This is a genomic window from Cutibacterium avidum 44067 (assembly GCF_000367205.1).
GTDB classification, from domain to species: domain Bacteria; phylum Actinomycetota; class Actinomycetes; order Propionibacteriales; family Propionibacteriaceae; genus Cutibacterium; species Cutibacterium avidum.
The window spans coordinates 115,344-173,014 of sequence record NC_021064.1; the positions used below are offsets into that span (position 1 = coordinate 115,344).

49 protein-coding genes, 1 tRNA gene and 3 pseudogenes (2 of these 53 cut by a window edge) are annotated in these 57,671 nt (G+C 64.0%); 32 read left to right on the forward strand and 21 right to left on the reverse strand.

Annotated elements, in window-relative coordinates; genetic code table 11:
* From PALO_RS00540 to PALO_RS00550, 3 genes are all read right to left on the reverse strand, one after another.
* On the reverse strand, positions 1-28 hold the 5' portion of the coding sequence (locus PALO_RS00540; RefSeq protein WP_269199449.1) for a response regulator transcription factor. Its footprint begins 665 nt before the window's first position; only the first 28 of its 693 coding nucleotides appear in the window; its start codon is at positions 26-28; its stop codon lies beyond the left edge, outside the window.
* A gap of 2 nt (positions 29-30) precedes the next feature.
* Positions 31-1,107: a cyanophycinase gene (locus PALO_RS00545; RefSeq protein ID WP_015582018.1), complete on the reverse strand. Its 1,077-nt coding sequence runs from the start codon at positions 1,105-1,107 to the stop codon at positions 31-33.
* Between the two features lie 63 nt (positions 1,108-1,170).
* Positions 1,171-1,647: a low molecular weight protein-tyrosine-phosphatase gene (locus tag PALO_RS00550; RefSeq protein WP_004809451.1), complete on the reverse strand. Its 477-nt coding sequence runs from the start codon at positions 1,645-1,647 to the stop codon at positions 1,171-1,173.
* A gap of 13 nt (positions 1,648-1,660) precedes the next feature.
* Between PALO_RS00550 and PALO_RS11735 the strand changes: the two are divergent.
* Together PALO_RS11735 and PALO_RS00555 are read left to right on the forward strand one after the other, a co-directional pair.
* Positions 1,661-1,866: pseudogene (locus tag PALO_RS11735) on the forward strand (hypothetical protein).
* Between the two features lie 36 nt (positions 1,867-1,902).
* Positions 1,903-2,196 (forward strand): hypothetical protein, encoded by a 294-nt coding sequence (locus PALO_RS00555; protein ID WP_015582019.1) that lies wholly within the window; start codon positions 1,903-1,905, stop codon positions 2,194-2,196.
* Between the two features lie 155 nt (positions 2,197-2,351).
* Here PALO_RS00555 and PALO_RS00560 read toward each other — a convergent pair whose 3' ends face one another.
* Positions 2,352-3,167 carry a CAMP factor family pore-forming toxin gene (locus tag PALO_RS00560; RefSeq protein ID WP_015582020.1) on the reverse strand — a complete coding sequence of 272 codons (816 nt, stop codon included), beginning with the start codon at positions 3,165-3,167 and terminating at the stop codon, positions 2,352-2,354.
* A 287-nt stretch (positions 3,168-3,454) separates the two neighbouring features.
* On the opposite strand from PALO_RS00560, the pseudogene PALO_RS11740 reads away from it, so the two are divergent.
* Positions 3,455-3,879 (forward strand): annotated as a pseudogene (locus PALO_RS11740) (hypothetical protein); the annotation flags it as partial.
* Between the two features lie 364 nt (positions 3,880-4,243).
* Here the strand turns inward: PALO_RS11740 and PALO_RS00565 are convergent.
* Positions 4,244-5,746 (reverse strand): cellulase family glycosylhydrolase, encoded by a 1,503-nt coding sequence (locus tag PALO_RS00565; protein ID WP_015582022.1) that lies wholly within the window; start codon positions 5,744-5,746, stop codon positions 4,244-4,246.
* Positions 5,747-6,347: 601 nt separating this feature from the next.
* Between PALO_RS00565 and PALO_RS00570 the strand changes: the two genes are divergently transcribed.
* Positions 6,348-7,367: an esterase/lipase family protein gene (locus PALO_RS00570; RefSeq protein WP_004809439.1), complete on the forward strand. Its 1,020-nt coding sequence runs from the start codon at positions 6,348-6,350 to the stop codon at positions 7,365-7,367.
* A gap of 387 nt (positions 7,368-7,754) precedes the next feature.
* On the opposite strand, the gene PALO_RS13070 is transcribed toward PALO_RS00570, so the two are convergent.
* The 3 genes from PALO_RS13070 to hemG form a co-directional block, all read right to left on the reverse strand.
* On the reverse strand, positions 7,755-9,875 hold the full coding sequence (locus PALO_RS13070) for a bifunctional metallophosphatase/5'-nucleotidase (RefSeq protein ID WP_015582023.1): 2,121 nt from the start codon (positions 9,873-9,875) through the stop codon (positions 7,755-7,757).
* 278 nt (positions 9,876-10,153) lie between these two features.
* Positions 10,154-11,467, reverse strand: a complete 1,314-nt coding sequence (locus PALO_RS00585) for a TIGR04053 family radical SAM/SPASM domain-containing protein (RefSeq protein WP_004809434.1) — start codon at positions 11,465-11,467, stop codon at positions 10,154-10,156.
* A complete protein-coding gene (gene hemG / locus PALO_RS00590; RefSeq protein WP_036910119.1) occupies positions 11,464-12,816 on the reverse strand; it encodes a protoporphyrinogen oxidase in 1,353 nt (450 codons plus the stop codon). Before hemG ends, PALO_RS00585 begins: the two co-directional genes overlap by 4 nt.
* A gap of 297 nt (positions 12,817-13,113) precedes the next feature.
* Here hemG and PALO_RS00595 point away from each other — a divergent pair, with 297 nt between their 5' ends.
* The 8 genes from PALO_RS00595 to PALO_RS00625 all read left to right on the forward strand — a co-directional run bounded on the left by PALO_RS00595 (position 13,114) and on the right by PALO_RS00625 (position 21,387).
* Positions 13,114-14,169, forward strand: a complete 1,056-nt coding sequence (locus PALO_RS00595) for a thiamine pyrophosphate-dependent dehydrogenase E1 component subunit alpha (RefSeq protein WP_177166374.1) — start codon at positions 13,114-13,116, stop codon at positions 14,167-14,169.
* Complete coding sequence (locus PALO_RS00600) at positions 14,169-15,164, forward strand: alpha-ketoacid dehydrogenase subunit beta (protein WP_015582025.1); 996 nt, start codon at positions 14,169-14,171, stop codon at positions 15,162-15,164. Before PALO_RS00595 ends, PALO_RS00600 begins: the two co-directional genes overlap by 1 nt.
* Positions 15,165-15,215: 51 nt before the next feature.
* Positions 15,216-16,625, forward strand: a complete 1,410-nt coding sequence (locus PALO_RS00605) for a dihydrolipoamide acetyltransferase family protein (RefSeq protein ID WP_080634315.1) — start codon at positions 15,216-15,218, stop codon at positions 16,623-16,625.
* 233 nt (positions 16,626-16,858) lie between these two features.
* Positions 16,859-17,248 (forward strand): hypothetical protein, encoded by a 390-nt coding sequence (locus PALO_RS11755; RefSeq protein WP_080634282.1) that lies wholly within the window; start codon positions 16,859-16,861, stop codon positions 17,246-17,248.
* Positions 17,249-17,983 carry an ABC transporter ATP-binding protein gene (locus tag PALO_RS00610; protein ID WP_002514516.1) on the forward strand — a complete coding sequence of 245 codons (735 nt, stop codon included), beginning with the start codon at positions 17,249-17,251 and terminating at the stop codon, positions 17,981-17,983.
* Positions 17,983-19,335, forward strand: a complete 1,353-nt coding sequence (locus PALO_RS00615; RefSeq protein WP_023033199.1) for a hypothetical protein — start codon at positions 17,983-17,985, stop codon at positions 19,333-19,335. The genes PALO_RS00610 and PALO_RS00615 overlap by 1 nt, the downstream gene beginning before the upstream one ends.
* Positions 19,332-20,036 carry a hypothetical protein gene (locus tag PALO_RS00620; RefSeq protein ID WP_015582028.1) on the forward strand — a complete coding sequence of 235 codons (705 nt, stop codon included), beginning with the start codon at positions 19,332-19,334 and terminating at the stop codon, positions 20,034-20,036. Before PALO_RS00615 ends, PALO_RS00620 begins: the two co-directional genes overlap by 4 nt.
* Positions 20,037-20,115: 79 nt before the next feature.
* Positions 20,116-21,387, forward strand: a complete 1,272-nt coding sequence (locus PALO_RS00625) for a threonine/serine exporter family protein (RefSeq protein WP_036909933.1) — start codon at positions 20,116-20,118, stop codon at positions 21,385-21,387.
* 30 nt (positions 21,388-21,417) lie between these two features.
* Here PALO_RS00625 and PALO_RS00630 read toward each other — a convergent pair whose 3' ends face one another.
* Positions 21,418-22,101, reverse strand: a complete 684-nt coding sequence (locus PALO_RS00630; protein WP_015582030.1) for an EcsC family protein — start codon at positions 22,099-22,101, stop codon at positions 21,418-21,420.
* A gap of 311 nt (positions 22,102-22,412) precedes the next feature.
* On the opposite strand from PALO_RS00630, the pseudogene PALO_RS12715 reads away from it, so the two are divergent.
* The 6 genes and pseudogenes from PALO_RS12715 to PALO_RS00660 form a co-directional block, all read left to right on the forward strand.
* Positions 22,413-22,541: pseudogene (locus PALO_RS12715) on the forward strand (energy-coupling factor transporter transmembrane component T); the annotation flags it as partial.
* A 623-nt stretch (positions 22,542-23,164) separates the two neighbouring features.
* Positions 23,165-24,652, forward strand: a complete 1,488-nt coding sequence (locus PALO_RS00640; RefSeq protein ID WP_015582032.1) for an ABC transporter ATP-binding protein — start codon at positions 23,165-23,167, stop codon at positions 24,650-24,652.
* On the forward strand, positions 24,649-25,242 hold the full coding sequence (locus tag PALO_RS00645; protein ID WP_004809369.1) for an MptD family putative ECF transporter S component: 594 nt from the start codon (positions 24,649-24,651) through the stop codon (positions 25,240-25,242). Before PALO_RS00640 ends, PALO_RS00645 begins: the two co-directional genes overlap by 4 nt.
* Positions 25,239-27,059 (forward strand): ABC transporter ATP-binding protein, encoded by a 1,821-nt coding sequence (locus PALO_RS00650; RefSeq protein ID WP_004809368.1) that lies wholly within the window; start codon positions 25,239-25,241, stop codon positions 27,057-27,059. The genes PALO_RS00645 and PALO_RS00650 overlap by 4 nt, the downstream gene beginning before the upstream one ends.
* Positions 27,056-28,849, forward strand: a complete 1,794-nt coding sequence (locus PALO_RS00655) for an ABC transporter ATP-binding protein (RefSeq protein ID WP_015582033.1) — start codon at positions 27,056-27,058, stop codon at positions 28,847-28,849. The genes PALO_RS00650 and PALO_RS00655 overlap by 4 nt, the downstream gene beginning before the upstream one ends.
* Entirely contained in the window at positions 28,846-29,490 is a 645-nt protein-coding gene (locus tag PALO_RS00660) for a TetR/AcrR family transcriptional regulator (protein ID WP_002520710.1), read from the forward strand. The genes PALO_RS00655 and PALO_RS00660 overlap by 4 nt, the downstream gene beginning before the upstream one ends.
* 102 nt (positions 29,491-29,592) lie before the next feature.
* Here the strand turns inward: PALO_RS00660 and PALO_RS00665 are convergent, their stop codons facing one another.
* A complete protein-coding gene (locus PALO_RS00665; RefSeq protein ID WP_002514506.1) occupies positions 29,593-30,069 on the reverse strand; it encodes a cupin domain-containing protein in 477 nt (158 codons plus the stop codon).
* 234 nt (positions 30,070-30,303) lie between these two features.
* Here PALO_RS00665 and PALO_RS00670 point away from each other — a divergent pair, with 234 nt between their 5' ends.
* Positions 30,304-30,447 carry a hypothetical protein gene (locus tag PALO_RS00670; RefSeq protein WP_036910121.1) on the forward strand — a complete coding sequence of 48 codons (144 nt, stop codon included), beginning with the start codon at positions 30,304-30,306 and terminating at the stop codon, positions 30,445-30,447.
* Here the strand turns inward: PALO_RS00670 and PALO_RS00675 are convergent.
* Positions 30,444-30,893, reverse strand: a complete 450-nt coding sequence (locus PALO_RS00675) for a hypothetical protein (protein WP_021107954.1) — start codon at positions 30,891-30,893, stop codon at positions 30,444-30,446. The two genes, PALO_RS00670 and PALO_RS00675, sit on opposite strands and share 4 nt — an antisense overlap.
* 384 nt (positions 30,894-31,277) lie before the next feature.
* Between PALO_RS00675 and PALO_RS00680 the strand changes: the two genes are divergently transcribed.
* The 3 genes from PALO_RS00680 to PALO_RS00690 all read left to right on the forward strand — a co-directional run bounded on the left by PALO_RS00680 (position 31,278) and on the right by PALO_RS00690 (position 33,448).
* Positions 31,278-32,285, forward strand: a complete 1,008-nt coding sequence (locus PALO_RS00680; RefSeq protein ID WP_015582037.1) for a nucleoside hydrolase — start codon at positions 31,278-31,280, stop codon at positions 32,283-32,285.
* Positions 32,286-32,411: 126 nt separating this feature from the next.
* Entirely contained in the window at positions 32,412-32,759 is a 348-nt protein-coding gene (locus PALO_RS00685) for a PadR family transcriptional regulator (RefSeq protein WP_004809351.1), read from the forward strand.
* Positions 32,756-33,448 carry a DUF5808 domain-containing protein gene (locus PALO_RS00690; RefSeq protein ID WP_004809349.1) on the forward strand — a complete coding sequence of 231 codons (693 nt, stop codon included), beginning with the start codon at positions 32,756-32,758 and terminating at the stop codon, positions 33,446-33,448. The genes PALO_RS00685 and PALO_RS00690 overlap by 4 nt, the downstream gene beginning before the upstream one ends.
* Before the next feature lie 175 nt (positions 33,449-33,623).
* Here PALO_RS00690 and PALO_RS00695 read toward each other — a convergent pair.
* The 3 genes from PALO_RS00695 to PALO_RS00705 all read right to left on the reverse strand — a co-directional run bounded on the left by PALO_RS00695 (position 33,624) and on the right by PALO_RS00705 (position 35,018).
* Positions 33,624-33,694 (reverse strand) — tRNA-Gly (locus PALO_RS00695).
* A gap of 72 nt (positions 33,695-33,766) precedes the next feature.
* On the reverse strand, positions 33,767-34,390 hold the full coding sequence (locus PALO_RS00700; RefSeq protein WP_041709907.1) for a hypothetical protein: 624 nt from the start codon (positions 34,388-34,390) through the stop codon (positions 33,767-33,769).
* A gap of 55 nt (positions 34,391-34,445) precedes the next feature.
* Positions 34,446-35,018, reverse strand: coding sequence for a hypothetical protein (locus PALO_RS00705; protein WP_231097188.1), 573 nt, complete (start codon positions 35,016-35,018; stop codon positions 34,446-34,448).
* A gap of 236 nt (positions 35,019-35,254) precedes the next feature.
* Here PALO_RS00705 and PALO_RS00710 point away from each other — a divergent pair, with 236 nt between their 5' ends.
* On the forward strand, positions 35,255-37,651 hold the full coding sequence (locus PALO_RS00710) for an immunoglobulin-like domain-containing protein (protein WP_015582039.1): 2,397 nt from the start codon (positions 35,255-35,257) through the stop codon (positions 37,649-37,651).
* Between the two features lie 342 nt (positions 37,652-37,993).
* Here the strand turns inward: PALO_RS00710 and PALO_RS00715 are convergent, their stop codons facing one another.
* The 4 genes from PALO_RS00715 to PALO_RS00730 all read right to left on the reverse strand — a co-directional run bounded on the left by PALO_RS00715 (position 37,994) and on the right by PALO_RS00730 (position 42,518).
* Positions 37,994-39,508: a succinyl-CoA:acetate CoA-transferase ScpC gene (locus PALO_RS00715; RefSeq protein WP_015582040.1), complete on the reverse strand. Its 1,515-nt coding sequence runs from the start codon at positions 39,506-39,508 to the stop codon at positions 37,994-37,996.
* 275 nt (positions 39,509-39,783) lie between these two features.
* The gene (locus PALO_RS00720; RefSeq protein WP_004809337.1) at positions 39,784-40,578 is read right to left on the reverse strand and encodes an aldose epimerase family protein; all 795 of its coding nucleotides are present in this window, start codon (positions 40,576-40,578) and stop codon (positions 39,784-39,786) included.
* 16 nt (positions 40,579-40,594) lie between these two features.
* Positions 40,595-41,452 (reverse strand): phosphoserine phosphatase SerB, encoded by an 858-nt coding sequence (serB, locus tag PALO_RS00725; RefSeq protein WP_015582041.1) that lies wholly within the window; start codon positions 41,450-41,452, stop codon positions 40,595-40,597.
* A gap of 64 nt (positions 41,453-41,516) precedes the next feature.
* The gene (locus PALO_RS00730; protein ID WP_015582042.1) at positions 41,517-42,518 is read right to left on the reverse strand and encodes a class I SAM-dependent methyltransferase; all 1,002 of its coding nucleotides are present in this window, start codon (positions 42,516-42,518) and stop codon (positions 41,517-41,519) included.
* A gap of 213 nt (positions 42,519-42,731) precedes the next feature.
* Between PALO_RS00730 and PALO_RS00735 the strand changes: the two genes are divergently transcribed.
* From PALO_RS00735 to PALO_RS00755, 5 genes are all read left to right on the forward strand, one after another.
* The gene (locus tag PALO_RS00735; protein ID WP_015582043.1) at positions 42,732-43,616 is read left to right on the forward strand and encodes a pyruvate, water dikinase regulatory protein; all 885 of its coding nucleotides are present in this window, start codon (positions 42,732-42,734) and stop codon (positions 43,614-43,616) included.
* A gap of 456 nt (positions 43,617-44,072) precedes the next feature.
* Positions 44,073-46,724, forward strand: a complete 2,652-nt coding sequence (gene ppdK / locus PALO_RS00740) for a pyruvate, phosphate dikinase (protein ID WP_004809326.1) — start codon at positions 44,073-44,075, stop codon at positions 46,722-46,724.
* Positions 46,725-46,899: 175 nt separating this feature from the next.
* Positions 46,900-48,366 carry an FHA domain-containing protein gene (locus PALO_RS00745; RefSeq protein ID WP_015582044.1) on the forward strand — a complete coding sequence of 489 codons (1,467 nt, stop codon included), beginning with the start codon at positions 46,900-46,902 and terminating at the stop codon, positions 48,364-48,366.
* Positions 48,367-48,797: 431 nt separating this feature from the next.
* Positions 48,798-49,112, forward strand: a complete 315-nt coding sequence (locus tag PALO_RS00750; protein ID WP_235044051.1) for a phosphoglycerate dehydrogenase — start codon at positions 48,798-48,800, stop codon at positions 49,110-49,112.
* A gap of 78 nt (positions 49,113-49,190) precedes the next feature.
* Positions 49,191-49,913 carry a ThuA domain-containing protein gene (locus PALO_RS00755; RefSeq protein WP_004809320.1) on the forward strand — a complete coding sequence of 241 codons (723 nt, stop codon included), beginning with the start codon at positions 49,191-49,193 and terminating at the stop codon, positions 49,911-49,913.
* 223 nt (positions 49,914-50,136) lie between these two features.
* Here the strand turns inward: PALO_RS00755 and deoC are convergent, their stop codons facing one another.
* From deoC to PALO_RS00770, 3 genes are all read right to left on the reverse strand, one after another.
* Positions 50,137-50,811 (reverse strand): deoxyribose-phosphate aldolase, encoded by a 675-nt coding sequence (deoC, locus tag PALO_RS00760; RefSeq protein ID WP_004809318.1) that lies wholly within the window; start codon positions 50,809-50,811, stop codon positions 50,137-50,139.
* A 52-nt stretch (positions 50,812-50,863) separates the two neighbouring features.
* The gene (locus PALO_RS00765; RefSeq protein ID WP_015582046.1) at positions 50,864-52,276 is read right to left on the reverse strand and encodes a sensor histidine kinase; all 1,413 of its coding nucleotides are present in this window, start codon (positions 52,274-52,276) and stop codon (positions 50,864-50,866) included.
* A 115-nt stretch (positions 52,277-52,391) separates the two neighbouring features.
* The gene (locus PALO_RS00770; protein WP_015582047.1) at positions 52,392-53,123 is read right to left on the reverse strand and encodes a response regulator transcription factor; all 732 of its coding nucleotides are present in this window, start codon (positions 53,121-53,123) and stop codon (positions 52,392-52,394) included.
* A 420-nt stretch (positions 53,124-53,543) separates the two neighbouring features.
* On the opposite strand from PALO_RS00770, the gene PALO_RS00775 reads away from it, so the two are divergent.
* From PALO_RS00775 to grpE, 4 genes are all read left to right on the forward strand, one after another.
* A complete protein-coding gene (locus tag PALO_RS00775) occupies positions 53,544-54,689 on the forward strand; it encodes an inorganic phosphate transporter (protein ID WP_015582048.1) in 1,146 nt (381 codons plus the stop codon).
* Complete coding sequence (locus tag PALO_RS00780; RefSeq protein WP_004809312.1) at positions 54,686-54,919, forward strand: hypothetical protein; 234 nt, start codon at positions 54,686-54,688, stop codon at positions 54,917-54,919. The genes PALO_RS00775 and PALO_RS00780 overlap by 4 nt, the downstream gene beginning before the upstream one ends.
* Positions 54,920-55,226: 307 nt before the next feature.
* Positions 55,227-57,080, forward strand: coding sequence for a molecular chaperone DnaK (gene dnaK, locus PALO_RS00785; protein WP_004809310.1), 1,854 nt, complete (start codon positions 55,227-55,229; stop codon positions 57,078-57,080).
* Between the two features lie 92 nt (positions 57,081-57,172).
* Positions 57,173-57,671, forward strand: the 5' portion of a protein-coding gene (grpE, locus tag PALO_RS00790; protein ID WP_004809308.1) for a nucleotide exchange factor GrpE. 152 nt of this gene lie beyond the right edge of the window; 499 of the gene's 651 nt are visible here — the first part of the coding sequence; it begins with the start codon at positions 57,173-57,175; its stop codon lies beyond the right edge, outside the window.

Genomic DNA, 57,671 nt, shown 5'->3' on the forward strand with positions numbered 1-57,671 from the left:
GGTCGTCGTCAACGACGAGAATGTGCATGCTCATGGCTTGACGTCCTCCGTCGGGGGCTGTGCAGTGGGATCGGCATCCGAGCAGGGATCGGGTTCCGGGCCTGCCGTCGGGGTCGGGTCCGCGGCGGCCTGGGGGCCGGCTGCGGAGGCAGGTGCGTCCTCGGAGGACTTGGTCTCGGCATCAGCAGACTTAGACCCCCGCGCGCGACGTCTCTCCTCGGCACGCTCCCGGGCTGCCTTCTCGCGTTCCTCCTTGTCGTGGGCGGCACGGGTCGCCGCCGCCACCTTTGCCAGACCGTCGAAGCGGGGCTTGTGCGGGGCTGGAGCCGGTTCCGGGGTGACGGAGCGCTGGGAGCGGACGAGAACTCCGTTGACCTCGCGGGTGAACCAGCGAACCAGGCCACGTCCCATCACCTCGGTGTGGCCGGTCGAGGCGTCGATGCGCAGACAGGTGGCCTCGTCGACGGCAACGGCGCTGGAAAGCAGGCCGGACTCGACGGCCGAGATGATGAGGCCGTCGCCGGAAAGGGTGTCGTTGTGGGTGGAGATGGTTAGGCTGACCAGGCCAAGGCCTTCGACGAAGGTGACCTCGTCGAAGCCCTCAGCACCTGTCTGCTGGCCGACTTGGCGTCCCTGCAGCTTCCAGCCCCCTGCCAGAGCGGTGACGCACGGGGCCATCGCACCGGCCGAGAAGCCGAGCCACGGAGCACCGCCGCGCACCAGCATCGAGAGCTGCTCGGCGGCCGGTGCAAGACCGTTGATGTAACTGGGGACGGCACCGCCGCCGACGATGATGCCGGCAAGGGCGTCGAGATTGTCGGGGAGCTGGAAGGACTCGTCCTCTGCCCACAGCGGGGTGGCCGGGTCGCCCATCGTCGGAGCGGTACCCGGGCCGTCGAGGTGGATGGTGAGGATGTTCGCGTCAGCCCACCGGGAGGTGACGATGCGCGTCAGTTCGGCGGCGTGGTCGGCGGACTCGGAGGGCGGACCGGCCACGACCACCGCAATCGGAGCGTCAGCATTGTGATGGCGGGCCTGGGAGACGAACTCGTCATAGACCTCCACCAGTGAGTCGTCGTACCCTCCGCCGACCAAGAACAAACTCATGGGGACAGCCTATAGTGCCGCAACGATTGGTCTCGGGGGACCAGCGCCATGGCAGGGAACTGATCAGGCCAGGGAGCGCACCTCGTCAACGATTCCGGGCATTGCGGCCTCGATGGCGTCGAGGGTGTCCTCGAACCCGTCAGCCGGGCCATACCAGGGGTCCGGCAGGGAGGTGCCAGGGGTGCAGTTGGGGTCGTAGTCGCGGATGAGACGGAGGTTGTCGGCGTCGGGGGCCATCCGCTTCATCATCTGGATGTGGCGTGGCTCGGCAGCTATGACGAGGTCGGCGGACATGATCTCGGACCCGTCGATCTGGTGAGCGTTGTGGCCCGAGCAGGGGTATCCATGGGACTTCAGGATGGACCTGGCTCGCGAATCCATCGGGCCGCCGTGTTCCTCATCGCTGACACCGGCGCTGGTGATGCGAGCCTCCAGGCCTTCGTCGGCGAAGACCTTCCTGGCGACGAATTCAGCCATCGGGGAACGACAGATGTTTCCCCAGCACACGAAGATGACGGAGGATGTGTTCTGGTTGCTCACAGGGGTTCCTTCCATGGTCGGTGGGTCCAGTCTGCCTAGTGTGGGGAGGGTCTTTCCGGGGTTCATACTCGCGGCGAACTACACAGAGCTGCCAGGAAATGCCCCGATTCGGCGATGTGAACGTCAACAGCGAGATTTCTGGGCAGCTTTGGATGACGGAGACTTGAATCCCAGACCGAATACTCCCACCTGCAATATCCTCAAACCACGAGATCCTGAGTCACGACCGACCGCGAACGAGGGGCTCAGCTGGCCATGCCCGTTGGGGTCATTTCCCAGGACTGGGCCACGCAACTTGGCTTCGACGCTGCGGCACCCTGGCGCACCGGAGCACTCGACGTCACCCGCCAAGCCACTGCCAGTGGCCACTTCATCAACGCCCGCTGCTACACCTCGGAAACCGAACGACACAGCGTGCTGGACTCTGGCTCCATCGCTACAACCAATACCGCCCGAACCCTTCTGGGCAACGACGCCGAACACCTCTTGACGCTGCACCGACTGGACGCGTTCACAGCCGTGACCGTTCCTGAACGATCACGGCTGTGAACTCTCGTGTGCCACAAATGATCCACCAAGTGGACGGTCCGTGGGGCGAATCCGTCGCCGACCAAGCCCTGAACGACACGCCGACACGAGAAGGAGACCGGACTCACGGGCAAGGCGAGCCGGTCTCCTTCCACGGAAGTCCCGGGAGGGTGGGGTCAGTTGGTACGCAGCTTCCCGTCAGCCGGCCCCCGGTCCAGAGCGGCCTGGAAAGCGAGGTCCAGAGCCTTCACCTCGTCGTCGACCTGCTGGACGGTGGCAGCGGGATTGAACCACACACCGGTCGCGTGAATGAGCGCCTTGTTGATCGCCTTGTACCCCTCCGCGTTCTTGCCGAGGAGGTACTTGTCACGGTTGATCCGTGTCTGCCAGATCTTCTTGTTGAGGCGGTCCTTGACGTACACGGTCGCCGTGTCGGTGGGCTTGAGGTCGGGGTAGGCTGCGACCTTCGCGTACGTGGCCAGCACGTCGGCCTTGCTCTCGGCCAACTGCGCCGCGGTGCTGGTTGGGTTGATCGTGCGGATCAGGGCACGGGTGATCGAGAAGCCCAGCTCGACGTGGGCGGCCTCCACCTTGTTGACCAGGTCATGGTTGGCCTGCTGGATGGTCTTCACGCTGGTGGTCAGCAGGTCGACACGAGCCGGGATGGTGGAGAGGTCCACTGGCGGCACCTTGCCGGCAATGATCGACTCGATCGTGGTGCGCAGCTCGAAGGCCGTGTCGAGGAGTTTGCGGATCTCCTCACCGTAGTTGGTCTTCGGGGCGTCGCTCGCGGGAACCTGAGCCTGATGCATCTTCTGCAGCTCGGCGATGCGGGCATTGACCTGCGCGAGCGCCTGCTCGGCGTCGACCTGGGTATGCTGGCGCGCAGCAGACTGGCTCACCGGAGCCGGCGCTGCCACGGCGGCCACGGGCACCACCGGCGCAAGCACTGCCCCGGCCAAAATTGGGATGATAAGAGCCGAACGCTTCATGGGGGAATCCTCCTCGAGGGATGTGCAATAGTCATTGCGGCTGGCCCGAAGCTATCAAAGCTCCTCTCTCATCAGAACTCGTTATTGGCCTCCCCGCCACGATTGTGAACGAAAGTTATTAAAACTGACCGAAAGCCAGCTCTCGGATTTGTTGTTCGCCAGAGGAATGGGCAGTTGCCGCAGCAACACCGGCAACTGTCTCGCCGGCGGATACGGCAGCGCCGGTTCACGTCGACGCTTCACGGTGGACCACCCAGGGGCGTTGGGTGACCGACGCCCAGCACCGCGTGGTCATCACGCAGGGGATCAACGTCGAAGGCGTCAAGCTGGCGCTGATCGCCGTTCCCCACCCGGACCGTGTCGCGGGCACCCCGTCCGCGAAACCTCCCACGGCCGCGAACCTGCCGACTACGGGAGTTCTGCTGATTGTGTATCTGCCATGGGGCTATAGCTGCTCACTGCCTCAAACGTGCTGACTCTCGTCGGCGGGGTAGCGGCATCGTGCCTATTCCTCGTTCTGGCAATTTTCCCTCGCTGTGGTGGTCGTGCGTTTCGACTCCCTGCCCACCCCCATGCCCACGCGCTGCAGGTGACGTTGGGGTGGCTGACCGTCCTCGTGGCGCTGATACTGAGTATCACACGCCAGTGGACTCGGATATATCGCATATATGTCAATGGGAAGACCGAGAGATTCCACCACGCCTTGACCGATTGGCTGAGCTTACGTCCGCTTGCCACACCTCTGAGACTGGATGGCGGGGTGAGTTCGGGGGCAGAGCACACCACTACGACTACCATCGGCCTCACATGGGCTACGGCAACCAGTTACCCTGATTGGTCACCGCCTCAGCCGCGTGGCGGCAGTATGGCCCTAAGACGGCAGCGGCAAGCGTGGAACGTCAAATATGCTTTGGCCGTAATACCCTGCGAGGATACCAACTGTTCTCCATGGGGCCGGAGGTGGTGTTGCCAGGTGCATCCCGCGACACGAAAAGGACCGGCCCACCTCAAGGAGGAGGGCCAGTCGTAAAAGTGTCTGGGAGACTTGTAGGTCGGTGCTGAAGACACTTGAAGGGTTAGCGCAGGGTGATCGTGACCTTCGCCGTGGCACTGCCTTGGTTGAGGTGCAATCGCACCACCCGGTCGCCCGGGTGTGAGGTGACGTGGGCGCCGGACGCCTGCACGTCGTACCCGTGGGGGGCTGAGACGGCGGGGACCACCACGGTCGTCTCGTCCGATTCTCCCGCGCGCGACCCGTCGGGCCGCTGGGCGGTCCAGGTCATGGTGAACACGCGTCGGGACCGGTCGTGGTGGTACGCGGATGGGGTGCCCGCGACACGGTCCGGGTGGGGAACGGCGATCAGCGCCAGCTTGGCGCTTTCGACGTTGGTCCCCTGGGGTGGCCGAGCTGGGTCGTCGACGATGGCTTGCTCGGTGCCAGGGCCGGCTGTGGTGGGATCACCGGCAGTGTAGGCCCACCACTGGACGCCGACCCGGTTGCGAGCTGCCAGGTCCATCTGGGACGTGATCACCGCAGGGGTCGTGATGGCGCCGAACTCGGTGAGCATCAGCCCCGACCCGGTCTGACGTGAATGCTTCTCTGCGTTGTTGAAGACCCGGTTGTCCGGCGCAGTGCACCCGACATAGGAGTGGAGGGTGGCCTGGCTGGTGCAGTAGTCGTGGAAGCTCAACCCCAGGTTGGATCCCGTGAGCCGAACGTTGGTCCCGACACCGATGTTGAAGAACTGCATCGGCTCGTACCAGATGGTGGTGGCCTTGTCTACCGAGCGGATCGCGTCGACAGCCTTCTGCTGGACGGCCGACAGTCGCGCGTCGGCAGTGCGGCAACCGAGTTGCGTGAGGCACCGCGTGTAGTGGTGGCCCGGGAACGGCTCGTTGATCAGGTCATAGCCCTGCACGCCGGGTACGGCTCGGAAATGCTCGGCCACATGTCGCCAGGCGCTGGCGTAGTGGTCGGCGACGCCGACGCCGTCGGAGGCCTTGGCATTGTCGTAGAAGGAGTCGAAGGAGTATTTGACGGCCTCGTTGAGGAAGTAGTTGCCAGGGAAGCCCGCCTTGACGATGTTGGGCATGTTGTGGTCGAGCGCGGCCCAGGCAGGCCACCCCTCCCCCTGGTATTTCTCGTTGACCATGTCTTGGTGGAAGTCGAGGACACTGGCGATGCCGTGGGCGTTGAGGATCCGCACAGTGCGTTCGACCCGGGCTAGGTAGGCGTCGTCGTAGACGCCCGGGCGAGGCTCGACCCCGGCCCACAGCACCCCCAGTCGGACGCTGGTGAACCCCTGCGCCTCGAGGAAGGCGGCGTCGTCCTCACTGAAACCGACGGCATCGGGGGCATAGGGGGCGCTCTTGGCGACCTCGTTGATCCCCTGCGTGATGACCACGCGGTGCTGGGCGTCGGTCACCCAACGCCCCTGGGTGGTCCACCGTGAAGCGTCGACGTGAACCGGCGCTGCCGTATCCGCCGGCGAGGCAGTTGCCGGTGTTGCTGCGGCAATGCCCATCCCTGTGGCGAACAAGGACAAAGCTACAAATCCGAGGGCTGATTTTCGGCGCATGGAAATTCCTTCTTCTAATGTCAACTACCAACAGCCGTCAGGATGAATCGGGCTGGAGATGACTGGCAAGGCGCCAGCATATACGAAGAAGGCTCTTCAACGGGATGACGAGTGTGATACACGGAGCTATAGCGTGCCAAGTAGTCGCGAAATTAGCATGACCGACGGGCTCACGAAAGATAGCGTTCGGCCATATTAGATAACTTTCGTTCACAGTTGGCGGTTATTTGTTGCATGGAGCCTCACTGGGGTCGGATCATGCGGATGGCTTCAGTCGGCCTTAGGCGTGGCGCCTGTCTGGCTAGAAGACCAAAGGTCTGCCGCAGGTCAGATGTGGAACGCCAAAGGTCTGTCGCAGGACACTCCGAGGGGCGTCTACTTGGCGGGGAGCTGCGCCCCCGCTGATCCCTACTATCAAGTTGTATTGAAACTCTCGGAAGTTATCTTAGGAGGTGAATGACCTCACTGGCTGAGTGAGGATAATTCTCAATGTGATGTATCGTTCAGGTCACCACTTGAGATGAAATTTTTGTAGTTCACCCTTTTTGAATTGGATAAATTAATTCACGGAATTTCCCCGTGTTCCGCTGAGGAGTCACTGATGAAGATCAAAGCACGATTCGCCGTCATGGCCGCGAGCGTGGCCGTCCTAATGGCTGCCGCGCCGATTGCGCAGGCCGTTACTTCGCCAGGGGATACCCATCCCTTGGTCCCGGCAGTCCACAGCCCCGACGGTATTCCTGGTAACGGCGTCGGGCCGGAATTCCACACGTCGTCGATGGCGCGTTCCTACAGCGAGAAGCACCTGGGCGTGGCGCCGCGGGGTGTGAACGACTTCTCCTGCAAGGTCAAGCCCGGTGACCGACCGGTCATCCTGATCCCCGGCACTGGCGGCAATGCGTTCGCCACGTGGTCCTTCTATGGGCCCCATCTGGCCCATGAGGGGTACTGCGTCTACACCTTCACCACCAATGTCCCCGTGGGGATCCTCGACGAGGGTTGGGGCTTCACTGGTGATGTGCGCGCCTCCGCGCAGGCGCTGGGTGTCTTTGTGGATCGGGTCCGGAAAGCGACGGGCTCCGAGAAGGTCGACCTCGTCGGGCATTCGCAGGGTGGCGGCATCCTGCCGAACACCTACATCAAGATGTACGGCGGAGCGTCCAAGGTCGACAAGCTGATCGGACTGGTGGCCGCCAACCACGGCACCACTGCCGGCGGTCTCGACAAGCTCGTCCACGGCCTGCCCGAGGCCGTGAAGGATTCCCTCAGCACGTGGAGCTACGACCACAACATGGAGGCCTACGGCCAGCAACTCAAGGGATCAGCGTTGATGCAACAGGTCTACCGTGACGGCGACACCGTCCCGGGCATCGCCTACACCGTCATCTCCACCCGACTCGACATGACGATCACGCCCTACACGCAAGCATTCCTCAAGGGTGCCAAGAACATGACCGTGCAGGATGCCTGCCCTCTGGATGCCTATGGCCACGGCCGCCTACCCTATGATCCCGTCGCCTACCAGATGGTGCTCAACGCCCTCGATCCGAACCACCCACGAGAGATTTCCTGCACGTGGAGGCCCCGGGTCCTGCCCGTATCCACCACGGATGCTGCATGAGCCATGGCAGGTCAGGGTTCTCCAGCACCGCGCGGCGTGGCCACCAACCACGACGGTGGTGACAACGAACAGCACGCCGTCCCCGCGTTGTGCCGGGTGGCGCTGCCACGTCGTCCATCAGGGTTAGGTCGTGGTGGTCGCTTCGTCTGTGTGGGGGACTACCTGCACGTTCACCTCTAGGTGTACCGACCGGGGATGTTGGGCAATCGTGATTCTGATGGTGGTTGTTGCTACGACAAGTGGCAGCACCCACCATCATGACCGGCATTTCCACCACGTCGGCAGGCCTCACCCCGTTGCTGCCCAACTCAGACACACAAGAACCCTGGCCCGGGATTCCTCCTCGGGCCAGGGTTTCTTCAGTATGAGGTTGTGTCGGTCCTTGGATCAGACGCCAGTTTTCGGCAGGCCGGGCTTGCCGTTGCTGGAGCTGTTGTCAGATCCGGGGGTTCCTCCCGGGTTGACGTCGTGGCCCGGGGTGCCAGACTGGCCCGGCTTCGGGGTCGGGACCACAGCGCCACCAGGATGATCGCCGGACGGTACCGACAGATTGGCGGCGAAGCGCACCGTGGTGCCGGAATCCGGGAAGGTGAAGACGATGGTGGCCTCACCGCTGACCAGCCCCTTGGCGGTCGGCACCTTGACGGTCACGGAGGATGAGCCGTCCTTGACCGGGGTGGTGGCGACGTCGACGGTCTTGTCACCCTGAACGATCTGGGCCTTCATCGTCTTGTTGACGACGGAGTCCTTCGAGGTGAAGTCGACGGTGTCGGGGGCAACTGCCTTGTCAGCCGGCTTGCCAATGGTGAAGGTGGCGTCCTTGGACATGCCCTCCTTGAGGGAGGTCGTCAGGGAGACGGCACGCTTGGCGAAGTCAGGCTTGAGGGTCTTCTGAGCCTTGATCCAGTCAACCCAGGCGGACAGGTCGATCTTGCCGGTGTCGACCGGCTTGGATCCCTTGGCGAGTTCGGTGAAGTTGTCACCACCGGCGATGAGGAAGGAACCGGAACCCACGGTGTAGGTGCCCCTGGGATCGATCGGCTTGCCATTGATCCGGATGGAGGTGATGCGGTCACCTTCCTCGCGGGACTCGTCGTAGGTGTAGGTGACGTTCTTGGAGACGCCGAGCTGCAGGTACGGACGTGACGGGACCTCGCCCTTGTCATCACGCTGCCACTGCTGCTCCAGCGTCTTCTTGAACTGAGCGCCGGTGATCCTGGTGGTCATCAGCGTGTTCGCGAAGGGGAGCACCTGGGCGGCCTGCTTGTAGGTGATGTCCTTCTCGAGCAGGGAGGCGCGGGTTCCACCGGGGTTCTGCAGACCGATGAAGTCGGGGTCGTCCTTGCCGAGGGTGTCCTTGAACATGTCGGCGACCATGTTGGTCATCGTCGACTCGCGGTTACGGACGTTGGCGGCGAACTTCTGGTCGGTCTCGTTCGACGGGGTGGTGATCGGAGCGGTCTCGTGCCCGATGACTGTGGAGCCGACCTCATCCGACTTGGCCTTGGCATCCTCGTAGATCGAGGTGATCTTGGCGATCGTCGGGTCGTCGGCCGGGGTGCTGGCCGGATCGGTGATCGAGGCGTCCGTCGAGCAGAGCTTCTTCTGCTCGGAGTCCCAGGCCACCTTCACCTTGGCCAGGTGAGCGCCGTAGGAACCGGCCTGCAGCAGTGGGGCGCCGGCCTTGTTCTTCCACGAGTACACCTGGTGGGTGTGGCCGTTGAAGACCAGGTCGACGTCGGCGGAGGTGTCGGCGTAGATCGGGGCGAAGTTGCCGCCCTGGCTGGCCGGATCGGCGGAACCGTCAGCAGCGCCATCGTGGTACTCGGCGACGACGACGTCAGCCAGGCCCTCGCTCTTGAGACGCTTGGCCTCGGCGTTGACGGCCTTGACCGGGTCACCGATGGTGAGGTTGGAGATGCCGGCGGGGGAGACCAAGGAGGGGAGGTCATGAGTGACGGCTCCGACGATGCCGATACGGACACCATCCTTGACGATGACGGTCGACGCCTTGAGGGGAGAGGCAACCTTCTTGGTGCCCTTCTCGTAGACGTTGGCACCCAGGTAGGGGCTCTCGGTGTGCGGCATGATGCGCTCGGCGAGATCCTTCCAGCCCTTGTCGAACTCGTGGTTGCCGACGGCATTGGCCTCGACGCCCGCGGCGTTCAGCATGGCGATGGTCGGCTCGTCATTGAGGGAGCCGGACTCGAAGGTCGAGCCACCGACGTTGTCGCCGTCACTCAGCAGCAGAACCTTGTCGGCTCCATTCGCCTTGCGGGCCTCGACGACCGGGGTGAAGAGGTTGGCACCCGTGGCGATGCGGCCGTGGAAGTCGTTGAAGTTGAAGATCTCGACGTTCTTGTCGCCGTTGCATGATGTGGCCGGCGCGGACGGGGTGCCGCTTCCGCTTGGTGCGGCAGAGGCCGGGTTGGCAATGAAGCTGCCACCCATACCGGCCACGCACAGCACCGACAGGCCGGCAATTCGGGCCCTGCATCGGTGATTCATGGATTCTCCCTGGGGTTCGTCCGAATACTCATGTTGTGCCCAAAAGGCATACACAGCTAGCGTCGCCCATTTCTGGCCGAGCTCGCAAGGGGTCGGAGGAACTTCGCCATGAGGAATTCATGTCTCCGTCACCTCGGCGTGAGGAGTACTGAGGATAGACAAACCTTGTGTTATCGATTTCAAGAATGGCGGTACTGATTGGCGGTGTCGGAGATTACCGACGATGGCGAGACGCCGTGACGATGTCGTCACGGCGTCCGGCCCATGAAACATCCTCGTCACACCCTCGGAAGTCCGTCAGCGGGAACCCTCTCTGGCAGCTCTCCGTGGTAGCCCGGTGGCACGTAGGCGCAGGACGGGTCGGAGGCCAGATAGTCCCCGGTCATGGCGTAGGCCGTCGAACGAGATCCACCACAGAAGTGGTTGAAGTTGCAGGCTCCGCACTTGCCGGAGAACCCGTTCGGGTTGCGAAGTCCCTGGAACACCGGGGAGGTCCGGTAGATCTCGGGGAAAGGTTTCTCCTTGATCGACCCGCAGTGGATCGGCAGGAATCCCGACGGGTAGACGTCGCCGGTGTGGTCGATGAACGCGAATCCGGACCCGGAGTTGATGGCCAGCGGAGTACGCGGGGGGCGCGGGTCCTCGATGACGTCGCCGAGCAGCTCGTTGGTCTCGCGGGTCAGCCACTCATAGAGCTCGCCATGGCGAACCGGTCGCTCCTTGCCCTGACGGACAGCCTCGCGCTGGAAGGCGATGCGCCGATACTGAGGCGCCTCGGTCGTCTTGATGGCGATGCGCGTGGAGTTGTCGTGCAGCCAGTACAGGACGTCCTCACGCTCCAGCGGTGACAGCATGTCGAGCTGGGCACCGCGTCCGGTCGGAACGAGCATGAACGTGTAGAACATGAACGCACCGAGGTCGATGGCGTTCTTGAGCATCTGCGGTGCCTCATGGATGTTCTTGGCGGTGAACACCGTGTTGAGCTGGAAGCGCATGCCGAGGTCGTTGAGCATGTGGCAGGCCTCGACGGTGCGCTCGAAGGTTCCCGGGAAACCGCGGAAGGCGTCGTGGGTGGCAGGGGAGCCGCCGTCGAGGGACATCGACATCATCGAGACGCCGGCATCCTGCACGGTCTTGACCCGGTCACGCGTGAACAGTGGGGTCACCGAGGGCGAGATCGACACGTGCAGACCCTTGCTGACGCCGTACTCGATGAGGTCGACGAGGTCGGGACGCTCGAAGCAGTCACCACCGGTGAGTATGAGCATCGGGTAGGGACGCTCGTAGCTCGTCAGCTGGTCGATGAGTTCGTGGCCCTGGGCGTTCGTCAACTGGCCGGGGGCGGCGTGGTGCTGGGCTTCGGCGCGGCAGTGCTGGCAGACCAGGGCGCAGGCGCGGGTGACCTCCCAGATGACGATGAAGGGCTTGTCGTTGAGGTCGTGCTTGATCTCGCGGACGAGCGGGCCGTGGCCGGGATGGCCGCCCGGATGTCCACCTGGGTGGCCACCGGGATGCCCGGCAGGATGACCCGCGGACGCACCCGGATGTCCGGGCTGCCCTGGCCGCTCGGGATGATCAGTGGTGGTGGTCACTTTTCCTCCTCCTTCGAGGTGATCTGACGGGCAAGACGTCGACCGGCGACGATGGCGGTGCCGACTCCGGCGCCGTCGATCCCGGCCCCGCCGACGTGGAGTCCGGTGTCGTCAAGGACGGTGGCGAGTGTGGCCATGCGCTCCCGGTGGCCGGGGACTGGCTGCGGCATGGCGCCACGGTGGCGCTCGATGACGTGGTCGTGAGGGTGAACACTCAATCCTAGACGCTCCAGTTCAGCCATGGTCATGGTGACGAGGTCGTCGTCGGAGAGGTCGTCGATGGGGGTTCCACCGTGACGACCCATGGCGATCCGGAGAGTGGGCTCGGAGAGATGCCACTTCGTCGAGAGATTCGTCACCTGGCGTACCAACGGGGACCATTCCGAGCCGATGAACCACGTCTGAGCCGTGGTGATCGGGTGATCCACCTGGTCAGTCCGCACCACGAGCGTGGCAACCGTGGTGCTCTCACACCGGGACAGCAACTCCGAGGCATCGGGGTGTGTGGTGGACAGCAGAGCTGCAGCGACCCTGGCGGGCGTGGCGATGATGACGTCATCGGCGGCAACTGATCCGATTCCTCGCGGTCCTGTGACGGTGACGACCCATTCGTGGCCAACCTGCCGGATTCCTGTGGCACGGGTGTTCGTGTGCACGGTGAGGCCTCCAGCCAGCGCCTCCGGCAGCGTCACCAAACCGCGTTCCCACGTCGCGGTGGCAGGGGTGCGGGGTCCGGAGGGCTGAGGACGATGACGAATGCGCGACCATGTCGCGACCGCGTTGCGCTTGAGGGTCCCCGTGACGATGGACTCACCCTTCCTGACGGTCTGCCTCAAGGCCGGAGCCGCGACCGCGAGGGAGAAGCTGTCGACGTCGGCGGCGTGAATGCCACCCAACAGGGGATCGACGACGGCCCGGCCTACCTCGTCGCCAAATCGTTCCGAGATGAACTGGCCGACGCTGACGTCGTCAGGGTGTGGGCGGGAGGTGAAGGGCTCCAGGCCGGCTCGCAGCAGGCCGATGGGAGAGAGGATCCGCGAGGTGATCGTCGGTAGGAGTTTCGTGGGCCCGACCGGCGTCACTCCGGCCGGCATCTCCACGACCCCGCGTCGGCTCGACAGCAAGGTGCGTCCGGGGGCGGGATGACGCATCGAGTCCGTCAGCCCCAGCTCCGACACCAGATCGGAGACGCCTGGGGCACGCAGCGGTACGGCCTCGGCTCCCATCTCGACCATGTCGGCCCCAAACCGACGGGAACTGACCTGTCCGCCGACGCTCGGTCCTGCTTCCAGGACGACGACTCGGCAACCGTGGCTCCGCAGCTGGTGTGCGGCTGCCAGACCTGTCATCCCGGCACCGATGATCGCCACTGTTTTGCTCACCAGTTGAGAGTACGCAAGAGCTTGTGAGAGCCGACGACCGGGGTCGAAACCGTGGATAACCTACGGAACGGTAACCTCATACTTGTTGGCTCCCTACGGAACGGTAAGTTCTGTTTGGAACTGGGCTAGTCGGCGTCCAGAATGAAGCACGGAACACTCGACCAGGAGGAAGATGTGACCGAGACCAGCAGTGCCGACGAGGGCGATCCGGACCCATTCGTCCCGCCGGCAACACACCATCCCGTCAATCGTCCGGATCCTGCAATGGTGCGGATCCTCGACGACCAGGGACGCCTCACCCCCCATCCTGACTTCCCTGTCGAGTTGAGCGACGAGGACCTCGTCAAGGCCCTCGAGATGATGGTCATGGTTCGGCGTCTCGACGTCGAGGGCACTGCTCTGCAGCGTCACGGAGAGCTCGGCCTCTGGCCTCCACACATGGGCCAGGAGGCCACTCAGGCCGGTGCGTGGCTGGCACTGGGTGACGGGGACCAGGTCTTCCCGACCTACCGCGAGCAGGGGCTTGCCCACGCGATGGGGGTCAGCGTCGCCGACATCCTCGACTCGTGGAGTGGCAAGGCGCACTGCGCCTGGGACACCGTCGCCACACACTTCAGCGCCTACCCGGTGATGATCGGGTCGGGCACCCTGCATGCCGTCGGCTACGCCATGGGTATTCAGCGCGACGTCGAGTCCGGAAGCGCTCGGGCTGCCGTGTTGGACTTCCACGGTGACGGGGCGATGAGTGAAGGGGACACGAACGAGGCTTATGTCTTCGCGGCCTCGATGAACGCTCCTGTGGTCTTCGTGTGTGTCAACAATCAATGGGCCATCTCGGAGCCGACAACGGTGCAGTCCCCGACGTCCCTGTTCCGCCGCGCGATCGGCTTTGGCATTCCGGCGGTGCAGGTGGACGGGAACGACGTCGTCGCCATGACGGCCGTGCTGCGAGCGGCCCTCGACCATGCCCGCAGTGGAAAGGGGCCAGTTTTCGTCGAGGCGTGGACCTACCGCATGGGTGCTCACACCACCACCGACGACCCCACCCGATACCGAACCGCCGATGAGGAGGCGATCTGGGGAAAGACCGACCCCATCCTCAGGCTGCAGACTTACCTGCAGGATCGTGGGGACATCGACCAGGGATGGCTTGACGGTCTGGCTGAGCGCGAGGAGGCCTTCGGGGCCGAGGTTCGCGCCGCTGTCCACGAGAACCCCACGCCCGTCATGGCCGAGCTCATGTCGGACGTCTACGCCGAGCCGACCCCCGACGTCCTGGCCGACGCCGAGGAGATCTCCTCGTGGGGGGAGGACAACTGATGAGCGACAACGGTGCACGCCCACAGGGGGAGACCACCCTGGCCAAGGCCCTCAACGCGGGCCTGGTCGACGCCCTCGCCGCCGATGACCACGTGGTGATCATGGGGGAGGACGTCGGAACCCTGGGCGGCGTCTTCCGCATCACCGACGGCCTCAAGACCCAGTTCGGCGGCCGTCGGGTCATCGACTCCCCGCTGGCGGAGTCGGGCATCGTCGGAACCGCCATCGGCATGGCCATGCGTGGTTACCGTCCCTGCGTCGAGCTGCAGTTCGACGGCTTTAACGCCCCTGCCTTCGACCAGATCGTCTCCCAGCTGGCCAGGTATCGCGCCCGCGTGGGCGGACGGTGGTCCCTGCCGGTGACGATCCGCATCCCGTTCGGCGGTGGTGTCGGCTCTCCGGAACACCATTCGGAGTCCCCGGAGGGGTTCTACGCGAACACCCCGGGCCTCAAGGTGGTCAGCTGCTCGAACCCTGACGACGCCTACTGGATGCTGCGTCAGTCCATCGAGACCCCCGACCCGGTGATCTTCTTCGAGCCGAAGCGTCGCTATTACACCCGCGGCGAGGTCTCCGAGGCCCCTGAACTTGGCCTTCACGAGGCGCGTATCGTCCGTCCCGGTGCCGACGCCACCCTGCTGTGCTTCGGGCCCCTCGTAGAAACCTGCCTGGACGCTGCCGAGGAAGCTGCCCGGGAGGGACGTCGGCTCGAGGTTGTCGATCTGCGCAGCCTCTCCCCGCTTGACATGCAGACCGTCTATGAGTCGGTACGGCGCACGACGAGGGCGATTGTCGTCCAGGAGGCGCCGCGCACCCAGGGCATTGGCGCGGAGATGGCGGCACGCCTGGGCGAGGAGCTCTACTACGTCATGGAGGCCCCGGTTCTGCGTGTGACCGGGTGGTCGACCCCGTACCCGCCGGCCAAGGCCGAGGGTGAGCACATCCCCGACGTCGACCGGATCCTCGACGCCGTCGACCGTTCCCTGGCCTACTGACCACCGTCCGTCCGACATCGATCACGAGGTATTCACGTGAAGAACTACTGCATGCCCGACCCGGGCGAAGGGCTCACCGAGGGAGAGGTCGTCTCCTGGCGGGTGTCTCCCGGTGACACCGTCAAGATCAACGACGTGCTGTGCGAGGTAGAGACGGCCAAGTCGATCGTCGAACTCCCCAGCCCTTTCGCCGGGACCGTGGCGAAGCTGTGTGCCGAGCCCGGCGAGACGGTGGCTGTGGGAGAGCCACTGGTGACCATTGACGACGGTTCCGACGACCAACCCGAGGAGGAGCCGGAGTTCCTCGTCGGTCACCTGACCGCGGAGTCCGGACGTCGACGCCGTCGGCGCAGGGGAGCTGCGGTGTCGGCTGAAAGGGCACCCGAGAAGGCCCCCCAGACGCCGACCCTCAAGACCGGCCCAGAGACTGATGTCGAGCCCGTTCCCGAACCTGCGCAGCCGACACAGCCCAGCCGCCAGGACCCGCCGCGCATGGACCGCGCCGGGCATGTCCTCGCCAAGCCACCGGCCCGACGACTGGCTGCCAACCTAAGCATCGACCTCGCGACGGTGACGGGCACCGGCCCGCAGGGGGCGGTGACGAGGAGCGACGTCAAGGCGGCAGCGGAGGCCGGTCGTCAAGCCGCGCCTGAGCCACCTGTCGTCGGTGCCTCTGCTGGCGACGCTGAGTTCGCGACCCTGTCGGTGATGTCTCGTCGTCTCCTCGGCGGTGCCCCGACCGAGCCTGACGGCCACACTCGCAGGGTCCCGGTGCGCGGCGTCCGCAAGGTGACCGCCAAGGCGATGAAGGATTCCCTGGACACCAAGGCCCTCGTGACGGCCTTCCTCACCTGCGACGTCACTCCGACGATGGACCTCGTCGACCGGCTGCGTGCCGACCGCAGGTTCAAGGGACTGCGCGTCTCCCCGCTGACCATCTGGTGCAAGGCGGTGTGCCTGGCGATGGGACGCACCCCGGTCGTCAACGCCCGCTGGGACGACGCCGCCGACCAGATCGTCTTCCGCGACCAGATCAACCTCGGCATCGCCGCGGCCACCCCGCGCGGCCTCATGGTGCCCGTGGTGCGCAACGCCCAGGACATGACGATGCTCGAGCTGGCCGAGGAGATCACCCGCATCGTCGCCATCGCCAAGGAGGGAAAGCTCCAGCCCACCGACTACACCGACGGCACCTTCTCGATCACCAATGTTGGGGTGTTTGGCCTTGACGCAGGGACTCCGGTCGTCAACCGCACCGAATCGGCGATCCTCGTTCTCGGGACGATCGCTCGACGTCCGTGGGTCGTCGGGACCGGTGACGATGAGGAGGTCGTGCCCAGGTGGGTGACGACGATGAGCCTCGGCTTCGACCATCGCCTCATTGACGGCGAGGAGGGCTCGACCTTCCTCCATGACGTTGCGGAGATTCTCTCGGACCCGGCCTCGGCAATGCTGTACTGATCGACCTTGGCCGCTGGTCGAGGATGTCAGTGCGGTGTTTTCACCGCGGACGAGGTTGTTTTAGCGTGTGATCGTCACGCGCCATGGCGCTACTGCTGTGCCCTCGTGTCTTCACTGGTACGACAGGTCGCAGCGGGTTAACTGGCCACAGGGGTGGATACGTGATAGTATGACCGCTGCCTTGAAGGTATGGATTATGGCTATGTAGCCGCGTGGCATCTTTAGTTGAGAAAATGGTGATGGAGATGAGATCTCGCAAGGAGGTGGTTTCTACTATCGTATTAGGTGTTATGACGGTGAGCGCTGGGATGACGATGATCGCCGGGCAGGCTAACGCAAGCCATTGTTCTTTGTTTGCAAATAAGCCTGTCCAGCATGGCACGACGATGTCCGGGACTGGTGGGCGTCAGAGCTGCGCCGACACCGTAGGGTCCGTGGCAGTCGCTGAGTATCACCAGATCTCGCATTGGCCGGATAGTCGTATGGCATCCGCACGCAGGACTAATGTAAAGAATGCATCCCTGACCGTTACTGGTCATGGTAAGCACGGCTGGGATGTCTATACCAGGGTTGATAGTTCGACTGGAGCCCAGACGAAATCGGGTTACACTCGGGTCGGATGAATGATCGAACTCGAGCACATATCGCACCGGTATCGTCGTCGGCGTAGCCTCGTCGATATTTCCTGTGAGTTTGACTCTGGGTTGTGGGGGTTGCTCGGCCCGAATGGGGCTGGAAAGTCGACACTTCTCAGTATTCTCGCAACACTACGGGAACCGGAGTCCGGTCATTTTCGGGTGAATGGTGTCGATGTCAGCGATGACGTCAATACCATTCGTAGTATGGTCGGATTCTTGCCCCAGCGGTTTTCCCTCCCGTTGCATTTTCGCATCCGGAGGGCCGTGGAATATGCGGCATGGGCGCGAGGAGTTGAACCGAGGGAGTGCTGTGTACGGGCAGGTGCGGCCCTTGATCGTGTGGGGCTTGTCGACCGCGCCGATGATCGCGTCCAGTCTCTTTCGGGTGGAATGCGCCAGCGGCTTGGAATCGCGTGTGCAATTGTCGGAGATCCGGCTGTGCTGCTGCTCGATGAGCCGACAGTCGGCCTCGACCCGGCATCCAGGATCGGGGTGCGATCCCTCCTCGGTGAACTTGCCGAGGATCGGACGGTCATCGTTTCGACGCACCTGCTTGAGGACCTCCAGGAATTCGTGTCGCAGCTTGCCGTCCTTTCCGAGGGAGAGTTGATCTTCGAGGGCTCGTACTCTGACCTGGAATCTGTTGGTCAAAAGCATCCAGTCCGTAACGCCAACGATGCTGAGGCTGGGTACCTCACCCTCCTCGGGGAGGCAGCCTGATGTCCGTGTCGCCCCGGGATATACGCCCGTTGCGTGGTCTCCACCGCGTGGCATTCCCCTTCGCATCATGGTATGCGATTCTCGTAACGGCCAGCGGTGCCGTCTGCAGTCTCATTGCGCTGCGAGGATCATGGTCCTGGGGAGTGTGGCAGGTGCAGGACGTCACCGTCACCATCCGGGAGTCCAGTATGTTGTGGGCCATCGTGGCCGGCCTCATCGTGGCAGGATCGGCGGCCCGCATGGCACCGTCGGACATGATTGTCGGGGTTGCTCCGGCAAGGTCCATTCTCAGCATCCACTGGCACTGGTTCTGGCGTCAGGCGGCGGCCCTGCTCATCGGGACCGTTGTCGTTGCGGCGCCCCTGGTCGTCAAGGCCTGGATCAACGCATCCCCGACTGCCCCCGAGGTCGCAGACCTTATCGTCGTTCTGCTGTCCTTCCCGGCTCTGGTGGCCGTTGCTCACCTGGTAGCCGCGATGGTGTCCCACCCCATCGTGTGGGTGGTGGCGCCGGTTGTGTGCATCGCTGTGGTCGGAATACCGGTCCTTGTCAACGAGAATCTCTTTGCCAACACCGGGTATGGCTCGGTGGCCTTCGCGTGGTCCATGGACATGGCAGAGCCGAGTGGCAACCACACCGCCACGGCCTCGGCCGTGACCATGCGCACCATCTTCTTTTGCATCGTCTCCGTCTCGTGCATCCTGGCTGCCAGCCGTTGGTCCACGGTTCGCTCCGGCGGTTTTACGTGGCGTCGGGTGGTGCCATGTGTGGCCCTGGTCGCCCCACCGCTCATCATCGCTGCCCTGGGGGTCGTCATGCCAGTGCCGTTGTTCCGCGATGCGCCACTGGCCTTCGGGTGTTCGTCACACGAAGACGTACGGGTGTGCGTCATGCCGGCACATCGCAGTCTCGCCTTGTCCTACGCGCAACCCGCTCAGCGCGTCGTGTCCGTCATGCCGCCTACGGCGGTACCTCACGACGTCCTACTTGCTGAGCCTGGATACCACGCACGCAGCAAGCAGTTCGTCATGGATCTCGGACATGCGACCGTATATGATTCTGCGCAACAATTATCGGATATGACGGCTCAGGGTCTGGCTCAGTCTTTTTCCGGTCAAGACGCATGTACTTTCTCTACAGAGATGACATCCCAGCAGATCGAGGCCTTCGACGGCGTTAATTCTGTGGAACGCACCATTCTTCGGCTGGCTGGATTCCAGTATGATGATGCGCCAAGTTCGGAACGAAATGACCTTGACGGCATGGATGTCACCGCATTTCGCCAGTGGTACACGCACCATCGTCAGGCGATCGAGGGGTGCTCGTTGACCTCCAGCGATCTGCACCGATGATGAGCATCGTGACTTTCTTGAAAGGGCGCCATGCCGTAGCCCTTGTTGCCGTGCCGGTTGCGGCCGTTGTCGTGGCCTTTTTCCTGTGGAAGACGCGTCTGTCGGTGGCATCGGGGGACGTGTGGGATCGCCCTGTGACAGGTCTCGAGCTGACCAGTCTGGTCGGTTGCGCCACCATCATGTGGTGCGTCTCGTCGGGCATGGGGTGGGTCGAGAGAGCTTCGATTCGCTCCCTGGAAATTGGGTATGGGTCAATGGGGCTGTGGATATGCCTGTGCGCCGCTGCCCTTCCACTGCTCACGGGGTGGATACTGCGGTCGCTTCCCGTCGAATTAATACCCGATGGTGATTCCGTGTTAGTACCGGAAATGCCCGCGCGGTTTCAGCTGCCGTGGTCTCCATTCATCGGGTTCTCGGTCACCTGCCTGCTGTGCACCGGTGTCGCATTGTTTGCCACGGGGGTGCTGTCGCGCAAAAGTGGGCCATTGTGCGGCCCTCTTGCCTACCTGATCATGGTCGTCGCGCAGTCAAACACCTTCCTGCGGTTTCTCCCCGGCGGCTATCCAGGCCAAACAGCTGCCGTCGAGGGAAGTGTGCGGGGGGTGTCTGTTATGGCCGTGGTGTGTGCCGCCGTCTGTGCCCTCCTCGGGGTTGTCGGGTATACACGAGGGCTGGGCGGAGTGAAATCCCTACGTCCCTGACCCGTGGATTGATGTTCGGCCACTGGCGTGCCGAAGGGCCCAAGGTGCGCGACGATTGATCCTGGCGACGGTATCGACGATGGGATCTGGAGTGGACGAGCTCGACGAAAATGACGTCCGCCGACTGCTGGCTTACGTTGCCGCAGCCGGTATCGCCGGTGGTCAGCCGGTGCACGAGGTGGAGGCCGACACCCGCAGCGTCGGTCGGTACCTGGGATGCCCCGACGTCCAGGTGCAGGGTTGGCCCACCGGAGTCGTGGTGAACCTGGGAGGTGGCACCCCCGCAACCTTCGAATCGGTGGAAGGAACCATCCGTCTGGACCAGAGCGCCACCACAGCTCGTATCCGTCAGCAGCTCCTCGACGGCACCATCGGCCCGGTCGAGGCCCTCGAGCAACTGCGGGACTTGCGTTCCATCCCGCCACGTTACCCGCGCCTGGGTCTGCATGGTGGCATGGTGTGCGTCGCCTCGGGCATCGCCCTGGTACTGCAGCCGTTGTGGCCCAGCGTGCTGTTCTCCGTGCTGGCCGGTCAGGTCACCGCCGGATTCATGTGGTTGTCCGGCAAGAGGAAGGCTCTGGCCGTCCTCACCCCGTTCCTCGCCGCGTTCGTCGTCGCACTGTGTGCCTTCTGGGCCGCGCGACTCGGACTCATCGAGGGGCCGCTGCGAAGCCTGCTGCCACCCATCGCGGTGCTGCTTCCCGGTGCCCTCATCGTCACCGGGGTGGCTGAACTGGCGGCAGGGGCGATGATGTCGGGTGCGTCGCGCCTGGGATTCGGGACCGCCCAGTTGGCCATGTTCACAGCGGGTGTTCTCGGCGCGGCGTGGCTGACAAAGGTCCCCGTCGACCAGCTCAACAACCAGATCATCCCCTGGCGAGGGTTGTGGGTGCCATTCCTCGGCGTCCTGCTCCTGACCGCTGGGATGAGTCTCATGGAGTCGATACCCAGATACCTCGTCCCGTGGGTGGCTCTCATGTTGGCCACCACCCTGGCCTTCCAGATCATCGGCCAGACGGTTGCCGGGGTCACCTGGGGCGGCGGCCTGCTGGGAGCGACCGTGGCGAGTTTCGGATCATCGGTGATCGAGATGCATCGCCCGCGACTACCGCGTCTGGTGCTCTTCCTGCCGAGCTTCTGGTTGTTGGTGCCGGGATCCCTGGGTCTGGTGTCCCTGACTCAGCTGGGCGCGGGCACCTCGGTGGCCGGCGCGACGGTGTTGGAGTCCACGGGAATCATTGGCTCGATCGCGCTGGGTCTGCTCATCGGCACGACGGCTGCGCGGGCTGTCGGGCTGCTTCGTCGCAGCCGCACACGTCGGCCCGGGGCACGTCGTCGGCAAACCTTCTGACGCGTCCCGGACCGAACACAGATCCTGGCCTCAGCCGCGCGGGCGGCGGGTCGGGAACTGCTTGCGGGCGTAACGAGCGACGCTCCAGGTAGTGAACCCGTCGGTGGTGGCTCCGACTCCACCACCCAATACAGGCACGCGCTTGGAGACGAAGACCGGCAGTTTCTTGCCCGCAACCTGGCCCATGAGGACGTTGACGAGGTTACGGGCGACGACCTTCTCCAGATCGGCGTCACCCACCGGGGCGGTGGCGATGCCCATTGGGGTCGTCGGAAGCTTCTCCTCGTGAATGAGGCTGTCGACCTCACGCTGCCCCATGAGGGTGGCGAGGATGGCGGTCCGGACGCGCTGGTCGTCAAGGTCATAGCCGCGCAGGTGGGCGATGGCAGCCACCATGCGGGCCTGGACGATCGCGACGCCCGAGATGTTGGCGGGGATGGTCACGGCCAAGGTGACGACGCCACCGAGGTTGGAGACGAATCCCTGTGCACCTGCCATGGCGATGTGCTGGTTGACGAGGGAGTTGATGGCCTGTTCGACGTCACCGTCGTGCTTGGTGAGGGTCTTGCCAGCGGCCTGACGCGCTCCCGGCAGCGACGAGGCACCGTCGATGGCGAATCCCAGGATGCTGCGCAGCATCGAGACGGCCGCGCCGGGTGCCATGTCGGGTGCCTGAGCCAGCAGGGCCTTGCCGATGTTGCTTCCGATTCCCACGAGGCTCTCCTCTCGATCAACTCACCTCAAGGGTAGCCGTGGGGGCAGGGCGAGTCCTGTGGTTGTTCGCGTTGAGGTGGTGTCGGGCAATACCCGTGGTGATCGTGCCTGCGTGAGGCCGCGATTCCTCCGAACGTGGCGTGCCCTCCAGCGTCACCAGTAGGACCGCCCGTTTGGCCTATGGGTGTCCCTCCGTGTCAGATTATGAACTACCCCCTATTTGTTAACGAGGATAACTAATGAGTTAGGGTTACCTTATGAATTGTGACGAGGTGACCGTGGCCCGACAAGGTGACATCCACCCGCTCCCGATGGCCCGCGCCATGGCCGGAAGCGCGCTGACCACCACCCATCGGCCCCGCACTCGGGGGCTCCACGGCGCTGTGGACCCACGCACCCTGTTCCTCTACGTCATCGTCCTCAACATCCTTCTCATGGGAGCGGGGTCGACGCCTCTGGTGCTGGCCTGCCTCGGCGTCGTCGTGGTGTCACTCGTGTTCACGACCCGCCCCACGACGTGGATCGGGTGGCTGATCTTCGTCCTGGTGTGGGTCTTCTGCTGTTTCGCCCTTCCAGCCCTGTGGCACTCGGCTGTCTCCGCATTTCTGGTCTTCATCGCTTTCTGGATGTTCCGCTTCGCAGGAGTCTTCGGCTCGGCAGTGGCTGCGATCAAGGTTCTCGACGTCACCCGGGTTGGTTCAGTCCTCACCCAGATGCGTGCGCCGCGAGTCGTGCAGGTCCCGGTGATGGTCGTGGTGAGGTTCTTCCTGATGGCAGTGCGCGAGCTGCGGGCGATCGTCCAGGCCATGACCCTGCGAGGCCTGAGACCCGGCGCCCGTTCAACCATGCGCCACCCGCTGCGTACGGGAGAATACGTCGTCATCCCCTTCCTGGCCTCGGCTGCCCGGATCGCCGACGAGCTCTCCGCCGCAGCCATCATCAAGGGGCTGGGTGCACAAAAATCCCGGTCCACCCTGGACCCGAGTCGTTTCCGTGTCGGTGACGCCGTCGTGCTGATGGTTTTGGGCGCGTTGATTGCCTGGCGCGTGACCGAGGTGATCGCATGAGCGTCAGCCTGACCGACGTCTCCTACTCCTACCCGGTCCCTGACCTCGACGGGTCCCCGTTCGACGACGGCCCCACGCCCGACCGAGAGGTCGTGGACCAGCTCCGGGACATCACCATGACGATCCGGTCCGGGACCCTGACCCTGCTCGTCGGGGGATCAGGATCAGGGAAGTCCACCCTGCTGCGGACGATGAATGGCCTCGTCCCGAAGTTTTTCGAGGGCACCATGCGTGGCAGAGTGGAGGTGGACGGCACTGATCTGGCCGGGGTTGAACTCCACGACGTCGGGCGCACCTCGGCGATGATCTTTCAGAATCCTCGCACCCAGTTCTTCACCTCCATCGTGCGAACCGAGCTGGCTTTCGGGCTGGAGAACTACGGGGTCGACCCGTCCGAGATCCGCGACGCCATGACTCGGGCAGTCGGCCAGACCGGCATCGCACACCTGCTTGACAGGCGGCTCGACACCCTCTCGGGAGGGGAGTTGCAGCGCGTCGCGTGTGCCTGTGCCCTGGTCACTGACGTCGATCTGCTCCTCTTCGACGAGCCGACCTCGAATCTCTCTGCCGAGGGAATCGACGATTTTCGCCACCTCGTTGCCCAGCTGAAGGCCTCCGGGAAGACGCTGGTCATCGCCGAGCATCGGTTGCACCTCTTCCGTGGGATGGTCGACGTCGTTCATCGCATTTCTGACGGCAGAGTCGCCGAAACCATGACCGGCGATGATCTTTTCAGCCTGACGGACATGGAACGGACCGAGCGTGGCCTCCGCGCCCTCGATGTCCTCCCGGTGGACATACCCGAGCCGCCGACCGCCGCAGCCTCCTCCAACACCGATGGCCCAAAACTCCCGACTGGGCTGATGGTCGAGCACCTGTCCTTCTCCTACGGGCCTGGCCCGATGATTCTCGACGTCGACTCCCTCTTCCTGCCGGCCGGAGCGGTGACGATCCTCACCGGCCCCAATGGCGCGGGCAAGTCGACCTTGGCCCGACTGATCTGCGGGCTCGAAAAATCCCCGCCCAGCGCCCGTATCGGCATGGGAGAGCCGTGGAGCACCGGCAGGAGGCAGAAATCGTGCGGGATGGTCATGCAGGACGTCCGCCGCCAGCTGTTCAGCGAGTCGGTGGAGCGGGAAGTCACCCTCGGTCTGGACCCGCGCCAACGCGATGCCGCCAACGTCCCGGCGCTCCTGGAGCGTCTCGATCTGATCGGCCAACGTGACCGTCACCCCTTGTCACTGTCCGGTGGGCAGGCCCAGCGCCTCGTCGTGGCGGCCACCATCGCCCAGGACAAGGAGGTCGTCATCTTCGACGAGCCCACATCGGGTGTCGATTTTCGTCACCTCACCTCGATCGCCGACCTCGTCAGTGACCTCGCGACCGCTGGGAAGGTCGTCATCGTCATCACCCACGACCCGGAGCTCATGGCCCGATGTGGGGACTACCTCATCAACATCACCACTCTGAAAGGACAATCATGAAACCCCGTCTGACAACGCGTGACCTGGTGAGTATCGCCATCTTCGCGGTGATCTTCTTCGTCGTCTTCTACGCCTGCGGCATGATCGGTCTCGCCGGTCCGGCCTTCATGTTCGTCGGTTGGATCCTGGGCATCCTGCTGGGCGGCATCGTCCTCATGTTGTCAGTTGCACGGGTGCCGAAAATTGGCACCATGACGATCACTGGTCTGCTCGTCGGGCTCGGTATGAGCCCGGGGCACACCATCTGGATGATCCCGGCCGGAATAGTGCTCGGATTTCTCTCCGATCTCATCATCACCAAGGCCGGCCGCAGCACCCGTCTCACGACGAGCCGCGCAATGCTCGGGTATGCCGTGTTCGTGCTGTGGATGATCGTGCCGCTCATCCCGATGCTCGTGAATGCCGACGAGTACTACGCCATGATCACCGAACAGATGGGCGCCGACTACTCCAACAAGATGCGGGAACTCTTCACACCTGGCCTGGTGGCGGGATGGGCCGTCATCGTCTTCCTGCTGGGGCTGGCCGGTGGCTGGTTGGGCATCAAGGTGGGTCGCAAGCACTTCCAGCGGGCAGGACTGACGAAGTGAGCGAGACCTCCACGTCCCCGCAGGTGTGCCCCGGCGCTGCCGCACCGGAAGATATTCGCGACTACCAGGCCAAGCACCGTGCCGGTGGCAAGGCCCTGTCGTCGATCATGAAACCTATCCGCGAGTACGTCCTGATCGCGCGGATCCTCGTCATTGCGTCCTGCATCGTCGCCCTTGCCCCGTACGTCGCCCTGACGAAACTCGGCGCGATCCTGCTGGGTGATCACGTCGACCACGAGGCGCTCACCCGCACCGCCAATGTGCTGTGGATGGCCTTCTGCCTCCAGGCCCTGCTCTACGTGTTGGCCCTCGTCATCACTCACATCGCCGACATCAAGCTGCGCAACATACTCCAGGACCGCATCATCGACCGCATCTCGGAGGCCCCACTGGCCTGGTTCAGCTCGTCGTCAACCGGTCGGGTGCGCAAGGCCATCCAGGACGACACCGTCCAGATCCACATGCTCGTCGCCCATGCGCCCGTTGAGCAGACCGCAGCCGTGGGAGTTCCGGTCGTACTGCTCGTCTATGCCTTCGTGGTGGACTGGCGGCTGGGACTTCTCTCCATCGCCACCTTCCCGATCTACGCCCTGCTGCAGTGGGTGACGATGCGAGACATGGCCACCAAGACCGCCGAGATGGACGACAAGCTCGCCGACATCTCGTCCTCGGCGATCGAGCTGACGGAGGGGATCCACGTCGTCAAGAATTTCGGACAGACCGGCAAGGCCCATCGTCGCTTCACCGAGGCCTGCGAGGAGTTCGCCCGGTTCTACTGGGACTGGTGTGGCCCGCTCATCAAGGCGTCGGCCCTGTCTCTGTCGGTGATCTCGGTGGCAGCTCTCATGGCGATCAACCTGGGATTCGGTCTGCTCATGGCCAAGGCCGGCTGGGTGGGCGTCACCGACGTCCTCACCTGTTCACTCATCGCCCTGGTCCTGCCGCGCACCATCGAGGTACTGGGCAACATGGCATGGGGTTACCAACAGGCCGGCAACGCGGCTCTGCGTCTGCAGGACGTGCTGTCCATCGAGCAGATCAGCCATCCACAGGTCAGCGTGCGGATTCCTGACGACATGACGGTCACCTTCGACGACGTCAGCTCCTCCTACCTCACCCCTGACGGCGTCATTCCGGCGCTGAGTCATGTCAACCTGACACTGCGTCCAGGAACTGTCACGGCTCTGGTCGGGCCGTCGGGGTCCGGCAAGTCGACCTTGGCGACGATGCTCGCCCGCTTCCGCGACCCGGATTCCGGAGTGGTGCGCATCGGTGGGGTCGACCTCAAGGACCTTGCCCAGAATGACCTCTACCGGTTGGTGTCCTTCGTCCTCCAAGACCCGTACATGCAGCGTCGGTCCATTCGTGACGTCATCACCTTGGCTCGTCCCGACGCCACCGACGATCAGGTGCGCGAGGCTGCTCGTGCCGCCCACATCCTTGACGACATTGACGCCCTGCCGAAGGGTTTCGACACCGTCTTGGGGGAGGACACCGATTTCTCGGGTGGCCAGAAGCAGCGGTTGTCCATTGCTCGCGCCGTGCTCGCCGACGCCCCGATCCTCGTGCTGGACGAGGCGACGGCGGCCACCGATCCTGACTGCGAGGCGGAGATCCAGCAGGCCCTGGCCGCGCTGGCCCGGGGCCGCACCGTGCTCGCCATCGGTCACCACGCCGAGTCGGTGGCCGGCGCCGACGTCATCTGTGTCATGGAGAACGGTGGCATCGCAGCTTGTGGTTCGTCCGAGGAATTGGCGGATCAACCCTACTGGGCTCGTCTGTCGGCAGGACGAGTGATGAAAGGAGCCACCCGATGACCACGACCACAGATTCCCGCCTTTCTTGGGCGGGCGACATCCTGCTCCTGGACACCTTCCGACCCCTACTCACCGAGGAAGGAGCTGCCAAGTTCCGTCGTTCCCTGTGGCTGGCAGGTCTTCAGGGAGCCCTCGAGGGGGTTGGCCTGTTTGCCGTCATCCCGACGATCACGGCATTCGTCGAGGATGGGCCCTCGATGGGACTGACCTGGCAGGGCTGGGTGTGGGTGCTCGCGGCCTTGGCCGTCGCCGGGGCTGCCGTGACGTACTTCCAGTCGACGATCGGTTATCTCGCCGCGATGGACGTCATGGGCAAGCTCAGCGTGCGCATCGGTGACCAGGTGGCGAGCCTGCCACTGGGATGGTTCCGGTCGAATTTCCCCGGCCGCCTGTCCCGCCTTCTCACCCAAGGACTCATGCACCTGGGCGAGGGGTTGGCACATTTCACCGCCCCACTCGTGCGCGGTGCCGCGACGACCGTCGTCATGATGGTGCTCTCGTGGTTCTGGTCGTGGCAGTTGGGGCTGTCCCTGCTCATCTCGATGCCTGCGATGTATCTGATCATGATCGCGTCGCGGGCCTTGTGGCTGCGCGGCGAGTCGGCGGTCCAGCCGACCGAGCAGGAACTGGCTGCCCGCATCGTCGAGTTCTGCGAGACTCAGCCGGTGCTGAGGGCTGCCGGACGAGCCGAGGGCTATGAGCCGCTCCGGGATGCCCGTCGAGCCAATGAACGCGCTGCCCGTAAGTGTCTGGGGCTCGGTGTGACGGCGAACTTCCTCTCGGGTCTGGGGGCCCAGGTGGTCGCGGTCGTTCTTATCGTGCTGGCCGCTCGCATGGGCAACGACGGCACCCTCGCCCCGGTCGCGACGGTGGCTTTCGTCGGCGTCTCGCTGCGCTACGCCAAGGTGTTGGAGGACGTCGTCTCGGCAGCACTGTCCGTCGAGACTGCGCGCAAGCCGGTGAGCGAGGTGGACGAGATCCTCTCGGCGGAGGTGCTACCCAAGCGCGCGCACCCGGTCGAGCTCTCCGCTCCCGGGGAGGTGTCCCTCGAGGACGTCTCCTTTGGCTACGACAAGAATCATCCCGTCATCCATGACGTCACCTTTGCTGCTCCCGCTGGGGGATTGACGGCCATTGTCGGCCCCTCGGGGGCTGGCAAGACGACCCTGTTCCGGCTCATGGCGCGGTTCTGGGACGTCGACTTGGGGACGGTGCGTGTCGGCGGACTGGACGTGCGCGACCAGACGACCGAGCAGCTCATGAGTCAGCTCGCCATGGTCTTCCAGGACGTCTACCTCTACGACTCCACCCTGGCGGAGAACATTCGCATCGGTAACCCGGATGCCACTGACGAGCAGGTCTGGGAGGCAGGATCCTTGGCCGGGGTCGACGAGATCGCAGCTCGCCTGCCCGGTGGATGGGATGCCAGCGTCGGTGAGGGTGGTCGTCGTCTGTCGGGCGGTGAACGGCAACGGGTTTCGGTGGCTCGCGCCTTGCTGAAACGCGCCCCGATCCTGCTGTTCGACGAGGCCACCTCTGCGCTCGATCCCGAGAACGAGGCCCACGTCGAGGCCGCCCTGGCCCAGCTGCGCGAGTCCTCGACAATCCTCGTCATCGCCCACAAGCTCGACACCATCCGTTCGGCGGATCGCATCGTCGTCATCGACCGCAACGGTAGGGTTTGCCAGGTGGGAACCCATGACGACCTCATTGCCAGCGGCGGTGTCTACGCCGATCTGTGGCATGCCCGGGAGCGGGCCGAGGGGTGGTCGCTCGTGGGCCGTGAATGATCAGCAAACGGCCAGGGCGCAAGCCTGCGTTCACGCGACGTCAGGCGATTGACGCGGCCCTGGCCGAGGGCATCGAGACCTTCACCCTGAGGGCTGTCGCTGATCGTCTCGGGGTGAAGGCCACCGCCCTGTACCGGGAGTTCAGTTCTCGTCAGGAATTGCAGTTGGCCGCAATTGCGGAGATCGCGGTGGACATCGAGCCGGATCCCGACGTCTCCAATTGGCAGGACGCCCTACGTCAGGTTGTCGACCGCCAGTGGGCGTTGTGCGAGCGGTATCCAGAGGCTCCGCTGGTGCTCATGGCTCAGCCAGAGGCCTTCGGGGCAGCGATGCCTCGTATCGCGGCGATCGTGCAGAGACTGGCAGAGCTTGGTGTCCCCGGAGGGGTCGAGGGGGCTGCTTTCGCCTTCGACTTCGTCGGGGACACCACCTTGGAGACCTTTGTGTCGATCCAGCCCTATCTGACCGCTGATGAAGGAGGACGGACCGGCGTCGAGAGGATCGGGGAGATGACGGCAGGGCATCCGGATGTGTTCGGGGTGCAGTCGATGGGTGAGCGCGGCAACCTCGATCTCAAGGTTGAGTTCATCATCGCCGGCATGGAGCTCGGGCTGTTTCCCGGCTCGGTCGCACAGAAGTGATCGCATTCCCAGACCGCGAATCCTCCTGCAGCATCCCCATCCCGTGATCCCGCCTCGACAAGTCGAGGGCGACGACGGCCCGGTCTGGACGGATGGTATTCCTCAGGCGTGCAGATCGTCAGCGGTCTTGTCGGGTTGGACGCTCCACTCCGGTGGGACGTCGGCTCCGGACTTCTCGTCCTCCTCAGCCTTGGCGGCGGTCTCCTGGACGATGCCCGGAGTGTGGTGAACCGGGGCGTAGATGGCGTAGACCTGCATCGGCTCGTCGCCGGTGTTGATGACGTCGTGCCAGGTGCCGGCCGGGACCTGGACGGACCAGCCGTCGCTGACGTCCTGCTGGAAGTCGAGCTGATCCTCAGCCGGTCCCATGACGCAGCGACCCTTGCCGGAGTCCAGGCGCAGGAACTGATCGGTGTCGGGGTGGGCCTCCAGGCCGATGGACTCTCCCACCGGGATGGACATGAGCGTAACCTGCAGGTACTTACCGGTCCAGGCGGTGGTGCGGTAGTTCGTGTTCTCCTTCGTCGCGGTCTCGATGTCGAAGGCGTTCGGTTTGGGGCCGTTGTCGTTGATCTTCATGGCCAACGCTTCCTTTCCTGGTGAGATTCGTGCTGCGGGTGTGGGCCAGTGACCGGTCGCGCCGATCGGATTGGTATCTGCAAGGCAGTCATTGCCTCACAATCTCGATGGGTCCAGCCTATGTGGCCAGTGTGGCCAGACTATCCTGCCCACCCAACTGACGACATGTTCGACAATTCTAAGGGATCCAGGCCTCTCCAGAGGAGAGTACGTGCTGTGCCGGCCCACTTCGACATGGAGATCCACGACGACGAGTTCCAGCCCGGCGTTCTCGCGGACAAGCAACCGGCGGTCTCCGACGTCCTGAGCACCTGGCGTGAGAGGTACAAAAGGCCGCCAGGGAGGAGTCTCGGCGCTGTGATCATGGCGAGGGGCTAGGACTTCTTCTTCCGGGTGTCCCGGATCCCCTGGATGAGGATCGCGAGGATCCCGATCACCATGACCCACGCCATTTCCCCGACGGCGCCGTACCACGGCTGGACGAGGGCGGTGAGGGCGAGGACGATAAGAGCCCACGCGGCGAGGATGGGCGTCAGGATGAGCAAACGTGCAGCTCGCGTCTGGCCCGGTTTGCCTCCGCTGCGGGGGAACATTCGGTTCTCGCCAACCAGTTCCAGCAGGATCTCGCCGGGGATTCCGATGAGCAGGACTCCGACGAACATCCTCAGCGACCAGCGCCAACCGATGAAGATCGCCACGATCGCGAACACCACAGCCATGCAGACCGTGAACGCGACGGTGCCCGCAAGGATCCTCTCAGCGCGGGACGGTTCCTTCTCCTCGACGGTCATGACTTCCTCACACTCGCTCGCCAGCATCGTCACGCACGTGGCTGACGACCTGCTCCGACAAGGCCAAGTGTCCTCCAGGAAGGCTAACGACCAAACCGAGGGCTCCAGGCCGGACCGGGGATGCTGCAAGACATGTCAGCGGACATGGGGATCAGTTGCACCGAATCCGTCGCCTCCTATCTCGGTGAGGGTTCCGAGGCCGACGCTGGTTCCGATACGGATGATGAGATCCATCCAGTCGATCATGATCCTTCCAAGATTCGGGCCGGGCGGTGCCAAGGGACAGTGAAATGTGTGGCATGTACCCGATGGACAATGAAGGGGGCAGGACACGCGGACGCGGATGCGCGAGTCTTGGGGTAAAGGCGCTCTGGCCAGCCCGAACAGCCTCAGCAAAAGGTGAGGTGGGACGACTCAATGGTCAGTGGTGCGGTGGAGGGCCTCTATTCTGACGCCATGTCCACACGTTCCTTGCCGGTTCTGATCGATTGCGACCCCGGGATTGACGATGCGTTCGCGCTGGCCTACCTGGCGTGCCGCGACGACGTCGAGACCGTCGGGGTGGTGACGACAGCTGGCAATGTCGGTCAGGACGACGTGCTGCGCAATGCCCTGGGGCTGACCGAGCTGCTCGGGATGGATGCCCCGGTGGCGCGTGGGGCGGACGCGCCCCTCGTCGAGCCGGTGATGACCGCCGAGGAGACCCATGGACCCCACGGTTTGGGGTATGCCCAGCTGGGGGACTGCGGACGTGACCCCGATGGGCGCAGCGGTGCGCAAATGTGGGTGGATCTTGCCCGGAAATACCCCGGCGAGCTGGTCGGCATCGTCACCGGGCCGCTGACGAACCTCGCGCTGGCGCTGCGGGAAGAACCGGAATTGCCGCAGTTGTTGCGGGGGCTGCACGTCATGGGTGGAGCGATCAATCATCGTGGCAACACCGGCCCGACGAGCGAGTGGAACATCGCGGTGGACCCGGAGGCCGGCCATGAGGTGTTCGAGGCATGGGGGAAGGCGTCCAAACGGGTGGTGCTTGGGGCGTTGCAGGCCACTGAGGTCATCCGTCTCGACGAGAGGGATCGTCGGGCTGTGGAGGAGCTAGGGGAACATCCGGTTGTGAAAGTCCTGGCCGACGCGCTGAGGTTCTACTTCGAGTTCCACGAGGCTGACGGGTTGGGATGGTGTGCATACTTGCACGACCCGCTCGTCGTCGCCAACGCGGTGACCGGGAGGTTTGCGACGACGCGGCCACTTGCCGTCGATGTCGAGCTGACCGGGACGCTCACCCGTGGTCAGACCGTGGGTGACGAGTTGGGGCGGTGGGGCAAGGAGCCCAACGTCGACCTGCTGTGTGACGTCGATGCCGAACGGTTTATTGAGCACCTTATCTCGACGTTGTGGGAGGGGCTGGGCGCCGGACGCTGAGATCAGGTGGCGTTTGGAACGAGCGGTCTGACGGGCCTCTTGTAAGAGCAGGCGGGATGCCTCATTGGACTACATTGCAATGCAAGGTACAGTGTTATCCAAGCTACTTGGTTGAGGAGGAAAAGCGTGGCGGAACGACAACTGCGCAAGGGCGCGCTCGAACTCGTCGTCCTCGGGTTGCTGGCGAGCAAACCGTCCTACGGAGGGGAACTCGTGGACAGGCTCGAGAACGAGACGGATCTGGGCGTGTCCCAGGGGACGCTGTACCCGTTGCTCAACCGACTGCGTCGCGGTGATCTGGTTTCGACCGAGTGGCAGGAGTCGCCGTCAGGGCCTCCGCGCAAGATCTATCGCCTGACTGCCGCCGGTCGAGGCCACCTGACAGAGCTCATCGATGAGTGGTCGCGCATCGCAGCCGCCGTCGACCGTGTCACCAACGACAACCACAACACTTCTGGCAAGGAGAGATCATGAACCTCTGGACTCGAGACGATGATGGCGTGCGTAGCCTGTTCGGCATCCCCATCGGTGCGCCGTGGGGGAGCGGCTCCCGCATCGCGCTGCGCGGTTTCGAACCTGAGAACCCGCACCTGCTGGTGCCTCGAGCCGTGGGCATCGGATGGGATCTCAATCTGGGCGCCGTCGCCGTGCGCCTGGGGCTCATCCGCCCCGACGACTCCCTACCCGACCTCAACGAATACGTCCCCGAGAAACTTCGACGTGGTCTGGTGGCAGCGCCGTGGGTTGGGGCCGGTCTCGCCAGCAGCATGACACTCGGATTCGTCAAGGCTGACCGGGTGGCGACGTCGTGGTCCCTCGGTGGCAAACCCAACCGATATACGGGTGGTGTGATCGCAACCCTAATCACTGCCGGAGCCACCACGGCGGCAGCCCTCTACCCGCGCTGGGTCGGGAAGGAGGATGGAGCTGACATCGCGGCGACGGCCCAGGCCATGGGGATCCAGACCGTCATCATCATGGCCAATCTGGCTGCCCGCAAAGAGATTCGTCGTCCCGGGAGCCGTCAGCCCCTCGCGGTTGTCGGAGCAATGCTGGCGCCGGTCGTCATGGGTGGAGTGCTGGTCGGAACGGTCAAGGTCGCGCTGGACGGGGTCGCACAGGCACTCACACAAGGCGGGAAGGCGCGTCAGTTCGGGGAGTGAATGCGTCACATAGGATTCCACCGTGAAGTACCTCCGATCCGCAGCTGCGATCTCAGCATCCTGCTCATCGCAGTCGCGGTGGCGAGGTCCTTCAACTAGTTCATCCCGGTGGTCAACAACACCATGGTCGCCATCCTCGCCGTCGAGGTCATCACCGGAAAAGGGGCATGAAGAGAGCGGGCGACGGGAATCGAACCCGCGTGTCCAGCTTGGGAAGCTGGCGCTCTACCATTGAGCTACGCCCGCATGTCTCCCAGGGAGACTCGTCATAGCTTAGCGTACTTCGTCAGATCAGTGCGACTCACCCCGCCGGGCCAGTCAGTAATGCTGCGGAATGCGGCCGTAGATGACCGGGGCATCGAGGCGGCGGGTCTCGGGCGGCTTCGGACGCTGCGAATCCATCCACCGGCGCACCGACGGCAACCAGACGATGACACCGGCGGTGACGAGGAACGGCATTCCGATCCACGCCACCCAGTTCAGGGTCACGGCGGCACATCCGACCACGACGCCACCGATGGCGCCCCAGCGCACCCAGGGACGTCCCAGCCAGGTGTTGACCGCGAGGATTCCCGGCATGGCCACCATGCCCCCGGCGATGCACATCATCGCGGTCGCCAGCAGTACTGACGCCAACGATCCCGGTCTCGGATGGGTCCACGTCATGAGGTGGGTCGCCTGGATGAAGGTGCGCATGTGGATCGACTGCCACCACGCCACCAGGAGGGCAACTGCAGCAGCCACGGCTGCGACGTAGTACAGACCAGCTGCGATGTGCCCCAACGTGGCCGAGGTTTTCGCCTGAGTCTCCAGGTCCTCCGGGGGAGGAAGGGTGCCGATCGTCGCGGCACTGGTACGCACCGGCTGAGTCTCCTCTACGCGCGCCGACGCGTCTCCCGGCTCTGCATGGCGGGGCTGCGGGTCTGCGGGCTGTTCGATCACGATCCTCCTGACGGTGTGGCACCAAGCCTAACCGCACCTGGCGACGCAACCATGATCACGGATCGGGGACGTCGATCGGGAAGTCCTTGCATGACGACCGGCCCGATGTGGAAGCCGTCGTCGTGACGTGCATCGACGTCGTCGATCCAGTCGACATCATGGTGAATACGGCTCCGGACTCGTCGCTCGCGTGGACCGTCGTGCCGTCCACCTGCTGCTCGAAGAATCCCACCTCGTCGAGGCGATCCTGCACGGAGTCGGCGATGTCACCCTCCCAGTGCGAGGCCTTGAGCAGAGGTTCCAGTCCCTCGTCAGTCGTCCACGTCACGGACCTGTATGCGCACTTCGACCCGGACGGCGTGAACCCGACCTTGCTGTCGTCCAGGCGCCAGGGATGCTCAGGATCACGGAAGGTCCCGGTGAGCTCGACGAGGACGCTCTCATACGTCACCGAGGCATTCTCGGCCGTCACCGAGGGGGTTTTGGCGGGGGAGGGGGCAGACGACGTCGGCGCGCTTGCTGCCGGAGTGCTCGCCTGGCTCGGGGCATCCCCGTCCGAACAGCTGGTCATGGCGATGACGACCGCGCTTGCGACAGCGATGCGCACCGGAACTTCACGTGTCCTCACGGTCGATCATGGTAGGTGGTAGCTGTGAACCCAGCAATCAATCCACAGTCCTCGGACAGTCGCGAAATCCGCTTGTCAGGCGGATCTACCGAGTAAGGTGTGACGCTGTTCACGAAGGTTTCATCCACTCGTTGCCGAACCGTGGCCTGCTGTGGCCGTCACGTTCAGACCCCTCCTTGACGATGATCAAGCAGGCAAGGACCGTCTGCACACGTCAACCGTGAGGACATTCAAACATGGATTTCGTGTCACAGTCACGTACCAGGAATGCCGGCGCGTTCCTACTCGCGGCGGCCGTCACCGTCGCGTCGATGGCCGGTTTCGCGCCGGCCTCGCAGGCCGTACCGGAACCGAAGACCCTGCTCACCCCCGACACGACCTGGACCTACCTCGACGACGGCACCAAGCCGTCCGACGGTGCGGCCTGGGCCACCACCGGTTTCAAACCTGGATCCAACTGGAAGGCGGACGCCGGCAAGTTCGGCGCCAAGCGCGGCAAGCTCGCCCCACTTAGCGACGAGCACGCCCCGACCGTCCTGCTCAACCAGTACCTGCCCGGCACCGAGGACGACGTCCCGGGATTCTTCTTCCGCACCGAGGTCGACCTGACCGCTGACGAGGCCAGGAACACCGCCCTGTCCGGGGTCCTCAGCTACGACGACTCGGTCACCGTCTACGTCAACGGCAAGCGCATTGCTGGTGCTGACGACGAGGACGTCAAGAGCTGGAACTCCTACGGCGGCTCCAACAAGTCCGCCCCCAAGACCTTCAGCCTGGCTGAGGCCGCCATCAAGGGCTCGCCCTTCGTCAAGGGCAAGAACATCATCGGTGTCGAGGTCCACAACGGCCGCGCCGAGAGCTCTGACGTGTGGTTCTCCGTTGACGAGGACGTCGTCCTGCAGCCTGCCGCCCAGGTCCCCAAGATCAAGGAACTGTCAATGCAGATCGGCAGCGACCAGCATGATCGCATCTTCACCTGGGTCTCCAACGAGGCTGAGCAGGAGCGTCTGCAACTTGCCGTCGCCCCGGCCAAGGAGGACGACGCCTTCCCGACCAAGCTTGTCGCCGACGTCCCCGCCACCACCTCCACCATCGACAAGGCGCAGTTCTCCGACTACGTCTTCCATCGCAGCGACGTCAAGGGTCTCAAGCCCAACACCAAGTACGTCTACCGCGCCGGATCCGAGCGTGGCTGGAGCAAGACCTACTCCTTCACCACCGACTCGATGGACCCGAACAAGGACTTCACCTTCCTCATGGTCGGTGACCCCCAGATCGGTGCCAGTGGTCGCTACACCAAGGACCCCAACATCCACGGTGACTGGTGGGTCAAGACCATGGAGCGCGCTGGGAAGGCCTACCCGAACTCGTCGATGCTGCTGTCCCTGGGCGACCAGATCAACGGGTTCACCGACTATGACGTCCTCGGAACCCAGTACGAGAACTTCTACCGTCCCGACATCCTGCGCACCCAGCCGCTGGTGACGACGATCGGTAACCACGACATCTCGCCGATCTACGAGAACTTCTTCGGACGCCCCAACGTTGACAAGAAGTACGGTGCCGGCAACTCCGAGCAGGCCAACGGTGACTACTGGTTCAAGTTCAACGGCATCCTGTTCGTGAACATCAACTCCAACGACCTCAACTATGACGGCCCCAACGGCCACATCGAGTATCTGCGGAAGATCGACGCCGAGCACGGCAACGACTCCGACGTACGCTGGAAGTTCGTCATCCAGCACCACAACATGTTCTCCAACGCCTCGCACTCGCGGGACAAGGAGATTCCCGAGTGGCGCAAGCTGGTGCCGGTCGTCTCCGAACTCGGCTACGCCGGCGTCCTCAACGGCCATGATCACGTCTACACCCGCGCCCACCTCATCGACCCGAAGGTGAACCCTGTTGACGGTGATCGCACCGACGAGAAGGCCCTCAACGAGTACCACCCGCAGGACGGCGAGGGGTTCTACCTCACCGCCAACTCCGGCTCCGGTTCCAAGTTCTACGACGAGAAGCCGACCAGCTGGGACGACGTCTACAAGTACGTCGCCGTGCACAGGCAGACGATGACTCCGAACTACACTGCGGTCAAGGTCAACAACGACAAGATCACCTTCACCACCTACGCACAGGCTGTCCGCAGCGAGGGCCCGGTCGAGAAGGTTGACGAGATCACCCTCTACCAGGTCGACAGGAAGGCCCCGACCCTCAGGGGAGTCGAGGACACCATGATCGAGAAGGATGCCACCTTCGACCCGATGGCCGGCGTCAGCGCCACCGACAACCTTGACGGTGACATCGACTCCGCCAGCATCAAGGTGTCCGGAAACGTTGACCCGACCAAGGTCGGCAAGTATCAGGTGACCTACCGCGTGACCGACAAGGCCGGGAACACTGCTACCGTCGTTCGCGACGTGACCGTGGTCGAGAAGGGCCAGACCCCGACTCCGACCCCGTCCCCGAGTGGATCGGCCACACCTTCCCCGAGTGTCCCGGCCACCCCGATTCCCAGTCGTGTCGACAGCGTTCCGAGCGTTGCACCCACCCCTGCTCCCGCCAGCACTGTCGCTACTGGCGGTTCCACCGGCGAGGGGCCCCATCCTGTCGCCCTGCCCCGGACAGGAGCGTGATCGATGACTGATGCGGTGTCGTGAGGGGATTCTCCTCATGTCCCGACCTACACCAAGGATGCGTGTGTAGCAGGCCCGCCCACCTCAGGGTGACCGGGCCTGTGCGTGTCTGACGAAAACCATCATGTCGGGAAGACCCTGGGCAATCCCACTGCTCGGCACCACCCCGAGTTGACGAAAATTGTCGCCGGGGTGGGGTCCGGACATCTGTGGAGCTTGGACCTTCCCCGGGCTGACAAAAATCGTCACTGCGTTTGGCGGAGAGGCAGAGAATCGCGCCAACACACAGTTGCCCCCCCGGATCGGTTGCGATCCGGGGGCAACTGTGTGCGGCTGTGAAGCTCAGTTCTGCTGCATGGTGCCGGTCTCAAGGAACCGGGTGTGCCAGTTGTAAGCCTCGTCGAGCAGATGCGGGGTGTGCTTGAACTTGCAGTCACGCAGTGCACGCTCGTAGTAGTCCATCAGCATCGGACGGTAGTCCGGGTGGGCGCAGTTCTCGATGATCTTCGGGGCACGCTGACGCGGGGCCAGGCCGCGCAGATCGGCGATGCCCTGCTCGGTGATGATGACCATGGCGTCGTGCTCGGTGTGATCGACGTGCGACACCATCGGGACGATCGCCGAGATGGCGCCGCCCTTGGCCGTCGACGGGGACACGAAGGCCGAGATGTAGGCGTTGCGGGTGAAGTCACCGGATCCACCGATGCCGTTCATCATTCGCGAGCCCATGACGTGGGTCGAGTTGATGTTGCCGTAGATGTCGGCCTCGATCATGCCGTTGGCGCCGACGACACCGAGGCGGCGAATGACCTCGGGGTGGTTCGAGATCTCCTGGGGCCGCAGGATGATGTGATCGCGGTAGAAGGCCGCGTTCTCGTTCATCTTGTGCGCGTACTCGGGCGACAGCGAGAAAGCGGTGGCCGAGGCGACGTCGAGCTTCCCGGCATCGATGAGGTCGATCATGCCGTCCTGGATGACCTCGGTGTAGGAGGTCAAATGCTCGAGGTCGGAGTGGAGAAGGCCGTCGAGAACGGCGTTCGGGATGTTGCCGACACCGGACTGCAGCGGCAGCAGGTTCTTCGGCATTCGCCCCTGCTTGACCTCGTTGTCGTAGAAGTCCAGAAGGTAGCCGGCGATCTTGCGGGAGTCGTCGTCAATCGGCTTGAACGGGGTGTTGCGGTCGGGGCCATCGGTCTCGATGATCGCCGCGACCTTGTTCTGGGGGACGTGGAGGAACTTGTCACCGATCCGGTCACCGGGGTGGGTGATCGGGATGGGCACTCGATTCGGAGGAAGCGCGAACCCACCGTAGATGTCGTGCATTCCCTCGAGGTCCTCGGACTGCCACGAGTTCACCTCGATGATGATCTTGTCGGCGACGTCACAGTACACGGCGTTGTTGCCGACCGAGGAGGTGAGGACGACGTCCCCATCCTCAGTGATTCGGGTGGCCTCAATGACGGCGTAGTCGACCTTTCCGAAAAAGCCCTGACGCACCATCATGCCCGACTCCGACAGGTGAATGTCGGTGTAGAAGGATGTGCCGTCGTTGATCTTGTTTCGCATCTGGGGATCGGACTGGTATGGCATGCGCCAGCCGATGCCATCGACGGAGGCGAGGGCGCCGTCGAGTTCGGGAGCGGTCGAGGCTCCGGTGAAGACGTTGACGGTGAACTTCTCGCCGCGATCGTGGGATTCCTTGATGCGCTTGGCCAGTGCGCTCGGAAGTGCCTTGGGGTAGCCCGACCCAGTGAATCCACCGAATCCGATCTGGTCACCGTCATTGATGAGCGCAGCCGCGTCGTCCGCGCTCATCACCTTCTGACGCAGGGCTGCGTTCGCAATCCGCTCTGACATCTGTCCTCCTGCCGCCGTGCGGCTGGTTGTCGGTGACGGTGCACGGCGCTACCCGTGAGCCGTCGAAGAAACACTGTTTCGTTCCCGTTGAATGCGGTCCGAAACGTTGGCAACACTGTATATGGGGGTGCTTGGCGCGGGATGGGGCACCCCTGCTTTTGGGGTCGGAACGGCACTGTCGGTCCATGATGGCTGGCGCGCTCGCACGACTGTGCATGACACGCCTGAGACAGTCCGGTTGGACGTGCATCGGGCCTCTCCAACCGCAACCATGCTCACATTCTCGTGACGGTGATTGTCGTCGTTAGTACGAGGTCGGTGTCGGGGTCGAGGGGGACGGCATTGTCCTTGCAGACGCCGGTCTCGACGCACACGAAGTCGCGCCAGGCCTGAGCCGTCGGGTTGTCGCCGATTCCTGACGAGGAGCGTGGGTTCCAGATCACCGCGCTGGGGCAATTCGTCGTCGTCAGGTGAATTTCGCGTCCCCAGACCGGATCGACGAGGGTCGGGGCCGGCCCGATTCCCTGGATGACGGTGTCGGTGTCCGGGGCCATGACGAGCTCGTCGGCGTCGAAGGATCCCTTGTCACCGGTCGCGAAGTTGTGCCAGTCGGCACCGCGGACTCCCCGGACTCGCGCCTGGTCGGCGTCCCCGACGCGCAGGTAGGTGTGCCACATCCCCTCGACGACTCGGGGCTTCTCGTCGTGGTTGGTGAGAGTGAGCGTCATCTCCAGTGCGGTGTCGGTCATGACCACCTCGTGGCGAATGCCGATTGAGGCGGTCTCAGCGGTTCCGACGACGCGGAAGGGTTCCGCGACCGTCCCCTGGAAGTCGGTGCGGCGGGCCAGGCCGTGTTGGGGATCCTGGTCATTGTTCGGTCCGTGACCAAACCATGGGGCACACAACGGGACACCTCCCCGGATGACCGCGTCGGACTCGTCGGCGTGCTCGGCGTCGAACCAGATGACGGGCTTGCCGTCGGCCTGCCACGCCAGCACCTGGCAGCCGTGATCTGCGACCTGCCATGCGCCGTCATGAGCGGTGTGAAGGGTTCCGGGGAGGTTGGTCATGTCCCCATGATCGTCGTCATCGTTCCCACACTGCGCGAAGTGCGTCGATCCGCTCACAACGGATGGTGTTTCGTGCAGCCTCGACGGCGACGGGCTTGGCGCAGAAGGCGATGGCCAGCCCGGCTGCGGCGAACATATCGAGGTCGTTGGCGCCGTCTCCCACCGCGATCGTTCGCTCAAGATCTACCTCGCTCTTCTCGGCCCAACGACGCAGCCAGGTGGCCTTGGCGGCCCGATCGACGATGTCCCCGACAACCCGGCCAGTGAGGTGGTCGTCGACGATCTCGAGCTCGTTGGAGGCTGAGAAATCGGCGCCGATCTCCGCAGCAAGCGGATTGACCAAGGCCGTGAACCCTCCTGACACCAACCCGACGGCTGCGCCGACCTCGTGCGCCGCGGCCACCAGTTCCGCCGCACCCGGGGTGACGACGGTCGCCTTGCGCGCCTCCTCGAGGGCCCCGACGTGCAGACCCTCAAGACACTTGACGCGCTCGTGAAGGGATTCGGCGAAGTCGAGTTCTCCGGCCATCGCCCGGGCCGTGATCTCGCTGACCTCCTCGGCCTTTCCGGCGCACTCGGCGAGCAGGTCGATGGCCTCGGTGCGCGTGACCGTCGAGTCGACGTCACAGACAATGAGACCGGGCGGCTCGACAGCCAGGGCGCCATGGGGATGCAGGACTCCGGCGCCGGTCTGGGCGGCGAGTTCGCGTACCTGTGTCATGTCGCCCTCGAAGGACATGGCGTACTCGAAGATGTGAGCGGCCCAGTCATTGGTGTGGATGCCGCGCATGCAGGCGGAGTCGGGCCAAAGAAGGGTGCCGGGGGAGCGGAGGCTGGAGCGATCGTCACTGACGAGGATGACGCGAGAACTCATCATGGCACCACGGTAGGTGGGTTTCGGCCCGTCGGGTGAGGGTTCCGCTCCTCGGCATGATCGTCTACCCGCGGACGGTCCGCGTGACGGTGTACTGACGATTCCGCGCGACCTGGCGAGTCGGCCCGACCGTGCGCCGTAGATGGGATGCCCACGGCAGGTGATTGTTGTAGACACACCACAGGCTGCCGCCGGGGCGCAACACGCGAGCGGCGTCGGCCAGCATGGCCAGGGTCGGGGCGTGGTCCTGGGCGGTTCCGCGATGGAAGGGCGGATTGGTGACGACGACGTCGACGCTCTGGTCGGACAGGACGGACAATCCGTCACACCAGTGGGTGACGATGTCGAGTCCGTTCGCCCTGGCGGTGAGACGAGTCGAGTCGACGGCCTGCCAGGAGACATCGGTGGCGTTGACGGTGGCGTCTGGGAGTCTGCGTGCCAGGTGAGCGGAGATGATGCCGTTGCCGCACCCCAGATCGACGACGTCGGTGTTGACGTCGGCCGCGATGGCGTCGAGGTGATCGAGGAGCAGGGACGTTCCGGCGTCGAGGCCGGTGGTGTGGAAGACGCCGCCGTGGGCTCGGATCGTCAGGCCGTTGACGGTGTTGGTGCGTGGCCATTCCCCAGTGACGGCCGGGTGCTCCCGAGGAGACGAGAAGTGCAGCACGCGGGCCTTGCGCACTCCGAGGCTGGCGTGGACGTCGTCGAACCAGCGGGCAGCGACGTCGTTCATGGACCGGGCCATGTGCTTGATGCGTCCGCCTGCGACGATGTGGGCATCGGGTCCGAGGAGTCGCCAGAGAGTACCGAGCAGTTCGTCGAGTTCGTCAAGACTGGAGGGCAGGCCCATCCACACCACCGGGGTGCTGCATTCCTTTGTCGTCAGAGGATTGAGGCGAAGACTCTCCGGGATTGCGGTGAGGTCGCGGCAGTCGTCAGACCACGCCGTGGTGTCTTCGCCGGATACTGGCACCAAGGAAGGGCGACCCAGCACCCACACAGCCGTGGCCAGCGGTGATTCGGCGACGATGAGTTCGTCAACGGGGTCCAGGGTGGCGGTGTCCATGGCGGCAGTCTCCCAGACCACGGGCACGGGACACAGCTGAGAGATCGACGCAACAGGTGTGCCGGAGGATGGTCATACCTGCGAATGACTACACGGAGCTGCCAGAAAACGGTCCAAACAGGCGATGGTGACGTTGACATGGGCATTTTTTGGCAGCTCCGTGTATCAAACCCGAGTACTCGATCGATACCGGCCCCACCCTAGGATGGCGACATGGCAGAGTCGCCCCTGGAAATTCACGTCATCGCCGATTCGACGGGTGAGACCGCCGTTCGGTTGGCCCGCGCCGCCCGCAGCCAGTTCGAGGGGGTCCACTGGCACATCGTGCGCCATCCCATGATCGGCACCGTCCCGGAAATGGTTGCGGTCCTAGAGGCCGTCAAGGAGTCCCATGACGCGGGGCAGTGGGTGTGCGTGGTGCACACCCTCGTGCTGCCCGACATGCGCCATATGGTCACCGATGCCTGCGAGGAGATGGGTATCCGCGAGGTCAACCTCATGGGCCCCATGCTCGACGCGATGGAGGAGGCTTCTGGTCTTGACGCCGACGCCGTCCCACGTCGTCCCGTGGGCGTTGAGGCCGACTACTTCACCCGTATCTCCGCCATGGAGTTCGCGGTTCGTAATGACGACGGCGCCATCCCCGATCGCCTGACCGAGGCGGACATCTGTCTGGTGGGCGTGAGCCGCTCGGGCAAGACACCGCTGTCGATCTACCTGGGTTACCTCGGCTACAAGACCGTCAATGTCCCGCTCGTCCCCGGGATCGCCCCGCCAGCCGAGTTGGCGGCGGTCGATCGTTGGCGCATCGTCGGCCTGACGATCGACGCCCAGCGGCTGCTGGAGATCCGTGGACGTCGGGTCCGCGGGTTGGGAGGTTTCGGCAACGAGGACGGTTACGCCGACCTCGCCGCGATCTACGACGAGCTGGACGAGGTTGGCAGGATCCAGCGACGACTGGGTTGCCCCATCATCGACACCACGGGCCTGGCCCTGGAAGAGTCCGCGACGAAGGTCATCGACATCGTCGACCAGCGAGCCAAGACGGCCGGGACGAGGTTGCGCAAGCCGGCAGGGTCCTATCGCACTAGACCTTGATCACCCGAGGATGATCGGGACGGCCAGCGGTTTTGGTCTGCTCCCAGGTCACGTCATTGATCACCAGTCTTCGGCGGAGCAGTGGGTGCTGACAGTGGCGGTTCCACTGGTATGGATGGCGTTGCCCCTTGTCTGTCTTAGATGGTGGTCTTGTCGGTCGTGGGAGGCATCGTGTCGCTGGCCGGGTACCAGAATCCGCGGCTCGAGGAAGACAGCCGGGAGGCATCTGCGGCAAAGGTGGGCGATATGTCACGCCCCGCTCCGGCGAGCTCGGACGAGACATGAGTTACTTCGTCATCCTTGGTTGCTCCTACTCGTGAAAATGGGACGCGAGCGTGAGAGAATGACGACATCCGGCCCTATGGTGGGGCTGGGCCTCGGGCTCATTGCGCAGTCGCACGGGTCCGAACGCCGTGAATCGATGAACAGACTGACACAGATCGAAGGAGATCAGTCATGACTGACCGTTACGTGTATGACTTGTCCGAGGGCAGCGCGGAGATGAAGCCGCTGCTCGGCGGCAAGGGCGCAGGAGTTGCCGAGATGACGCGTCTCGGCGTCCCGGTGCCCGACGGATTCACCGTCACCACTGAAGCCTGCGTGGACACCATGACGAGGAAGGGAGAGTGGCCGGAGGGCCTCGACTCCCAGGTGTGGGACGGACTCAAGCGTTTGGAGGAGCGCACCGGTCGTGGCCTGGGCGACGTGGACAAGCCCCTCCTGGTCTCGGTTCGCTCCGGCGCCGTCATCTCGATGCCCGGCATGATGGACACCATCCTCAACCTCGGTATTTCCGACGACACCGTCGAGGCCGTCGCCAAGGAGGCCGGCAACGAGCGCTTTGCCTGGGACTGCTACCGCCGCTTCATCCAGATGTATGGCGAGGTCGTCGAGGGCATCGACGCCCACGTCTACGAGGATGCCCTGACCGCTCTCAAGGAGGAGAGGGGCGTCGAGTCCGACACGGATCTGACTGCTGATGACCTCAAGGGCCTGGTCGATACCTTCAAGAAGCTGTCCAACGAACAGCTCGGAGGCAACTGGACGACGGATCCGCGCGAGCAGCTGATGCGCGCCGTCGACGCCGTCTTCCGTTCCTGGCTCAACCCGCGCGCCTTCGTCTACCGCAAGGCCAACAAGATTCCGGATGACCTCGGCACCGCCGTCAACGTCATGCAGATGGTGTTCGGCAACCGTGGTGACACCTCCGCCACCGGTGTCTGCTTCACCCGTAACCCCGCCACCGGCGCCAAGGAGCTCTACGGTGAGTTCCTCGTCAACGCTCAGGGTGAGGACGTCGTCGCCGGCATTCGCACCCCGCGCTCCCTCGCCGAGATGGAGGAAGTGCTGCCGGAGGCATACCGCGACCTCATCGACACCATGAAGAAGATGGAGTCGCACTACCGCGACATGCAGGACATGGAGTTCACCGTCGAGAACGGCAAGCTGTACCTGCTGCAGACCCGTAACGGCAAGCGCACCGCCGCTGCTGCTCTCAAGGTGGCCCGCGACCTCGTCGCCGAGGGCGTCATCACCAAGGAAGAGGCCCTCATGCGGATCGAGCCCGCTCAGCTCGATCAGCTGCTGCACGAGGCCATCGACCCGAACCACACCGAGCAGCCGGTCGCCGAGGGCCTGCCTGCCTCCCCGGGTGCCGCCGTTGGTGAGGCCGTCTTCGACGCCGACGTCGCTGCCGAGCGTGGCGCCAAGGGCGAGAAGGTCGTCCTCATCCGCTTCGAGACCACCCCTGATGACATCCACGGTGTCATCGTGAGCCAGGGCGTCCTGACCGCCCACGGTGGCATGACCTCCCACGCAGCCGTGGTCGCCCGTGGCATGGGCAAGCCCTGTGTCGCTGGTGCTCGCGGCATCAAGATCGATGCCAAGGCCGCCACCCTGACGATCGGTGACACCGTCATCCACGAGGGCGACATGATCACCCTCGACGGCTCGACCGGTGAGGTCTTCGCTGCGGGCCTGCCGCTCATCCCGCCGCAGATCAACGCCGACTTCGAGGAGGTCCTCTCCTGGGCCGACGAGATCCGTCATCTCGGCGTCGAGGCCAACGCCGACAACGCCACCGACGCAGCCAAGGCTCGTGAGCTGGGTGCTGAGGGCATCGGCCTGTGTCGTACCGAGCACATGTTCTTCGGTGCCGATCGTCTGCCTGCCATGCACGAAATGATCACCGCGGACACCCCGGAGGAGCGCCAGGCTGCCGTCGACAAGATCCTGCCGATGCAGCAGGATGACTTCGAGGGCATCTTCACGGCGATGAAGGGCCTGCCCGTCACCGTCCGTCTCCTCGATCCGCCGCTTCACGAATTCCTGCCGAATCTCGTCGAGCAGTCCCTCAAGGTCCAGAAGCTGGAGGATCAGGGCGCTGATCCGAACGAGCTCGACAAGGAGCGTCGTCTGCTCGCCCAGGTCAAGAAGCTGCACGAGCAGAACCCGATGCTCGGTACCCGTGGCTGCCGCCTCGGCATGCTGTATCCGGAGATTCCCGACATGCAGGCTCGCGCCATCATCCGCGCCGTCCTGGCGGTGCTCAAGAAGGAGGGGGAAACCGTCCAGATCAACATCATGATCCCGCTGGTCTTCACCCCGATCGAGCTCGAGACCCATCGCCGCATCGTCCAGCAGGCCATTGACGAGGAGTTCGAGGCCGCCGGCACCAAGGTCGACGTCAAGATCGGCACCATGATCGAGCTGCCGCGTGCCGCGCTGGTCGCCGACAAGATCGCCGAGGTTGCCGATTTCTTCAGCTTCGGCACCAACGACCTGACCCAGACCACCCTGGGCATCTCCCGTGACGATGCCGAGAACGGCTTCCTCACCGAGTACCTGCGTACCAAGGTCCTCAAGGACAACCCGTTCGCCTCGATCGACCAGGAGGGTGTCGGCCAGCTCGTCGCCGGGGCTGTCGAGAAGGGTCGCAAGACCAACCCGCAGTTGAACGTGGGTGTCTGTGGTGAGCACGGTGGTGATCCTGACTCGATCCACTTCTTCAACAAGACCGGGCTCGACTACGTGTCCTGCTCGCCGTTCCGTGTGCCGATCGCTCGGTTCGCCGCGGCCCAGGCCGTCATCTCCCAGAAGGAGAAGTGAGTCTAGGGCTACATCACGTCACTGATGTGAAATTGCGGCTCCTCCACCGCGGTGGAGGGGCCGCAATATGTCATTGCATACTCCTCAATCCGTGTGCGATCGGGGAGTTTTGTCGACTTCAACTCCATGTCCGCGGAATAATGGCCACAATCGTGCCTCGACCTCTGGAGGATCAATGTCCCAGACTTTCGGTGCTTGGCGTGCCACCTACACCCCTGGTTCCTGGGTGGTGCTGGCCGGGCCGAGCAGCCTCGTCATCATGCAGCCGGCTGCGCCGCGCCATTCCGGATTGGTGTCGTCCATCTGGCGGCAGGTGGCTGAGGCCGATGATCCCCAGTCGCTCGTGGAGACGTTGTCGATCATCGGGCTGGCGAAGATGCCGAGCCTGGGCTTGTTCTTCTGGGTCGACGGCGAGATGTACTCTATGGCCCGCGGTCAGGTTGTCGTCAAGGATGCCTCCACCGGTGAGGTCGTCAATCATGGCGACGGTCTGCTGACGTGGAGCGAGAAGAAGCTCGACCCATCGACCGTTGTCGTCGAGATGGAAGAGGCCGAGCAGAGGCTGTCCATGCCGTTGCTGCTGGGGGTTGCCCAGGCGAGCAAGATCATCATCGACGCGACCGGCAAGGTTGAGCCTTTCGTCGTTCGGGAGGGCGGCGAAGTTCACCGTCCGCGGGTGTTGGCGAGTTCCGACGACGCCCTCAAACCGTGGACCCCGGAGCCTGAGGAGCAGGGGGTCAACGATTCGGAGGCCACCGAGGAAGCTCGCGAGCTCACCGGTCAGGAGTGGCAGCCAGACGACGAGGATGCTCCCGGATTCGTCGAGGTTCCGGCGCCAGGCGAGGTTCCCGACTCGGTTGCCGCGCCGGAGCCGGTTGCTGAGTCCGCACTGACCGGAGTTCCGATTCCGGCTGAGCCTGTCGTGCCTGACGAGGACGTGGTGAGTGGTGGTGACGAGGTGGCCCCTGACGTCGAGGAGCCCGTGAGCCCCGTCCCGGCCCGAGCTGCCGAGCCGGAATCCGTCGAGACCGCGGTCGCTCGTGAGGACATTGCGCCAGTCCGCGCTCAGGACGACGGCCTGGGAGGCGATGACGAGGTACACACCGGTACTCAGCCGGTGGGAGTGCAGCCCGAGCCGGAGGGCGTCGTCTCCGCACTTGCTCCGGGGGCAGTACCCCAGCAGCCTCAGCAGACAGAGCAGTCGGAACAGCCCGTGCCTCCCGAGCAGTCTCAGAGCGACCCTCGGTACGACGGAGACTGGCGCGTCGCGTCGACCTCGACGATCCGTGGAGTGTCCTCGCCGTCAGATTCCGCGGCTGCCACCCTGGTTTCGACGACTGGAGAGGCCACCCACCTCAAGGGTGCAGTTCTCGTCGGGCGAGCCCCGCGGGCCGAGAATGGCGAGGAGATCATGCGTGTTCCGTCTCCTGGTCAGGACATCAGCCGTACTCACGTGAAGTTCGCTTTGGGGCAGTGGGGGATCGAGGTCACTGACATGCATTCCACGAACGGCACCGTCGTTCGCCGCATCGGCCAGGATCCGTTGCGATTGGAAAGTGGTGAGACGATCGACCTGGCCATCGGTGATGCCGTCGATCTGGGCGACGGCGTCGTCATCACCATTGAGGCCTATCAAGGCTGACAAATGAGCCACTAGCCATCAGGACCCCCGCGAGCAATCCGCGGGGGTCTTTTGTCATGGTCAGCACCGTAGGAAGGCGTAAGCCCGGTCAACCCGCGGATTCCATGCGTGACACCGTCATTCCGGCAGGGAGCAGGGGAGGAAGCACTCGGGTCATCGCGTTATAAATCTCGGTCAGGCGCGACGGCGACCGGCGCCGTCGGTTTCGAGGCCCGTCCGCTTGGAAGTGTCTTCTTCGCCCGGTTTGGCGATCAGACGGGCCGTAATGGGTCATGATCGCCATGCTGTTCCCGATGGGAACCGCGACCTTCTGAATTGGCCTCATCCTCAGCTACTACACCATTGGTATCTGGGCACCGATCATGCTGCTCATCCTGCGCATCATGCAGGGTTTCGGAGCGGGAGCTGAGCGTGGAAGGTGCGATGGCGTCATGAAGGTCCTTCTTCCCGATTCGATGATCTTGGATCCTCACCTTCCTGGCGGGGTCGAGGCGGTGGTGTACGACGCCAGCTCAGCGATTCCGGATGAGCATCTGGATGCTGAGGTGCTCGTCACCTGGGCGGTCCCGGCCCTCTCCGGGCGGCTCGATGACGACCCTGCTGGACGCCAATGTGCTCATCTGGGGGTTTGGAACGTCATCATCACACCTCACTCTGCCGGCGGACGTCCCCTGGGTGCCGACGAACTCATCATCAAGAACGTGACCGCACTGGCGTATGGAGGCAATTTCGAAAACAAGCTGTGACGTCACTGAGTTCGTCCTCGGCGGATTAGTCTCCTAGTGTGATCCTTTGGGTCTACTCAGGATCAGGAAGGAAATCCGATGGGACACATTCTCGTTTTGTCGGGGGCTGGGCGTTACGCCGACGATATCCACGACTTCGACGCGACCTCCGAGGCCGTCTCCCAGATCTTGACCGAGCGTGGTCACCAGGTAGAGGTGAGGCGCTCTGAGCCGGAGGCCCTGGACCACCTCGCTGACGCGGATCTGCTCATCGTCAACACTGGTGGCGGCGATCCGGAGGAGGAATGGGACTACATTCCCGAATGGTCCCGCGCCCACAACAAGATTCTGGAGCACCACGAAGCTGGCAAGCCGATCCTCGGTCTGCACACCGCCTGCAACACCTTCTGTGACTGGGACCTGTGGCCGTCCGTTCTCGGGGGCAAGTGGGTGCTGGGGGTCAGCGGGCACCCGGAGCGTTCCTACGCCGTCTTCGAACCTGTACCCGAGGCTGCGGATCATCCCATCCTGCGCGGCGTCGAGCAGGTGGTCGTCTATGACGAGCGTTTCTCCGACCTGGACATCAACCCGCTTGCGACCCCGCTGCTCTTCCACGAGACGGGCGAGGAATTCCACGCGATGTGCTGGGTGATGGGCAACAACGTCGTCTACGACGGGCTGGGTCACTCGTCGAGGTCGTACTACTCGGCGTCACGACGTCAGTTGTTGTGCAACGAGGTGTCCTGGTTGCTGAACTGGAAGCGTCGCGAGGCTGCTGCGCAGGCCGCTGCACAGGTGAGCCCGGATCCCCAGACGGTCTGAGTCCGGACGAGAAGGAAGCCGGCGGTTATTCCCACCGTTCGCTCCTCCCGACGTCATTCCTTCTCGAAACCCAGTTGGAGCGCGTGAGTGGTCGGGTGGTGAACGGGCGCAACTGGCAGCTTCCGTAGCGCCGACACACCGCGTCTCCACGGTCCCGGGCATGACAGGGGCCGGATCTCACCGACCCGTCCCGGTCATCAGCGAGAACACGCCGCGAGCGTCGTCACTCCTTGGGGGCTCCGGCGAGGATCTTGGCGGTCGACGAGACGCCGAGACGGGTTGCCCCGGCCTCGACCATCGCGCAGGCCGTCTCGTAATCGCGGATGCCACCCGAAGCTTTGACCCCCAGGCGACCACCGACGGTGGCGGCCATGAGCTTAACGGCTTCGACACTCGCACCGCCCTTCGGGTGGAATCCCGTCGAGGTCTTGACGAAGTCGGCTCCGGCCCCCTCGGCGGCCTTGCACGCGCGAACGATCTCGTCATCGGTCAGCACGGCCGACTCGATGATGACCTTGAGGATCTTCGGATCCGGAACAGCCTGCTTGACGGCAGCGATGTCAGCGGTGACGTCCTCCCAACGTCCCTCCTTCACCATGCCGAGGTTGATGACCATGTCGACCTCGTCGGCGCCGGCGGCAATGACGTCATGGGCTTCGGCCGCCTTCACCGCGCTGGTGTGTTTGCCCGACGGGAACCCACACACCGCAGCCAGCTTCACGTCACCCATGTCGAGGTCAAGCGGCAGCATCGACGGCGACACGCACACCGACCAGGTACCGTACTCCTTGGCCTCGCCGACCAGCTTGGCGACGTCGTCGTGAGTGGCCTCCGGGGTCAGCAGGGTGTGATCGATCATGCCGGCCAGCTTGGTGGCAGACAGCGGGGCAGGGGACATGCCAACTCCTTCTCTGGAACAAGTGCATCCACCTTACCCGGACGCCTCGTCCTCAGGCGACCAATGGCAGGATCAGGGTGACCGTCGTCCCCTTGTTCGTCGAATCCACCTTGGCGGTGCCCTGATGAGCAGCCATGACGGCTGCGACGATGGACATGCCCAATCCTGTTGATCCCTCCTTCGACGCAGTGCGGGACGCGTCTGCCCGGGAGAATCGCTCAAAGATCAGGGGACGCACCGATTCCGGAATACCCGGTCCGTTGTCGGCGATGGCGACAACGGCCTGCCCGTCGCGGGCAGTGACGGTGGTGTGCACCGTCACTCCTGCAGGTGTGTGCTTTCGGGCGTTCGACAGCACATTGACGACGACCTGCATGAGTCGGTCGGCATCAGCCATCACCGTGATTTCCTCGTTGGGTACGTCGAGGGTCCAGATGTGGTCCGACCCGGCTGCCTGGGCATCGGAGACCGCGTTGAGAACGACCTCGACCAGGTCGATGGGGGCCAGCTCAAGTTTCTGGTCATTGTCCAGACGAGCCAGCAGCAGCATGTCCTCGACGAGGGCACTCATCCTCGTCGCCTCGGACTCGATGCGATCCATCGCGAACTGGCTCTCGGGGCACATTTCGCCGCGCCGTCGTCTCGTCAGTTCGGCATAGCCACGGATGGATGCCAACGGATTGCGCAACTCGTGCGAGGCGTCGGCGACGAACTGACGCACCTTGACCTCGGACTGCTGACGAGACTCCAACGCGCCCTCGACATTGTTGAGCATGTGGTTGAGGGCATGACCCACCTGCCCCACCTCGCTGCGAGGATCAGTCAGTGCTGGATCGACTCGGATCGGCAGGTCGACCTCGCCGCTGCCGAGGTCCATCTCGGAGACCACCGTCGCCGTCGAGGCCAATTGGTTGAGGGGGCGCAGGGACTTGGTGACGACGGCTCGCGTCGCGAAGAATCCCACGGCCAATGCCAGGAGAGTGATGGTGACCTCGAGGGCCAACAACCTCTCGATGGCGTTGAGAAGTCGTGTCCGCGGCAGGGCGACGACGTAGGTGACATTGTCACGTGTCTCCGCCAGTGCGCGGTATTCGGTGCCATTGTTCCCGTTGAGGTCGTGGGGACGGCTGTCCTGACGCACGCCGAGCAGTTCACCGGCATCGGCGTTGCAGTACTTGGTGAGGACGGCACCTTCCGTCACGGTCGTCATGAGGCAGACGCCATCGGCCTTGACAGCGAAGATTGTGCCCGCCTGGATTCCCAGCACGTCACCGGCTGTCGGGCCAGGCAATCCGATGGGGTTCGCCTCCTCGCGGTGGGCCGCCGCCATCACCTGCTCGTCAAGGCCATCCGTGAGGATCCGATGCGTTCCCCAGATCGTCACCCCTCCCAGCACGACGGCCAACGCACTAATGATGGCGAGCACTCGGACGACGAGCTGACGCCCTAGCGTGTGCCGACCCATGGGATGATCCAGCCAGGTGTCGTGGATTGTCGACCTGACCTCCGGTGTCTCGTCGCAGCATGGATCCGGCGCATGGCTGTCTGTGGGTGAGCTGGGAGAGGTCACCTGGCCATTGTCACGCAGCAGGCCGGAGAACGTAACCCGCACCACGCATGGTGTGGATCATGGGATCGCGTCCCTTGTCGATCTTCTTGCGCAGGTAGGAGATGTACAGCTCGACGACGTTGGCCTGTCCACCGAAGTCGTAGTTCCACACCCGATCGAGGATCTGGGCCTTGGAGAGCACCCGTTTGGGATTACGCATGAGGTAACGCAGCAGCTCGAACTCAGTTGCCGTCAGGTGGATCTCCTCACCGGCGCGGCGCACCTCGTGGGAGTCCTCGTCGAGGGTGAGGTCGCCGACGATCAGGGTGGAGTCGGACTTGGGCTCGGTTGCACCCGAGCGGCGCAGCAGAGCGCGCAACCGAGCGATGACCTCTTCCAGGGAGAAGGGCTTGGTGACGTAGTCGTCGCCGCCAGCGGTGAGCCCGGCAATGCGGTCGCCGACGGCGTCCTTGGCGGTGAGGAAGATGACCGGGACGTTGGGCTGATCCATGCGAATACGGCGCATGACCTCGAGGCCGTCGAAGTCGGGGAGCATCATGTCGAGGACGATGACGTCGGGGCGCGTGGCCTTCGCCTCGCGGACGGCGTGAACGCCGGAATCAGCGGTGGTGACGTCCCATCCCTCGTAACGCATGGCCATGGAGAGCAGCTCGGTGAGGCTGGGCTCGTCGTCGACAGCCAGAACACGGATGGGAGACCCGTCAGCTCGAGTAAGCCTGGGAGGTTGCGGTGGGATTGCCATGAATTAAGGGTTCCACGAAGGAAGTCCGTATCGGGTGTGTTGTGGCTGTGCTGTTCCTGTGAGCCGTATCGGAGACGAATGTGTGAAGCCTGGGGTGCGAGCATGTGTGTGATGGAGGGCGGGGTGAACTCTTCGTTAACATGAATGCGCGTTGACGCCCTGGTGTGGTTTCGAGGTACCTGGTGGGATGCATGTACACAGAAAGCACACTTTGTCGTGGGCGCGCAGTGACGGTGAAATTGTTCACCTTGTCGTTGCTTGTGGGGATCCTGCCGCGCGAACGTGGGCTCACTGGGCGTAACGTGTCGGGCGGCCGGAACTGCTCCCGGGTTCTGGTCGGCCGTCCGCCCCGCTCCGGTGAGGAGTGGGGGATCCCAGCTCGCCGTCCGGGGGCGCTACGGCCCGCACGAAGGATCTTGCATGAGTTCGACTCTGTTAATCGTGGTTATCGTCGTCGTGACGGCGCTGGCATTCGACTTCACCAACGGCTTCCATGACTCGGCCAACGCGATGGCGACGTCGGTGGCAACCGGAGCACTCAAGCCCAAGGTGGCCGTCATCATTGCGGCCGTCCTCAACGTCATTGGTGCCTGCCTGTCGACCGAGGTCGCCAAGACGATCTCCGGTGGCATCGTCAATGACCAACTCGTCACAGCCCCGATGGTCTTCGCCGGTCTGATCGGCGCGATCATCTGGAACCTCGCGACCTGGCTGTTCGGTCTGCCGTCCAGCTCCTCCCATGCTCTCTTCGGTGGCCTCATCGGTGCCGTCCTCGTCGAGGCTGGCATGAGCGGCATCCATGCCGGCAAGATCATGAGCAAGATCATCCTGCCGGCCCTGGTGGCACCGTTCGTCGCCGGAATTGCAGCTCTGCTGGCGACCTGGTTGGCGTATCGCATCACGGACCACACCGCCCATCACTCCTCGCGGATGTTCCTCAATGGCCAGCGCGTCTCGGCGTCGATGGTTGCTCTGGCTCATGGCACCTCCGACGGGCAGAAGACGATGGGCGTCATCACCCTGGTTCTCGTCGCCGCTGGCTATCAGGCGTCGGGCACCGGCCCGGCATGGTGGGTCATCCTGGCCGCCGGCTGTGCCATTGGTCTTGGTACCTACTCCGGTGGCTGGCGCATCATGCGCACCATGGGCAAGGGTCTGTGTGACATCGAGTCCCCGCAGGGGTTCGCAGCCGAGACAGCGTCCACGGCCGCCATCCTGGCCTCCTCTCACCTGGGCTTCGCCCTGTCGACCACTCACGTCTGCTCCGGCTCGATCCTCGGCTCGGGAATCGGCCGCCGCACCGAGGTGCGCTGGGCCACCGCCGGGAAGATGGTCATCGCCTGGTTGGTCACCCTGCCGGCTGCCGCTCTCGTCGGTGCTATCACCTCGGCCATCGCCGGTGCCAGCGCCTGGGGTGTCGTCATCGACCTCGTCCTGCTGGCCGTGATGGCCGCCGTCATCGTCCGTCAGGCCAACCATCACAAGGTTGACCACAACAACGTCAACGACTCCACTCAGGTCGGCGTCCGTAAGGGCTCGGCCATCGCCGGAGGGACTGCAGCATGAACATTGACTGGGCTTCACTCGGACTGGTGTCCATCGTCACGGTTGCGACCACCGTCCTCATCGTCTCCGTCGTCTCGGGCGGCGCACTGATGCTCGATCGTGCTCATGCGCGCACCGAGGCTGGAGGCGACGGGGCTGCTGGGCTCGTTGCTCTTGGGTGGACGGCCATCGTCATCGCAGGGCTCATCGTCCTGTATGGCCTCTATCTGCTCATTCCGTACTTCCACTGATCACTGGTCCGCGCTGACGAGTGCGGAGAAGGATGCCGGACGGTTTGCCGTCCGGTGTTTTTCATGTCTGGAGCGTTGTCGCCGGGAGCTGCTCGGGTTCGTTGTGGGGTGCCTAGGGGTGGTCGGCGCATTGTTCACGGGGTGGGAATAGATCTGCTCTGTCATGGGTTGAGTCTGGTGAACTCAACGTTATTGAAAATGATGCGAGCATCAACTTGAGTGACAACGACTCAGGGTCTAGGGTTGAGTCGAAGTCGCTCAAGGGGATGCTTTCCCAGAACATTCGTCCATCAGGAGGAAATCAACCATGGCCCGTTCAGTCGGTATCGACCTCGGAACCACCAACTCGTGCGTCGCCGTCCTCGAGGGTGGCGAGCCCGCCGTCATCCCGAACGCCGAGGGTGCTCGTACCACCCCGTCGGTGGTCGCCTTCACCAATTCGGGTGAGACCCTCGTCGGCGAGGTCGCCAAGCGTCAGGCCGTCACCAACGTTGATCGCACCGTCCGTTCCGTCAAGCGCCATATGGGCGAGTCCTGGACGATGGGCGTCGACGACAAGACCTACAAGCCGCAGCAGATCAGCGCCTTCATCCTGCAGAAGTTGAAGAGGGATGCCGAGGCCTACCTCGGTGAGCCGGTTACCAACGCTGTCATCACCGTCCCGGCCTACTTCTCCGACGCCCAGCGGCAGGCCACCAAGGAGGCTGGCGAGATCGCCGGTCTGACCGTTGACCGCATCGTCAACGAGCCCACCGCTGCTGCCCTGGCCTACGGCCTCGACAAGGCCGACAAAGAGCAGACCGTCCTGGTCTTCGACCTCGGCGGCGGCACCTTCGACGTCTCCCTGCTCGACATCTCCGACGGTGTCTTCGAGGTGAAGGCCACCAACGGTGACAACCACCTCGGTGGTGACGACTGGGACCAGCGCATCGTTGACTGGCTGGTCACCCAGTTCAAGAACGCCAACGGCATCGACCTAGGCGCCGACAAGATGGCCAAGCAGCGTCTGCAGGAGGCTGCCGAGCGCGCCAAGATCGAGCTGTCGCAGGCCTCCGAGACCCACATCAACCTGCCGTACATCACCGCTGGTGCCGCTGGCCCGCTCCACCTCGACGAGAAGCTGACCCGAGCCGAGTTCCAGCGCCTGACCTCCGATCTCCTCGAGCGTTGCCGCACCCCGTTCAACGCCGTCATGAAGGATGCCGGCCTCAACGTCTCGCAGATTGACGAGGTCATCCTCGTTGGTGGTTCGACTCGTATGCCCGCCGTCTCCGAGCTCGTCAAGGAGCTCGCTGGCAAGGAGCCGCACAAGGGCGTCAACCCTGATGAGGTCGTGGCTCTCGGTGCCTCCCTGCAAGCCGGTGTGCTCAAGGGCGAGGTCAAGGACGTACTGCTTCTCGACGTCACCCCACTGAGCCTCGGTATCGAGACCAAGGGTGGTGTCATGACGAAGATCATCGAGCGCAACACCACCATCCCGACCAAGCGTTCCGAGGTGTTCACCACCGCCGAGGACAACCAGCCGTCGGTAATGATCCAGGTTTTCCAGGGTGAGCGCGAGTTCGTCCGCGACAACAAGCCGCTGGGCAACTTCGAGCTGACCGGTCTGATGCCCGCCCCGCGCGGCATCCCGCAGATCGAGGTGTCCTTCGACATCGACGCCAACGGCATCGTCCACGTTCACGCCAAGGACATGGCCACCGGCAAGGAGCAGTCCATGACTGTCACCGGCGGCTCCGCCCTGGGCAAGGACGAGATTGATCGGATGGTCAAGGAGGCCGAGGCCAACGCCGACGCCGACAAGAAGCGTCGCGAGGCTGTCGAGATGCGCAACGAGGCCGACGCCCTGGCCTTCCGCACCGAGAAGTTGCTCGACGAGAACGGTGACAAGATCCCTGAGGACACCAAGACCCCGGTGACCGAGGCCATCGCCAAGTTGAAGGAGACCCTCAAGGGCACCGACAACGACGACGAGGTCAAGGCCGCCATGGACGACCTGAATCAGAAGGCGTCGGCCATGGGCCAGGCGATTTACGCCGCTGCCCAGCAGGCCCAGGCCCAGAACTCGCAGGGTGAGGGCGCCGAGTCGGCCACCTCTGAGTCCGGCGACGACACCGTCGTGGACGCGGAGATCGTGGACGACGAGGACGACAAGAAGTGACCGGGGCCACGGCCTGACCCCAAACCCCGCATCGACCGCCGGGTCGCCAATCATGACGGCCCGGCGGTCGGCACCCACGTGGAGGAAGACAGATGACTGACAAGAACGTCAATCCCGATGACAACCAGGCCGACGACAACCAGGCTGGCGAGAACGTCGAGGAGCGTTTCGCCGACATCGTCGATGGCGTCGACATCGACGCCGACCAGCCGGCCGCTGACTCGCAGGCTCCTGAGGAGATGTCCCGGGAGGCCCAGCTCGAGGCCCTGCTGGCCGAACGCACCGAGGATCTGCAGCGTCTGCAGGCCGAGTACGTGAACTACAAGAGGCGCGTCGACCGTGACCGCGCACTGTCGCGACAGTCCGGCGTCGACAAGGTCATCACCGACCTCATGCCGGTCCTGGACTCGATCGCCATGGCTCGCCAGCACGGGGAGGTCGAGGGCGGCTTCAAGCTCGTCGTCGACGAGCTCGAGAAGGTGGCCAACACCCATGGTTTGAGCAGCTTCGGTGAGGTGGGTGACGCCTTCGACCCGAATCTCCACGAGGCTCTCATGCAGATGCCGATGGAGGGGGTCACCGTCACCTCCG

Bases quoted from the DNA above. Each gene is read 5' to 3' on its own strand.
- PALO_RS00545 (WP_015582018.1), bottom strand. From the start codon at position 1,107: ATGAGTTTGTTCTTGGTCGGCGGAGGGTACGACGACTCACTGGTGGAG.
- PALO_RS00555 (WP_015582019.1), top strand. From the start codon at position 1,903: ATGCCCGTTGGGGTCATTTCCCAGGACTGGGCCACGCAACTTGGCTTC.
- PALO_RS00560 (WP_015582020.1), bottom strand. From the start codon at position 3,167: ATGAAGCGTTCGGCTCTTATCATCCCAATTTTGGCCGGGGCAGTGCTT.
- PALO_RS00565 (WP_015582022.1), bottom strand. From the start codon at position 5,746: ATGCGCCGAAAATCAGCCCTCGGATTTGTAGCTTTGTCCTTGTTCGCC.
- PALO_RS00570 (WP_004809439.1), top strand. From the start codon at position 6,348: ATGAAGATCAAAGCACGATTCGCCGTCATGGCCGCGAGCGTGGCCGTC.
- PALO_RS13070 (WP_015582023.1), bottom strand. From the start codon at position 9,875: ATGAATCACCGATGCAGGGCCCGAATTGCCGGCCTGTCGGTGCTGTGC.
- hemG (WP_036910119.1), bottom strand. From the start codon at position 12,816: ATGACAGGTCTGGCAGCCGCACACCAGCTGCGGAGCCACGGTTGCCGA.
- PALO_RS00595 (WP_177166374.1), top strand. From the start codon at position 13,114: ATGGTGCGGATCCTCGACGACCAGGGACGCCTCACCCCCCATCCTGAC.
- PALO_RS00600 (WP_015582025.1), top strand. From the start codon at position 14,169: ATGAGCGACAACGGTGCACGCCCACAGGGGGAGACCACCCTGGCCAAG.
- PALO_RS00605 (WP_080634315.1), top strand. From the start codon at position 15,216: ATGCCCGACCCGGGCGAAGGGCTCACCGAGGGAGAGGTCGTCTCCTGG.
- PALO_RS11755 (WP_080634282.1), top strand. From the start codon at position 16,859: ATGGTGATGGAGATGAGATCTCGCAAGGAGGTGGTTTCTACTATCGTA.
- PALO_RS00610 (WP_002514516.1), top strand. From the start codon at position 17,249: ATGATCGAACTCGAGCACATATCGCACCGGTATCGTCGTCGGCGTAGC.
- PALO_RS00615 (WP_023033199.1), top strand. From the start codon at position 17,983: ATGTCCGTGTCGCCCCGGGATATACGCCCGTTGCGTGGTCTCCACCGC.
- PALO_RS00620 (WP_015582028.1), top strand. From the start codon at position 19,332: ATGATGAGCATCGTGACTTTCTTGAAAGGGCGCCATGCCGTAGCCCTT.
- PALO_RS00625 (WP_036909933.1), top strand. From the start codon at position 20,116: ATGGGATCTGGAGTGGACGAGCTCGACGAAAATGACGTCCGCCGACTG.
- PALO_RS00640 (WP_015582032.1), top strand. From the start codon at position 23,165: ATGAGCGTCAGCCTGACCGACGTCTCCTACTCCTACCCGGTCCCTGAC.
- PALO_RS00645 (WP_004809369.1), top strand. From the start codon at position 24,649: ATGAAACCCCGTCTGACAACGCGTGACCTGGTGAGTATCGCCATCTTC.
- PALO_RS00655 (WP_015582033.1), top strand. From the start codon at position 27,056: ATGACCACGACCACAGATTCCCGCCTTTCTTGGGCGGGCGACATCCTG.
- PALO_RS00660 (WP_002520710.1), top strand. From the start codon at position 28,846: ATGATCAGCAAACGGCCAGGGCGCAAGCCTGCGTTCACGCGACGTCAG.
- PALO_RS00665 (WP_002514506.1), bottom strand. From the start codon at position 30,069: ATGAAGATCAACGACAACGGCCCCAAACCGAACGCCTTCGACATCGAG.
- PALO_RS00670 (WP_036910121.1), top strand. From the start codon at position 30,304: ATGGAGATCCACGACGACGAGTTCCAGCCCGGCGTTCTCGCGGACAAG.
- PALO_RS00680 (WP_015582037.1), top strand. From the start codon at position 31,278: ATGGTCAGTGGTGCGGTGGAGGGCCTCTATTCTGACGCCATGTCCACA.
- PALO_RS00690 (WP_004809349.1), top strand. From the start codon at position 32,756: ATGAACCTCTGGACTCGAGACGATGATGGCGTGCGTAGCCTGTTCGGC.
- PALO_RS00710 (WP_015582039.1), top strand. From the start codon at position 35,255: ATGGATTTCGTGTCACAGTCACGTACCAGGAATGCCGGCGCGTTCCTA.
- PALO_RS00715 (WP_015582040.1), bottom strand. From the start codon at position 39,508: ATGTCAGAGCGGATTGCGAACGCAGCCCTGCGTCAGAAGGTGATGAGC.
- PALO_RS00720 (WP_004809337.1), bottom strand. From the start codon at position 40,578: ATGACCAACCTCCCCGGAACCCTTCACACCGCTCATGACGGCGCATGG.
- serB (WP_015582041.1), bottom strand. From the start codon at position 41,452: ATGAGTTCTCGCGTCATCCTCGTCAGTGACGATCGCTCCAGCCTCCGC.
- PALO_RS00730 (WP_015582042.1), bottom strand. From the start codon at position 42,518: ATGGACACCGCCACCCTGGACCCCGTTGACGAACTCATCGTCGCCGAA.
- PALO_RS00735 (WP_015582043.1), top strand. From the start codon at position 42,732: ATGGCAGAGTCGCCCCTGGAAATTCACGTCATCGCCGATTCGACGGGT.
- ppdK (WP_004809326.1), top strand. From the start codon at position 44,073: ATGACTGACCGTTACGTGTATGACTTGTCCGAGGGCAGCGCGGAGATG.
- PALO_RS00745 (WP_015582044.1), top strand. From the start codon at position 46,900: ATGTCCCAGACTTTCGGTGCTTGGCGTGCCACCTACACCCCTGGTTCC.
- PALO_RS00750 (WP_235044051.1), top strand. From the start codon at position 48,798: ATGAAGGTCCTTCTTCCCGATTCGATGATCTTGGATCCTCACCTTCCT.
- PALO_RS00755 (WP_004809320.1), top strand. From the start codon at position 49,191: ATGGGACACATTCTCGTTTTGTCGGGGGCTGGGCGTTACGCCGACGAT.
- deoC (WP_004809318.1), bottom strand. From the start codon at position 50,811: ATGTCCCCTGCCCCGCTGTCTGCCACCAAGCTGGCCGGCATGATCGAT.
- PALO_RS00765 (WP_015582046.1), bottom strand. From the start codon at position 52,276: ATGGGTCGGCACACGCTAGGGCGTCAGCTCGTCGTCCGAGTGCTCGCC.
- PALO_RS00770 (WP_015582047.1), bottom strand. From the start codon at position 53,123: ATGGCAATCCCACCGCAACCTCCCAGGCTTACTCGAGCTGACGGGTCT.
- PALO_RS00775 (WP_015582048.1), top strand. From the start codon at position 53,544: ATGAGTTCGACTCTGTTAATCGTGGTTATCGTCGTCGTGACGGCGCTG.
- PALO_RS00780 (WP_004809312.1), top strand. From the start codon at position 54,686: ATGAACATTGACTGGGCTTCACTCGGACTGGTGTCCATCGTCACGGTT.
- dnaK (WP_004809310.1), top strand. From the start codon at position 55,227: ATGGCCCGTTCAGTCGGTATCGACCTCGGAACCACCAACTCGTGCGTC.